The sequence below is a fragment of the Pseudomonas sp. P5_B3 genome, from assembly GCF_056400405.1.
In genome coordinates, this window is record NZ_JBFULI010000045.1 from 1 (window position 1) to 50,947 (window position 50,947).

A 50,947-nucleotide genomic window follows, 5' to 3' on the forward strand; every position below is an offset into this window, starting at 1 on the left:
AGCAAACGCTACGCCTCGCGTTTCGCCAACAACCTGCGCCGCCRCCTGCTCAAGGACGCCACCCCGGACACCGGTTGCGGCCTGAAGCTGATCGAGCGCGCGGCGTTCTTGCGCCTGCCGTACTTCGACCACATGCATCGCTATATTCCGGCGCTGATCCAGCGGCATAACGGGCGCATGATCGTGCACCCGGTCAACCACCGGCCGCGCACGGCCGGGGTGTCGAAATACGGCAACATCGACCGCGCCCTGGTGGGCATTCTCGATTTGTTCGGAGTCTGGTGGCTGATCAAGCGCACGCGGCTGAACACCATTGCCCAGGAGATCGAAGGATGATGTTGTCTCGTGAAACCTTGTGGCTAGTGGTCGGCTTTGCGGGGCAGGTGGCGTTTACCGGGCGGTTTGTCCTGCAGTGGCTGTACAGCGAGTACAAGAAACGCAGCGTGATCCCGACCAACTTCTGGTACCTGAGCATCGTCGGCAGCACCTTGTTGCTCGCCTACGCCATTTATCGCCAGGACCCGGTGTTCATCGCCGGCCAGGCCTTTGGCTCCATCGTCTATTTTCGCAACCTGCAATTGATTGCCAAAAGCAGAAGCGTGAAGGAATAACCATGCGTAGATCACTGTCGCCCAGGGTCGAATGCCTGGGCCTGATGCTGCTTGCCCTGCTGTTGATCGGCGCGGGGCTGGGGTTGCGTCAGGCACAGAATGTGGATGAGGAGCGTTTCCTCGGCGTCGCACTGGAGATGCTGCAAAACGGCTCGTGGCTGATCCCGCACCGGGCCGCCGAGATCTACGGCGACAAGCCGCCGATTTTCATGTGGACGGTGGCGTTCTTCACCTGGCTGACCGGCAAGCCGAACATCGCCCTTTATATCCCGGGACTGTTTTCGGCCGTGACGGTCACGGCGATGGTCTATGACCTGGGCCGTCGCCTGTGGACCCAGCGCACCGGGCGCAACGCCGCGCTGTTGTACCTGGCGACGTACCAGACCTACAGCATCCTGCGCACCGGCCAGATCGACAGCTTGTTGATTCTGTTCACCTCCCTGGGCCTCTACGGTCTGGCGCGGCACCTGTTGCTCGGCCCTGCGTGGCGCTGGTTCTACGCGGGCTGCGCGGCCATGGGCATTGGCGTGATCACCAAGGGCGTGGGTTTCCTGCCGGCGCTGTTGCTGATTCCGTACGCCTATGCGGTGCGTAAAGACTGGCACGGTGTGGTGGCCATGCCCGGCGAGGCGCGCAAGTGGTTGCTGGGGTTGGTGGTGATGCTGGCAGCGATTGCGATCTGGCTGTTGCCATTGGCCTTGTCCATCATCGTCAATGGCAGCGCTGACGAAATTGCCTATGCGCGGGAGATCCTCCTGCACCAGACCGCGGGCCGTTATGCCGCCGCGTGGCATCACCGCGAACCGTTCTGGTACTTCTTCACCAATGTGATTCCGCAGTACTGGCTACCGCTGGTGCTGGTGCTGCCATGGCTGGTCCCCGCCTGGCGCAGGCAGTTGCAAAAACGTGATGGCCGGGTCCTGGTAGTGCTCGGTTGGGTGGTATTGGTGGTGCTGTTTTTCTGCATCAGCAGCGGCAAACGCAAGCTGTACATCTACCCGGCGCTGCCTGGGCTGGTACTGGTTGCCGCACCGTTGATCCCGTGGCTGCTCAAGCGCTGGTTCAAAAGGCACCCGCGTTTGCGTCGGGTGTTCCCGGCGCTGGTGGCGACCTGGTTCGTGCTGTGGTTCGCCCGTGGTTTCATCGAACCGCTCAAGGAAGGCACCAACATTGATCAGGTGCTCATGGCGCAGGCTGCGACCATGACCCAAGGCGCCGATCTGGTGCTGGTCAACTGGGAGGAAGGGCACTGGTTGTTCGCCCGTCAGCCGATCGTGCATTTTGGCATGGACTACTCCTCCATCGAGAAGGCTGCGCAGTACCTGCGCGAACACCCCAAGGCCTACGCTCTGGTGCCGGATGACGTACTGAACCAGTGCTTCAAACCCGAAGCGGCCCGTGAACTGGGCGAAAACTCCCGGGCGAACTGGTCGATCGTGGGGGCGGATGCCGACAACGGCAAATGCCTGCCGCAAGAGGCTGGCAAAGCCTATCGGTTTACCTGGAGCGACCCGCATATGCCAGCGCTACCGGCGCAGGTGGCCAATCCCTGAGAGCAAAAAAAGGGCCGTTTGAATAAACGGCCCTTTCTCTTCGTTCGTCGCCTGTCACTGACTGGCATCCAGCACCACGCGGTAGCGCGCCTTGCCACTGCGCAAATGATCGATGGCTTCGTTGATCCGGCTCATGGGAAACATCTCGACCTGCGGCAGGATCTGATGGCGGGCGCAGAACTCCAGCATCATCGCGGTGTTGGCCGGTGAGCCGACCGGTGAGGCGGACAAGACTTTTTGCTGGGGAATCAGGTTGAACACGTGCACCGGGATGGCGTCGGGCACGACGCCGACAAAGTGCAGGCGACCCTTGCCGCGCAAGGTGGCGAGCATGGCCGTCCAGTCGAGGTTGGCGTTGGCGGTGACCAGGAGAAAATCCAGGGTACCGGCAATGGCATTGAGCGCATCGGTGTCGGTCGAGGCGACCACCTTGTGCGCACCCAGGCGCCTGGCTTCGTCCTGCTTGCTCAGCGATGAGGTGAACGCCGTGACTTCGCAGCCCCAGGCGTTGAGGAAGCGCAGCGCCAGGTGACCGAGGCCGCCAATGCCCACTACGCCAACCCGGTCAGTGGGCTTGATGCCGAATTCCACCAGCGGGTTGAACACGGTCGAACCGGCACAGAACAACGGCCCGGCCATCGCCGGGTCGAGCCCGGCCGGGATCGGCAGGGCCCAGGCCCAGTGCGCGCGAATGCGGTCGGCAAAGCCGCCGTTGCTGCCGATGATGGTCGGTTGCACGGTGCGACACAGGTTATGCGAGCCTTCGATGCACGACGTGCAATGCATGCAGCTGCCCTTGTACCAACCGATGCCCACTCGTTGGCCCAGTTCCAGGCCGCGAACCTGGTCGCCCACCCGCACGATACGGCCGACCACCTCGTGACCGGGAATAAAGGGGTAGCTGCTGATGCCCCAGTCGTTGTCGATCAACGACTGGTCGGAGTGGCAGACGCCGCAATATTCCACGGCGACTTCCACCTCATCGCTTCCCAGCGGGCCGGGATCGTAGCTGAAGGGTTCCAGTGGCGCGCCCGCTGCCGTGGCGGCCCAGCCGGTAAAGGTGGTGAGTTCGCTGCTGTCGCTCATGGGATACCTCCAGATCAGAAGTCAGGGGTTTGAGCCGCTGGAGTGCAGCGGCGGAGCGAGGAAAGTGTAGCGGGTTGCAGGCGTTGCATCGGGCGCGAGCGTTGATGCTTGAACACCCGACGCATACACCCACTGTCACTGTTCGAACAATTGGCGATTGGCCCCTACGAAGTCAGCCACCGTTTGCGGCGCTTGACCGGTTACTTGCCCGATCACGCCGTCCACTCCGGAAAAGATCCCGTTCTGGTAATCGACGGCCACCGCCAGGAAGTGCTGGATGACAAATTCCGGCAGATCGTAGGTCTGCAGGTGCTGGCGATACTCGTCCAGCGTCGACGGACTGTAGGTGATGGTGCGGCCGACGATGGCGCTGATTTGCTCGGCAATTTGCTGATGGCTCAATTCGACGGGACCGTACAGCGGGTAGGTCTTGCCGATATGGCCGGAAGGCTGGGTCAGTAGCCTGGCGATCAGGCGGGCCTGATCTTCGGCGGCAATCGGTGCGTGCCGCCCGTTACCGTACGGCAGCGTTATCTTGTTTTCCTTGACGATCTGATCCAGCACCCACGGAAAAATCAGCCATTCGGAAAAGAACGTCGGGCGAATGTGCACCACCGGCACGCCCGACCAGTCGAGTACGCGTTCGGCGATCCAGTGGTCGCGGGCGGCATGGCTCAGAGAGTCTTCGCGGGCGGAAATCTGCGACATCTCCACCACCACCTCGACGCCTGCGCGCCGTGCGGCATCGGCAAAGTAGGCGGTCGCCTGAATGTAGCCGGGACGAACCGGGTAACACAGGTACGCGCCGGTCACGCCCTCCATGGCGCGCAGGATGTCGTCGTGCTCGAGCAGGTCGCCAACGAAAATTTCGGCGCCCTCGCTTTGCAAGGCGGCACTGCGCTCGTCCAGATGATGCACGAAGGCTCGCACCGCATGGCCTTCATTGAGCAAATGACGGACGGTGTAGACGCCGGTTTTACCGGTTGCTCCAGTGATGAGGTATTTGCGTGGCTGCATGATGGGTTCTCTCTCTGTAATAAACGGGAAGTGGATCAGCTGTCGAAGGGTGCGTTGTCGATCAGGTCGCAGACATTCGGGCAATCGAAGCCATGGACATGGCGGCGCCCGACATCGGCGAGCCCGGTGCCAATGGCCGTATGGGGTTTGTTCCTGGCCACTTCGGCAATGGCCTGGGTAAAGGCCGCTTTCATGCCGATGCGGGGGTAGAGCGCGAGCGTGTCGTCGACCAGCGACGGGGTGATTTCATCCAGGTGCAGGCCCATGACATCGACGTGGGCGCCCATATGGATCAGGGCGATTTCCGGCTGTTTGCGGTCGGCGATGCCGGCGCTGGAGTGCAGGGCAATCGCATCCCAGACCTGTTCAGCTTTCGCCTGCGCATAACCGTTCGCCAGGAGAAAACGACGGGCGGCATCGGCGCCATCGACTTCAAAGCGCTGGTCGGCGGCAAACTCGGGCGTCAGCCCCAGATCGTGCAGCAGTGCGGCGAGGTAGACCGCTTCCCGGTCGTACTGAAAACCCCGGCGCTGGCCGAGGAATTCGGCAAACCACCATGTCCGGTGCACATGATGCAAAAGCGCCCTGGAGTGGACGCGCTCCACGAGCGATGCGGCTCTGCGGGCTAGCTCGGAGTCTGGAGCGCTGAAGCCGCCGATGCTAATGGGTGTATTCATGTTGCCTCCCGGGAATGAACTTGGCTTGCCATTCACTCTAGGGATGTGCGGTGTGGCGCAATTGACTATTTACGGATGATTTGTGCCAATATTGACGTCTTGAACGAGCAGGAGCTCGCCGTGATGAACAAGACGAAACCTGGCCATTCATTGAGGGGCCGCATGCCAAAACGCGTGGTGATTCTGGGGTTGCCACCCGTCGACGGGCTCGACGTGATCGGCCCGGCCGAGGTGTTTTCCCTGGCGAACACTCTGCACGACGGAGCCTTCGCGCCCTATGTGCTTGAACTGGTCTGCGCGGGCGTCGACCCGCAAATGGCCAGCAGCACCGGCATCGGGCTCATGGCGCACACGACCCTCGAGCACGAGCGGCATGCCGACAAGGCAATCGACACGCTGATCGTGGCGACAGGCTGGCAAGCAATCGATCAGCTGGACGGGGCGGCCATCGAATGGATTCGCACGAGGTCCGAAAGCGTGCGACGGGTGTGCTCGATCTGTGTCGGCGCGTTTGCCTTGGCGGACGCAGGGCTGCTGGACGGGCGCCGGGCGACGACTCACTGGCGCATGGCACGCGATCTTGCCGAGCGTTATCCCAAGGTGCAGGTCGATCCGAATCCGATCTGGATCAAGGACGACAACGTCTATACCTCGGCCGGTATCTCGGCGGGCATCGACCTTGCCTTGGCGCTGGTCAGCGAAGACCTGGGGGATGACGTTGCGCTGGACATCGCGAAAAACCTGGTGTTGTTCCTGCGCCGTCCCGGTGGGCAGGCGCAGTTCAGTGTCGCCCTGCAATCGCAGCAGGTGCCCGGTTCAAATCTGGATGAACTGTGCCACTGGATCAGTGAGCACCTGAGTTCACAGCTGACCGTGGAAATCCTCGCAGACCGCTTCGCTACCAGCGTCAGAACCTTGATCCGGATCTTTCAGCGCGAGTTGCAGACCACCCCGGCCAAATACGTTGAAGACGTTCGGCTGGAAGCCGCGTGCCGGGAGCTCGAACTGGGTGGGCGGTCGATGGAGGAGGTCGCACGCCGATGCGGTTATCACAGCATTGACGTACTGAGGAAGGTTTTCGTCCGGCGCCTTGGCGTGAGTCCCAGGGAGTACGCGCAACGTTTCGCGCCAGACGTGGGGTAGGGGCGCCCGAGGCTTTCGGAGAATGTCGAACTGTTCGATGCGCTGGAGCTGTTGATCTGAGCGTTACCTCAGAACTCCAGATCGATCACCAAGGCCTCATCGAAATCAGGATTTTCATTGATGCCATTTTTGGCATAGCCCCGGGGGTTGCAGACCACGCGGGTATTGCCCACCCGATAATCGAAGCTGCCATGGGTGTGGCCATGCAGCCACAGTGCCGGCTGCCAGTCTTTGATCCGCGCTTCGAGGTCCGAGACAAAGCTTGAGTTGATCGGCGAACCGGCAAAGGTCGGGCTGATGCTCGACCGCGTCGGGGCGAAATGCGAGACCACCACCGTGGGTGTGCTGCTGTCGCGGGTGAAGCAGTCTTCCAGCCAGGCGACCGTCTGCAGAAACACCAGTTGGGAAATGGCCGGCGTGAACGGGTCAGGGAAATCGGGGGCGATCTTGATGTGGCTGAAGTCACGGATCAGCTGGGTCGCCAGATCGATGCCCAGCGCCCGATCCTCCGGGCTATCGAGCAGACGATAGTCAGACCACAGCGTGCAACCGAGAAAGCGCACGCCGTCTTGGACGTACTCCGAACGTTCCAGAATGTGGATCTGTGTACCTTGCGCCAGGCTGTTCATCTGCTCGTAGGTGGAGACCAGGTCACTGCCATAAAACTCGTGATTGCCCGCCACATACAACAGAGGAACCGGGCACGCGCTGGCCCACTCGATGGCCTTGGCCGGCCGGGCGATGTCCCCGGCGAGCACGACAATATCGGCATCCACGGCGGGAAAGGGGATCGTGTTGACGGACAGGTGCATGTCGGACAGCAAGGCGATGCGCATGGATCAACTCCGGCGTGTCTTGAAGGGCGGGTCATTCAAGTTACGCGTTGTTAACCCGTTGTCACAAGCCTACCGGGCACCGGGTGTTGCACAAAAAGTTGCGCCACACCGCAATACAAATGTGGGAGCGAGCTTGCTCGCGATAGCGGYMTGACAGTCACTTTGTGGGTGCCTGTCAKRCCGCTATCGCGAGCAAGCTCGCTCCCACAGTTTTGATCTTCAGTGACCGCCAATCCCACAGCTGGCCCGTTTACTTCAAATACCACCCCCAAGGCTGGTCGCTGACGTACTCGGTCACCAGCTTGACCTCCAGATAATTGTGCAACCCCCATTGCCCCAGTTCGCTGTCAAATTAAACCTCGTACTTCCGACGGCCAACCCTAAAAGCGCGTGGGATATTTCCTGAATCTACAGAAAGATTTCAACGCTGGCAGGTCGCTTGAATCCAGTCATTCAGCATGGTTTAAACATGCGTGTTTAATCGCTGTCAGCGTTACTTCATGAAAGCTACAACACCTTGCGTCGTTGCCTGCAGGTACGCCAGAATCCGCCGGCTTGTGCGCCTTGGGGCTGGGTTTTATCGTTGGCCGGTCGCTGGAAAACAACAGTGATCGGGTTTGGTAGCCCGGCTATGTGAGGTGCAAAGCGTCATCATCTGCAGCGTTTTTCTACTCTGCTTTATGGTGGCCATGCACAGGGTGCCTTCGGGCGCGCCGGTCTCCTTGCATCCCGGTCTACCAACCTGCGTATGGCCACCACCCTACGTTTGGTAGCGTGAGAGTGATGGCTCCTTTTTACGATGCGAGGAGTTTCACTATGTTCAAAGTCACACCCGATCCCCCGGACACTGATCCGGCATCTCCGTGCGAAAGTCTTGATTCAAACAAACTCAACGAGGCCGCCGAGCGCGCGCTCAACCCCGGCACCCACATCATGGCGACGCCGCGCAAGCCCAGCACGATGTTCATCGTCAATCCTGGGCTCAACACTGAAACCCTGCTGGTGCACGCCTGTGAATCGCTGGCCTCAGCCAACGTCATGGCCAACGATCTGGTGGATCATCTGGAGGGGACGAGCCGCAATGCACTGCTGGGGATTGCGCAGGTGATCATGTTGGGGGGACTGGCGGTGAACCGGGCGCTGGATCGGCTTGATCCGCCCTGACCACAACCTCCAGATCACCGACAGACCTGTGGGAGCGAGCTTGCTCGCGATGGCGGTGTGTCAGACACATGGATGTTGAATGTATGGCCGTCATCGCGAGCAAGCTCGCTCCCACAGGGATACGCGTATACCAACGGGTATCAGGCTTGTAGCCTGAGGCCGGGCGCCTTTCGTAGACAAACAACACGAAGTGATCGACCGGGCAGATTTGCCGGATCCAGTGGCTCAACCCCGACAGCCGCGCATGCCCGGCAGGCAGGTCGAGCAGGTGGGCGACTCCGGTGGTCCAGCGTTTCAGTTCCTTGGGGCGCATGGCGGCTACAGGCAGCGGAAGATGGCCTTTGGAGGCACAAAGTACGCCATGGCAGGTGGCCCCGTGTGGAACGGGGTGGCGGACGGCAAGGCGTTTAAAAGACGCACCGCACTGGGGCCGGGTGTTACCGAGTGCTACAGGGCGGGTAGCAGAAATGATCAGGCGGTTGAGTGGTGCTGGACGATCTGGATGAGATTGCCGCAGGTGTCGTCCAGTACCGCGAGGGTGACCGGTCCCATCACTGTCGGCGGACGGGTGAATTGAACGCCGGCGGCGCTGAGCCGGGCATATTCGGCTTGCACGTCTTCGACGCCGAAAAACGTGCAGGGTATGCCGTCCTGCTTGATCGCGCTCTGGTACGTTTTTGCTGCGGTGTGGGCATTGGGCTCCAGCAGCAACTCGACGCCATCGGGATCGCCGGGGGATGTCAGCGTCAGCCAGCGATGTTCGCCCATGGGGATATCGTGCTTGAGTTCAAAACCGAGCACATCCCGGTAGAAGGCAAGCGCCTTGGCCTGATCATCGACAAACACGCTGGTGACTACGATTTTCATGGGCTGATCCTCCTGATGGCTGGGCCGCAAACCTGGAGGGTGCTCTCCTTTTCAGCAGAACACCCCATTGGCCATTCACGCACCCGACGGGCGTTGTCTGGTAGACGGCAACAGTATGGTCAGAATTCCCAAAAGCGGCAGGAACGAACACAGCGTGTAGACGTACTCGATGCCATGGATATCCGCCAGATGCCCCAGCAGCGCGGCGCCAATGCCGCCAAAACCGAACATCAGGCCGAAGAACACCCCGGCGATCATGCCGACGTTGCCGGGCACCAGTTCCTGGGCGAAGACCACGATGGCCGAGAACGCCGAGGCGAGGATGAAGCCGATGATCATGCTCAACACGCCCGTCCAGAACAGGTCGACGTAGGGCAGGGCGAGGGTGAAGGGCGCGGCGCCGAGGATCGAGAACCAGATCACCTGCTTGCGGCCGATCCGGTCGCCGATCGGGCCGCCAAAGAACGTGCCTGCCGCGACGGCACCGAGGAACAGGAACAGGTACAGCTGCGAACTGGCCACCGACAGGTCGAATTTCTCGATCAGGTAGAAGGTGAAGTAACTGGTGAAGCTGGCCATGTAGAAGTATTTGGAGAACACCAGCAGCGCCAGCACCACCAGGGCGAAGGTCACTCGCCGCTTGGACAGGCCGTGGGTGGCCTTGCTGCCTTGCTTGAGCTTGAACAGGCTCAGGTGATTGCGGTACCAGCGGCTCAGGCCGTACTGCACGAGGATGGCGAACACCGCGAACAGGCCGAACCAGGCGACGTTGCCCTGGCCGTAGGGAATGATGATCGCGGCGGCCAGCAATGGGCCGAAGGCGCTGCCGGCGTTGCCACCGACCTGGAAGGTTGACTGTGCCAGGCCGTAGCGACCACCCGAGGCCAGCCGTGCTACCCGTGAGGTTTCAGGGTGAAAGGTCGACGAACCGACGCCCACCAGCGCCGAGGCCACCAGAATGGCCGGGAAGCTGCCGACCATCGACAGCATCAGAATACCGATCAGGGTGCAGACCATGCCGGCCGGCAACAGCCACGGCTTGGGGTGACGGTCGGTGTAGAAACCGATCCAGGGTTGCAGCAGTGAAGCGGTGAGCTGGAAGGTCAGGGTGATCAGGCCGACCTGGGTGAAACTCAGGCCATAGGTGGTCTTGAGCATCGGGTAGATCGACGGCAGCACGGCCTGGATCAAGTCGTTGATCAGGTGCGCCAGGGCGCAAGCGCCGATGACGCGCATGACCAGCGGGCTGGCCTGGCTTGCAACCGAGACGGTGGGCGAGGGTGAGCTGAGGGTAGTGGTCGACATAGGCGAGTTTCCGGATAAAAACGCGAACTGCGCAGGCAAGGCGCAGCCTATTTCAGGGTTCGGCGTTATCCTATGGGCCCTGAAGGCGCCCGTCTCGCGCAACTCGGGCATGGGCTATCGCAAAAAGGGCATCATGATCAAACCATTGCAGGCATTTCTTGCGGAGATCGACCAGGGCGGCTGGAGAGTTCGCAGCAGTGCGACCGACTACCCGGAAAACTGGATCATCGCGCCGCACTCCCATGAAAAGCATCAACTGATCTATGCCATCGAAGGCGTGATGGTGGTGCACACGGCAACGAGCCAATGGACGGTGCCACCGAGCCGCGGCATCTGGATGCCGAGCGCAGAAGTGCACTCGATTCGTTGTGTGGGGCCGATCAAGATGCGCAGCGTGTTCGTGCACCCCGACGTGAACCTGGATCTGCCCACTGAAACCCGGGCCGTGAGTGTGTCCGCATTGTTGAGTGAGCTGATCAAGGTCTCGGTCGATTTCGATTTCAACTGCGATCCGGACTCGCGGGAAGCCCGGGTGCTGCGGCTGATTCTGGATGAACTGACGATCCTGCCGACCTTGCCGTTGAACCTGCCGCAGCCCACCGATCCGCGGATCAACCTGATCTGCACCGCGTTGCAGCGCAATCCCGGGGATGGCTCGACGTTGTCGGACTGGAGCGCGCGGTTGAGCCTCGATGCAAAAACCATCCAGCGACGGTTGCGCAAGGAAACCGGCATGACCTTCGGCCAATGGCGCCAGCAAGCGCGACTGCTGCTGGCGCTGGAGCGGATCGCCGTCGGCGAGAAGATCATCGACATTGCCGGAGAGCTGGGATACGACAGCCCGAGCGCGTTCACGACCATGTTCAAGAAGCAATTCGGCAAGACGCCGAGTGATTTTTTCAAGTGATGGACGCTTAACCCCACGCCAGTACCGCCAGGCCACCGGCCACGAGCAGCCGTCCGGCCTGGATTAGCGACGCGCCAGGGATCGCCCTGTAAACTGGCCGCGCAAAAGGCGCTCGCCTTACCCTTTCAAGCAAGAGAACCTGCAATGGCAAACCACGACCTGACCTTTACCCCCGATCCCGATGCCGATTCGATTTCCTCCGACGTCGTCGGTTTCGGCGGTGTGCTGGTCTCCACCCAGATCCCGACCCGCGCCGACGGCAGCCTGGAGCTGGGCGACATCACCCTGCAAAGCGAATGCACCCTGCAAGCGCTGAAGGTCGCGCTGGAGCGTGCCGGCAGTTCCATGGACCGCGTGATGCACCTGACCATCTACCTCACCGACATGGCCGACCGCGCCGCGTTCAACGAGGTCTACAAGCGCTACTTCGCCAAGCCATGGCCGGTGCGCGCCGCTGTCGGGGTTGCCTCGTTGGCGGTGGAAGGCATGCGCGTGGAAGTGACCGCGATGGCGGCCAAGGCCTGACCGCAGCGACACAAAAACCCGGGGCATGGGCTGAATTTGTGGCCGACGCCGATCAAAATGTGGGAGCGAGCTTGCTCGCGATGGCGGCGTGTCAGTCGACATCAATTCTGGATGTCCTGCCGCYATCGCGAGCAAGCTCGCTCCCACAGGGGTTGAGGCACGCCAGGCTTGCCCGAAACGCCACCCGACAGCATACGGGTGCCGGTCCGGCGTTTCGCCGCTACAATGCACGCCTCGACCGTGACAAGCCCGACTAAAAAAACTATGTCTTTGCCCAAACATCACCTGGAATTGCTCAGCCCTGCCCGCGATGTGAGCATCGCCCGCGAGGCCATCCTGCATGGTGCCGATGCCGTGTACATCGGTGGCCCGAGCTTCGGCGCCCGCCACAACGCCTGCAACGAAGTGAGCGATATCGCCCAATTGGTGGAATTCGCCCGTCGTTACCACGCCCGGGTGTTCACCACCATCAACACGATCCTGCACGACAACGAACTGGAGCCGGCCCGCCAGCTGATCCACCAGTTGTACGACGCCGGCGTCGATGCGCTGATCGTCCAGGACCTGGGGGTGATGGAGCTGGACATCCCGCCGATCGAACTGCACGCCAGTACCCAGACTGACATCCGCACCCTGGAGCGGGCGAAGTTCCTCGATCAGGCCGGTTTCTCGCAACTGGTGTTGGCCCGCGAGCTGAATCTCCAGGAGATCCGCGCCATCGCCGACGAAACCGACGCGGCCATCGAGTTCTTTATCCATGGCGCGTTGTGCGTGGCGTTTTCCGGTCAGTGCAATATTTCCCACGCCCAGACCGGGCGTAGCGCCAACCGTGGCGACTGCTCGCAAGCCTGCCGTCTGCCGTACACCCTCAAGGACGAAAAGGGTGGCGTGATCGCCTACGAAAAGCACCTGCTGTCGATGAAGGACAACAACCAGAGCGCCAACATCCGCGCCCTGGTCGAGGCCGGCGTGCGTTCGTTCAAGATCGAGGGCCGCTACAAGGACATGGGCTATGTGAAAAACATCACTGCCTACTACCGCCAGCGCCTCGACGCCGTGCTCGAAGACCGTCCGGACCTGGCCCGCGCCTCCAGCGGCCGCACCGCGCACTTCTTCCTGCCCGACCCGGAAAAAACCTTCCACCGTGGCAGCACCGATTACTTCGTCACTGACCGCAAGATCGATATCGGCGCCTTTGACTCGCCGACCTTCACCGGTCTGCCAGTGGGCGTGGTCGAGAAAGTCGCCAAGCGTGACATGCAGGTCGTGACGCACGAGCCGCTGTCCAACGGCGACGGCCTCAACGTGCTGGTCAAGCGTGAAGTGGTGGGTTTTCGCGCCAACATCGCCGAACCCAAAGGCGAATTCGAGGAGGACGGCGAGAAGCGTTATCGCTATCGCGTCGAGCCCAATGAGATGCCGGAGGGGATGTACAAGCTGCGCCCCAACCATCCGCTGAATCGCAATCTTGATCACAACTGGCAACAGGCGCTGCAAAAGACCTCCGCCGAGCGTCGCATCGCCCTGAGCTGGGTCGCTCGCCTGCGTGAAGACCAGCTGGAGTTGACCGCTACCAGCGAAGAAGGCATCAGCGCCAGCGTCACCCTGGATGGCCCGTTCGGCGCCGCCAACAAGCCGGAGCAGGCGCTGGAGCAATTGCAGGATCTGCTCGGCCAACTGGGCACCACGCAGTACCACGCCATCGACATCAAGCTGGACGCGCCGCAGGCGTACTTCATTCCGAACTCGCAGCTCAAGGCCTTGCGCCGTGAAGTGATTGAAGCCCTGACCGAAGCGCGGATCGCCGCCCACCCGCGTGGCAGCCGTAAAGCCGAAACCAGCCCGCCGCCGGTGTACCCGGAGTCGCACCTGTCGTTCCTGGCCAACGTCTACAACCAGAAAGCTCGCGACTTTTATCACCGTCATGGCGTCAAGCTGATCGACGCGGCCTACGAGGCCCACGAGGAAACCGGCGAAGTGCCGGTGATGATCACCAAGCACTGCCTGCGTTTCTCCTTCAACCTGTGCCCGAAACAGGCCAAGGGCGTGACTGGCGTGCGCACCAAGGTTGCACCGATGCAACTGATCCACGGCGACGAAGTACTGACGCTGAAGTTCGACTGCAAGCCTTGTGAAATGCACATCATCGGCAAGATGAAGGGCCACATCCTCAACCTGCCGCAACCGGGCAGCGTGGTCGGTCACATCAGCCCCGAAGACCTGCTCAAGACCATCCCGCGCGCGCCGCACTGAGTGACAGGTGAGTGCGCCGCAACGGCGCGCTCACCAGTTGTTCAATACCCTGCGTATTTGAAGTAAACGAATGCCACGGCAGCGGCGAGACCAAACGCTGCCAGGGCTTTTGTTTGTGCGGTTGCCTGAAATTCGCCCGACCCTTGCTCATGGGGTTGCGAGTATGCGATAGCGTCATGGCGGCGCTGCAGAATGGCCAGACAGGTGTAGCCCAATCCTATCAGCAGCGAAACAGCCATCAGGCCGAGGATCAGCCATCGTATTGTTGCCGGCTTTCTAGCGGCCGATACTCTCATCTCCTGTTCACAGACCGCGCTCTCGAACTCCAGGACAGAAATGGGCTGGTAAGCCGTTGTGGGCCGCTGTGCATCACTGTGTATCGCTGCCATTTGTTCCAGGTCCAGTGCCTGATACTTCCAGAGCGTCATCGATCCTTCCCGGCAGTAGGTGAACGCAGCGGGGCTCGAAGCGCCGATGATGCACGCGTCGTCGATACCGATGTTTTTCAGGGTCTCCATCGCAGACCGTGTGAAGTCCATTTCGAGGACAGGAATGACGCCGTTGGCAGACACCGCGACCGACACCAGCAGACTCGCGATGGCACAGAGGGTTGATATTTTCAAGGTCGAGACCCCCTCGTTTTTTACAGGATCTTTGTTATAAACGCGGGGTCTGGTTGCAACCTGCTTTTGCTGAAGTCTAGACGCTGGCGACAATTCTGGAGCTGGCGGTCGACACTATTCGCAGGTTTCGGCGACGGCTTTTTCAGCTCGTTTGTATTCCTGTTTGATGTCGGTGGGGATGCGCTGCTTTTTCATTTCCTGACCGAGGAAGGGTTGCTCGCCCTTGGACTGGACCTCTGCATCCTCGGCCGTTATCTGCGCCTCGATGGCAGCAGCATGCTTGTCGATGACGGCATCGACCTCGGCTGCATTTTTGGCGGTATCGAGCGCTAAAACCAACTGGCCGGCCTCGGCTTTTTCAGCTTCGGCATAGGCTTCGACCGTCAACCCGGAGGCCAAGGCCCGCGTCTGGGTTTCCAGCCGATTGAGATGCTCCCGGGCGGCCTTGCAGACCGCTTCCTGTCGCTGGCTCTGGATGTGTTCCCAGGTGTTCAACCCATAGATCGCGGCCCCGACCACCAGTAGGGTTGCAGCGGGAGTCATTAATTTGCCTTTCACATTGGCGCCCTCAGATGGCAAGGGGAAGGGTGTTGCGCAAACGATTCCCGATTCCATTCGAGTAAGGAAAAGCGTAGCAGACCTGGTCGGGCTGAACCTGTGTCGACCACTCGCCAAGATGCGGTTCAACACTAAGCGTCTGTTTTAAAAAACAAATTGTTTTATTGGGGCTTCCCAAACGAGACAAAGGTTGGTAAATTTGCGCCCACTCTTGCACAGGCCCTCAGAGAGCCTCTCGCGCAAGCAGGCAACAGCTCTTGTTGCCACTCAAGAAAGCGAGTGCCAGGCACTCATCGCAACAGATACAGGGGCGTCGCCAAGCGGTAAGGCAGCAGGTTTTGATCCTGCCATGCGTTGGTTCGAATCCAGCCGCCCCTGCCATTTTCTTCCTGCACAATCAGATAACACTTGACCGACGGTTATTATTCGTCGGCTTTTCTGTTTTTGCGCCCATTGTCCACCTCTACCGAAAGCGCTCCGGGATGGCCTCGGCAAACGGATACCAGGAAAACCAGGGTCTTGCCTCGTCGATCACGCGCTTGACCGAGGGCCTTTGGACCAACCTGTCGAAATAAGCACTCAAGTGCTGGTAATCGTCGGGAAATGGCACGAGGGTGCTGGCATAGAACAGCGCCGGGGCGGCGGCGCAATCGGCCATGCTGAACGCCGGGCTGGCTGCCCAGGTGTTGGCGGCCAGCTGACGTTCAAGCATGCCGTACGCTGTCATCAGCGCGGCGCGTTCCCGGGTCAGGTCGCCGTTGGCGGCGCTCATTCGGTCAGCGACGATCTTCTGCATTGGCACCTGAATGTGGAGGTCGAAAAAGCGATCCCACAGACGTACTTCCAGGGCTGCCTCCCAATCGTGCGGAATCAGCTGCGCCTGGCCGGGATGAAGCCGGTCCAGATATTCAATGATCACACTCGATTCAGGCACAGCCTTTTGCCGGGCGTGATCGTGAAGCACCGGGAACTTGCCGATCGGCCACAGCGCTTGAAGTTCGGCCCGGTCGGCCTCGTTGCCCAAGTCGATGAGCCTTTTTTCAAACGCGATGTCCAGTTCATAGAGCGCGATCAGCGCTTTGTGGCAGAACGACGAGAGCGGGTGGAAATAAAGAGTCAGTGGCATCCTTCAAATCCTCGGTCAGATGGAAACCGCTTTATTATCCGTCGCCATCCGCCAATCCGCGAGGCGCTCCACCCTGATGTCCAGCGCGGGCCGTTCGGGTTAGAGTGCAGATTCTGGCCTGAATATCAGGCATGCCGCGTTTATGGTCATATCGCCATGCACCAGATCGGACTCATTGTTTACCCCGGTTTCCAGGTTCTGGGCCTGGCCATGTGTGCCGCCTTCGAGTTGGCCAACAGCGCCATGGATGAGCCGTTGTACCGCATTGCATTACTGTCCGAACCGGGTGGCCTGGTGCAGACGTCCGCCGGTTTTGCTGTGAAGACCGAAGCGTTCGACCAGCGCTCGTTCGATACGCTGCTGGTCCTGGGCGACAACCTGATCCGCCCGACCACGCCGGGCATGCTGGAGTTTTTGCGCCGCGCCAGTCACGGCACCCGACGCCTGGGCTCGATTTGCACGGGGGCGAATGCCTTGGCGGAGGCCGGTTTGCTCGACGGTCGGCGGGCGACCACCCATTGGGCGCATGTGCCGGCCTTTCGCAAGGCCTACCCGAACGTGAAGGTCGAGGAAGACCGGATCTTCATCAACGATGGCCACCTGTGGACCGCGGCGGGCATGAGCGCATGCGTGGACCTGGCGTTGGCGCTGGTGGAGAAGGATCTGGGGGCCGACGTTGCACGCAAGGTAGCGCGGCAATTGGTGGTGTACCACCGGCGTTCCGGCGGACAGTCGCAGTTTTCGGTGATGCTGGAACTGGCCCCCAAGACCGATCGGATACAGGCAGCGCTGAACTACGCCAAGCAGAATCTCAAGTCCGCGCTGTCGGTCGAGGAACTGGCCAGCGTGGCCAATCTCAGTCCTCGGCAATTCAGCCGGGTGTTTCATGCCGAAACCGGCCAGTCTCCGGCCAAGGCCATCGAAAACCTGCGGGTCGAGTCGGCCCGGTTGATGATGGAAACCGGACGGCATTCCATCGATGTGGTGGCGACGGACACGGGTTTTGGTGATCGTGAACGTATGCGTCGCGCATTCATTCGTGCGTTCGGGCAGCCGCCGCAGGTGATTCAGCGCGCCAGTCGGGGTTGAATTCTTGATGTCCTGAAAGGTGGCGTATGCGACATTTGTGACTTTATATTATTATCGTAATCTTGATCTCGTTGAAACTTTTCCCTCAATGAGATCACCGCCATGACCCTCGTCAAAGCCGCCGCCGTACAAATCAGCCCTGTTCTTTACAGCCGTGAAGGCACTGTCGACAAAGTGGTGCAGAAGATTCTCGAACTCGGCGAACAGGGCGTGCAATTCGCGGTGTTTCCGGAAACCATCGTGCCGTACTACCCGTACTTTTCCTACGTGCAGTCGCCGTTCGAAATGGCCGCCGAACACCTCAAGCTGCTGGACCAGGCTGTCACCGTGCCTTCGGCCGCCACCGATGCCATCGGCGCTGCAGCCAGGCAAGCCGGCATGGTCGTATCCATCGGCGTCAATGAGCGCGATGGCGGTTCGCTGTACAACACGCAGTTGCTGTTCGATGCCGACGGCTCGCTGATCCAGCGTCGCCGCAAGATTTCCCCGACCTACCACGAACGCATGATCTGGGGTATGGGCGACGGTTCCGGACTGCGGGCCGTCGACAGCGCGGTAGGGCGCATCGGGCAACTGGCCTGCTGGGAGCATTTCAACCCGCTGGCCCGTTATGCCTTGATGGCCGATGGCGAGCAGATCCACGCGGCCATGTACCCGGGGTCGTTTGCAGGTCCCCTGTTCGCCTCGCAAATGGAAGTCAGTGTTCGCCAGCATGCCCTGGAGGCAGCGTGCTTCGTGGTCAATTCCACGGCGTGGTTGTACCCCGAGCAACAGGCGCAGATCATGGCCGACACCGGTTGCACCATCGGCCCGATCTCCGGCGGTTGTTATACCGCGATCATCAGCCCGGATGGCACGGTGCTGGGTTCGTTGCAGGAGGGTGAGGGCGAGGTGATCGCCGACCTCGACATGGGCCTGATCGACAAGCGCAAACGCATGATGGATTCCCGCGGTCACTACAGCCGCCCCGAATTGCTGAGCCTGCTGATCGACCGTACCCCGCAATCCCAAGTGCATGAACGCAGTGCGCATCCGAAGCTGGCCGAAGAGACCGGTGCGGAGGAAGTGACCCGTTAGTTTCAGGCAAAAAAACAGGGGACTTCATGGAAGTCCCTTTTTGTTTGTCCGGGTTGCAGGTTTCGTTTCAACGACGCCAGAAGAAACGAGTAAACAGCGCATCGATACTGAGCTTGCCGCCACCCGACAGCAACAGCGGCGTGAAGGCCACCAGGTAGATCAATGGCAGCTTGAAGTTGCCATAACCCTTGTTGCTGATGGCATACCCTTGGGCAAGTTCGCTCAGGGTGTGCCAGTCGGCGGGCCAATGGATGGCGGCGGTTGCGACGAGGGTCACCACCATCAGGCTCAACGCCGAAAAACGCGTGCCCAGGCCCAGTAGCAAGGTCATGGAAAAGATCAGTTCGGCCCACATCGACAGTTCCCAGTTCAGCGTTGCTGGAAGGTGGTCGAACGGAAACGGGAAGCGCTCCTGGATATCGGTGAACCAGTTCTGGCCGTTGAATTTCTCAAGGCCCGACTCGAAGAACTCCCAGGCGAGGAACACCCGCAGCGCCAAAGGCGCAACCCAGTCGCCGGCACGGTCGAGGGTCAGGTGCAGGCCTTTGACGGCCGAAGAAATGGAGGTGCTCATGGATGTTGATCTCTTTCAGGTCAGGGAGGCGGGGCAACGGCGTGCCCGGTGAGTTGAGCGTTTGACCGGCGTGGCCAATCGACAGGCGTATTTCATCAATGGGGTGTATCTGCGGTGTGTCGTTGTGGCAGGGTTTTGAGTGCGGGGTGTGTCAGGGGCGGGGCTGTATACACTGAGATACGTAAGCGGTCACCACATACCCCTTACCCCTGTGGAGCGAGCTTGCTTCGGGCGGCGATCCGACGATGGTATTGATGTTGGATGGAATGGCCTCTTCGCGAGCAGGCTCGCTCCCACAGGGAAATTGCTATACATTTTTCGGCCGCCCATTGCATGGTGTAACCGTTTCATGTCTCTTGCGCTCGAACGTCTAGTCGCTGGCACGCCCATCCCTTTCGCCGGTAATCGTGTCACTGTCGTCAGCCCCGAACTGGCGCAACGCTTCCAGCCCGGTGACCACCTGCTGGTGGAGCAGGTCAGTGGCGAGTTGCTGCTGATCCCCGTGGCGGACCAGCAGGCGGCCAGCGTCGCGATCGAGCGCGCCGAAGCGGCGTTTACCGCGCTGTCGGCGGTGTCCGATCAAGCGATCAGCGCCTTCTTCGATCTGTTTGCCCAACGCCTGGAAACCCCGGAGTGCTGGGCCTTGATCGAGGCCGCCAACCTGGCCGACATCGAACGGGCCAAGGCGCGCGGTCGCTCGACCACCCGGTTGCTGGCCGATGAGCGCATGCGTCGCGACATGATCGCCGGCCTGCGCGCCTGGCGTGATGCAGCGGCCAGCCGTGGCAAGGTGATCAGTTGCGTCGAGCACGATGGCTGGAAAGTCGAGCAAGTGGTCTCGCCGCTGGGCATCGTCGCCTTTGTCTTCGAAGGCCGGCCGAATGTGTTTGCCGATGCGGCCGGTGTATTGCGCACCGGCAACACCGCCGTGCTGCGCATCGGCAGTGATGCGTTGGGCACGGCCCAGGCGATCGTCACCCACGCACTGAACCCTGCGCTGAGCGACGCCGGCTTGCCGGCCGGTGCGGTGTCGCTGGTGGAAAGTGTCAACCACGCCGCCGGTTGGGCGATGTTCGCTGACCGGCGCCTGTCATTGGCAGTGGCCCGTGGTTCGGGGCGCGCCGTCAGCCAGTTGGGCAGCATCGCACAGCAGGCCGGCACGGCGGTCAGCCTGCACGGCACCGGTGGTGCGTGGCTGATCGCCAACGCCGATGCCGACACCCCGCGTTTTGCCGCCGTGGTGCGCAACTCCCTGGACCGCAAGGTCTGCAACACCCTGAACGTCTGCCTGATTCACCGCGACCGTGCCGCTGAACTGGTGCCGCTGTTCCTCGACGCACTCAAGCAGGCCGGCACCGCACGCGGGCAGGGTTGCAAGCTGCACATCGTCGAAGGCAGCGAGTCGCACCTGCCGCAAGACTGGCTGGCTGCAACGGTCCAGGTGTACCGAGCCGAAGGCTATCAGACTGAGGCACAGGCCGAGCCGTTGCCGGAAGACCAATTGGGCCGTGAATGGGAGTGGGAAGAAACCCCGGAAGTCAGCCTGAAGATCGTCGACGACCTGGACGGTGCCATTGCCTTGTTCAATCGCTATAGCCCGCAATTCACGGTGTCCTTGATCAGTGAAAGTGCCGAGGCCCAGGAGCGTTTCTACAACGCGGTCAACGCGCCTTTTGTCGGCAATGGCATCACCCGTTGGGTCGACGGCCAGTACGCGCTGAACAAGCCGGAACTGGGGCTTTCGAACTGGGAGAGCGGGCGCCTGTTTGCGCGCAGTGCGATTCTCTCGGGTGATGGCGTGTTCACCATTCGCAGCCGCATGACCCAGGTCGATCTGGGCGTCAAACGCTGAGCTGACGGAACCAGTGACCGCTGCAAGGGCGGTCACTTTTTTGATCAAACAGCGGTTCTGATCACGCGGCTTTGATCGTCTTGGCCGATACGGCGCAAGTGCCCGGATGCTCGACCAGCGACACGAAGCTCCGGCTGCCGGCATCCAGTGCGTCGATCGAACCGGTCTCGATGTCGTACACCCAGCCATGCAGGTTCAACAGGCCCTTTTCCTGGGCCAGTCGCACACTCGGGTGTGTCTGGATGTTGGCCAGTTGGGCGATGACATTCTCCCGAACCATCGAACTGACCTTGGCCGCTTCATTGGCATGTGGCCGGCCTTCGTTGATCACTTTCGCCGACTCGGCGTGTTGCAGCCAGCCGCTGACGGCAGGCAGGTGATCCATGCATGTGCACTTGGCCACGGCCGTCATGGCGCCGCAGTCCGAATGGCCGCAGATCACGATGTCAGTCACGCCGAGCACAGCGACGGCGTATTCGACCGTGGCCGATACACCACCTGGATGCGGACTGTAGGACGGCACGATGTTGCCGGCGTTACGGATCACGAACAGTTCACCGGGTTCTTGTTGGGTCAGCAGTTCCGGCACGACACGGCTGTCGGAACAGCTGATGAACAGCGTGCCTGGATGTTGGGTGGTGGCCAGGTGTTTGAACAGGTCGGTGCGTTGCGCAAAGGCTTCTTTCTGAAACTTCAAAAAACCGTCGATGAGCGCTTTCATGATCGCTTCCTCAAGGATGAGCAGGGTTCGGCCCGCACGGGGCGTGCGGGCCGGTATCAACTTAGAAGGGACGCAGGGGCAGGAACTTGCCGTCGAGGGTGATGACGGCGCGGGAGCCGCCTTCCGGATCTTCGACTTTCTTCATGTCGAGCTTGAAATTGATCGCGCTGATGATGCCGTCGCCGAACTGCTCATGAACCAGGGCTTTGAGGGTGGTGCCGTAGATCTGGATCATTTCGTAGAAACGGTAGATGGTCGGGTCGGTTGGCACACCCGAGAGGCTGCCGCGCAGCGGGATGATCTGTAGCTGGGCCACGGCGTCGGCGTCCAGTTCGAGTTTGTCGCCGACCACTTTGGCAGCGCTTTCCGGCAGCGGGTGTTGCCCGAGCAGGGCTGCGGTGACGTAGGCCAGGCTCAAACCTGTGCCGTCGGCCAGATCCTGCCACGACAGGTTTTTGCGCGCCTTGGCATCAAGGACAGAAGTGGTCAGGGCCAGGCTTGGGTCGTTGTAGGCATGGGACTGTTGCATGGTGATTCTCCTATCGGAAGGGGTGCCGCTTGGGTGTGGGGCCATCTTCTGCCGATCAATCCATAGCGTCCAAGACCGATATACAATGCAAGCTATAAGCACTGCCTATAGATTGAGAATCCCATGTTGCTTCGACATTTACGTTATCTGTTGGCGGTGGCCGAACAGGGTGGTTTCACCCGCGCCGCCGAAATGCTGCACGTGTCCCAGCCGACCCTGTCGCAGCAGATCCGCCAACTGGAAGAATCCCTGGGCGTGAGTCTGTTCGACCGCACCTCGCGCACGGTCAAACCCACCGATGCCGGCGAGGCTTACATTGAATGCGCGCGGCGGGTACTGGTGGAGCTGGAGGCGGGCAAGCGTGCGTTGCACGACGTGAAGGATTTGTCCCGCGGGAACCTGCGCCTGGCCATGACACCGACCTTCATGGCCTATCTGGTAGGGCCGCTGGTGCGCGACTACATGGCGCGTTACCCGAACATCCATCTGGAGATTTTCGAGCTTTCGATGGACGAGATCGAGGCGGGGCTGGCGGATGATTCGCTGGATATCGCGATTGCGTTTGATCAGGTGAGAAGCACCGACATCGAATCGATTCCGGCCTTTACCGAAACCCTGGGGTTGATGGTTGGGCGCGATCATCCGCTGTACGAACATCAGGACGCGTTGTCCGCTGAAGAGGTGGCTCAGCTTGAGTTTGCCCTGCTGACCCCGGACTACATCACCCGCACCTGCATCGATGAGTATTTCGCTCAGGCGCACATCAGGCCGAAAGTGGTGATTGAAGTGAATTCGGTCAACACGCTGCTGGAAGTCATCCGCCAGTGCGCCATCGCCACCATCCTGCCGGAACCCATCGCTACTCAGGATCGGGCGTTGCGCAAATTGTCCATGCAGGGCGCAGCGCCAGAGCGTGGGGCCGCGTTGCTTCGGCGCAAGAACAACTATCACAGTGCGGCGGCGGTGGCGTTTGTGGAGTTGGTGTTGGGGATGAGTGTTTCCTGAACACTGCAAACCCTTGTAGGAGCGAGCCTGCTCGCGAAGGCGGTGTGTCAGATATAACCATGCTAATTGATACACCGCCTTCGCGAGCAGGCTCGCTCCTACAGTTGGTTTTTATTCAAGCATAAAAAAGGCCTGCTCCTAATTGGGAGCAGGCCTTGTTTTTAACCAGTCAGTAATGACTTGTTTAATTAGTAGAACCGGTCAATCACCCGAACTTCGTTCTGATTCTGCATCGAGGCCCAGGCCTGTTTCAGGGTTTGCAGAACATTACCGATGAAGTCCTTGTCGGCCGCGGCCTTCTTGCCGACATAGCCCTGGCCGCGACGGTACATCTTCAGTCGGGCGAGCAGGTTCTGGTTGTTCTGGTCGAACTCTGCTTCATGGGCGTGCGGCGACAGGCAGTCGATATGAACCTGGCCACACTTGCTGATCCAGAGAATATGGTTGTCGTGGCTGTCTTTCTTTGCAGCGAAGATACGAGCCAGTTCATCGATAGTTGGTTGATTGTTCAGATTCATCATAAAGCCCCTTGACCAATTGGTGATCTTTCAAAGTTGATTCGCTAATACAGGTAGCCCATCGGTTAGTTGATCCCTGGCACCGAAACCAGGACGTCAGCGTTCGACCGCCTTATCGGGCGGGGTCCTGCGTCTGTTGCATGTAGTCGTGTTGAATAACTGCTACGCAATCGCGTCACAACGAAGAGAAGCGGCGAAAACCTTAAGGCCACTGCCGACGTTTTCAGGGTCGGCCACAAGCTTCATGAGGATTGCTCGCCAAGACTTCTCGCCCTTGTACTGGACGTTCAGGCCAGGTCAGCTTCTTCAATCTGCCTTGTGGGCAGCGTGTATCCGGGAAAAACAGCTCGGCGGTCAGACGAGCTTGCTCAAACGTGTTGCCTGTACTCCCGATCGGGGAGACGTCTGCATCATGCAAGGGCAAATCGGAGGCGTCAACGGTTTTGTAGTGATTATTTTTGGTCACTACATATTGTCGGACAATGCTGTCAGGAATTAGCGGGGCAGTCGAGGGCGTGTCGGTCAGGACGACAAAGGCGGACACTCAAAGCGGTAAAAAGTACAGGGATGGCGGTCAACCACCTGCTGATGCAAGGTGAATCCGCCAATGTCGAGCCCCGGCATCACGGCGGCCCAGAACAGGCGTGCCGGCTGGTTCGCCTCGATGTGGAAAATCTGCCATTGACCGGGGAATCGGCTCAAGAGGGTGGAAACGACAAATCGCGCGACACCCCGGCCACGGAAGCGTCGGCTGACAAACAGATAGCCGATGTTGTAGTCGGCACCGGGTAGATGGACCTGGTTATCCACGGACACGAAGCCGGCCAGTTCACCGTCGACCTTGATCAGGAAGGGCCGGGTGGCCGGGTTTCGCCAGTAGTCGGGCATGGGCAGGATGTTGAACAAACCGTATTCGCCCAGTTTCAGCGGCAGCCATTCGCTGAAGTCGTAGGTGTAGAACTGCATCAGGTTCTCGATGGTTTCCAGTTCATCGCGTTGGGCGGCGTGCAGTTCTATCGAGGACATGTGGGTTGGCTCCTGTCTCGGTCAGACAAGGATAGATCGTGCGATGAGTATCCTGTGGCGAGGGTTAAGTCTTGCTTGCCGGCTTTGCCCTGCGCTTGGTGCCGCTTGCTGGTTTGCGCGGGGCGCCTTTGCGTTTTTTCTTCCATGGGGCTGCGGCGGAACCGGTGGGCGGCGGGCCGCTGATGGTCATGCTCAGCCCGGCGCAGCGACTGACCTGCTTGCTCATCCACGCCGCCTGTTTGGTGACGAACTCTTCCAGGCTCATTTCCCCGCTTTGCACCATGTCCAGGGCCTGTTCCCAGATCGCCGTGGTGCCCGGATCGGCGATGGCCCGTGGCACGGCATCGATCAGGCTGAACGCGGCTGGCGTCGCGGCCAGGGCCTTGCCGTTCTTGACCAGGTAGCCACGGTCGAGCAGGCCCTGGATGATCGACGCGCGAGTCGCTTCGGTGCCGATGCCGGTGGTGTCCTTGAGCTTTTGCTTGAGCAGCGGGTCCTCCACCAGTTTGGCGACATTCTTCATCGCCTTGATCAGATCGCCTTCAGTGAACGGCTTCGGCGGCTGGGTCCAGAGGTCCTTGAGTTGCACGCCGGCCACTGCGCAATCGATGCCTTCGGCCAGGTTGGGCAGGGTCTGCGGCGCCGGGGCTTCGCGCCCCTTGGCCGGAGCCAGTGCTTCGGGCAGGGCGCGTTTCCAGCCTGGCTCGATGATCTGCTTGCCGACAGCGCGCAGAGCCTCGCCGGCGCAGTCGAAGTCGGCCTGGGTGCGGTCGTATTCGTGGTTGGGCAGGAATTGCGCCAGATACCGGGCGCGGATCAGCGTGTAGACCGCACGCTGTTTGCCCGCCAGCTTGTCGAGGTTCTTTGCCGCAGCGGTGGGGATGATGCCGTGGTGAGCGCTGACCTTGGCATCGTTCCAGGCCCGTGAGCGCCGTTGCGGATCAAGGTGATCGTGCAAGGCGTTCAACGCCGGATCCGCCTGGCGCAACGCCGCCAGAATGGCCGGTGCTTCGCTGTGCTGGCTGAGGGGCAAGTAGCCGCAATCACTGCGCGGATAGGTGATGACCTTGTGGGTTTCGTACAGCGCCTGGGCGATGTCGAGGGTTTCCTGGGCGCCGAGGCCGAGCTTCTTTGAACAGACCTCCTGCAGGGTGCCCAGGTCGAACGGCAGCGGGGCCACTTCGCGCATCCGTTCGGTGCGCAGCTTGATCACCCGCGCACTGGCCGCACCGCTCATGGCGGCCGCCGCCTGTTGTGCCAGCGCCTGATTCAGGCAGCGGTCCTGATCGTCGCAAAGGTCGGATGCCGCGCGCCATTGCGCGGTGAATGAGGTGCCGTTGTGCAGCAGTTGCACATCGATGGCCCAATAGGGGACGGGCACAAAGTCGGCGATGCTGCGATCGCGATCCACCACCAGGCGCAACGTCGGCGTTTGCACCCGGCCGACCGGCAACACGCCTTGGTAACCGGATTGGCGCCCCAGCAGGGTGAACAGTCGGCTCATGTTCATGCCGATCAGCCAGTCGGCCCGGGAACGCCCCAGGGCCGAGTGATAGAGGCTGAAGGTTTCGTTCCCCGGTTTGAGGGCCGCGAGGGCCTTGCGGATGGACGCATCGTCCAGCGCCGACAACCAGAGGCGGCGGATCGGCCCGCGATAGCGGCAATGCTCCACCAGTTCCCGGGCGATCATCTCGCCCTCGCGGTCGGCGTCCGTGGCAATGATCAGTTCGGACGCTTCGCCGAGCAGGCGCTTGACCGCCTTGTACTGGCTGGCGGTGCGCGGCTTGACGGTCATTTTCCATTTTTCGGGAATGATCGGCAGGTCGGCCAGCACCCAGCGCTTGTAGCGGGCGTCGTAGGCATCCGGCGGTGCGGTTTCCAGCAGGTGGCCAATGCACCAGGTCACCGTGACGTCCGTTCCCAGCCAGCAGCCATCGCCCCGGCGCCGGGCGCCGAGGACTGCCGCGATGTCTTTGGCCTGGGAAGGTTTTTCACAGAGGTACAGCCGCATAACCACCATCGTCGATCTATGTGTCAGAAGTGCACAGAATGGCGCCTGATGGGCGATGGAGCAATCTTTATCTGTATGGATGTACAGCCTGGTGTGTCGCTCCCGTTCGGCTGCGAAGCAGTCGCGAGGGTAAAACTTGGGTTATACCTGATAAACCGTGGTCTCAGGTTTTGGGGCTGCTGCGCAACCCATCGCGGGCAAGCCACGCTCCCACAATCGATTTGCAGGTCCATCACCGTCATGAGGAACGTTTTCCATGAAAAGCTCCGGTCCTAGTCCTGTCATCACCATCGCCGAGCAGCCCGGCTGTCTGCTGGTGAGATTTCACGGTATTCAGGTGGCCGCCTCGGCGCGGGCCCTGGTGTTGCTGGAGGCCAACTATCCGCCGGTGTACTACGTGCCGCGAGAGGACATCGACGAGAAGTATTTCGCCCGCACCGACCACACCAGCTATTGCCCGTACAAGGGCGATGCCAGCTATTTCAGCCTGCAGGTGCCGGGGCATGAAGGCGCCAACGCGGTGTGGAGTTACGAGGATCCCAAGGTGTCGGTGGAGCAAATCCGCGGATACCTGGCGTTCTACCCGGATCAAGTGAAGTTCGAGTTGCTGGATGCCGAGGTCTGATCGGGGCTGATCGCCGCGACGAGGGAGCCAGCTCCCTCGTCGACATGCATAACCTCAGTTCTTGTCGAGATCGACGTTGCGTGTCTCACGCAGGCAAATCATCCCCACCACCAGGCTCACCCCGGTGATCACCACCGGGTACCACAGCCCGTAGAAGATGTCCCCGGTGTACACCACCAGCGCAAACGACACCGTCGGCAGGAAACCGCCGAACCAGCCGTTGCCGATGTGGTAGGGCAGGGACATCGAGGTGTAGCGGATGCGGGTCGGGAACAGTTCGACCATCAACGCCGCCAGCGGGCCGTAGCACATCGCGGAGATGATGATCAGCGCGACGATCAGCGCCACGATCATCGGTTTGTTGATCTGCTGCATGTCCGCCTGTTGCGGATAACCGGCGAGGGTCACGGCACCGCGCAGGGCGGCTTCGTCGAAACCGTCGATCTTCACGTCACCGATGCTGACCTGTACGCCGCTACCGGCCGGGGCCGCTGCGCTCTGGTACGGCAGGCCCTGCTTGATCAGGAAGGTCTTGACCTTGTCGCACGGGCTATCGAATTTCGCCTTGCCCACCGGGTCGAACTGGAAGGTGCAGGTGGCCGGGTCGGCCATCACGGTGATCGGTGCCTGGCGGCTGGCCTGGTCGATGGCCGGGTTGGCGTAGTGGGCCAGGGTCTTGAAGATCGGGAAGTACAGCGCGGTGGCCAGCAGCAGGCCGATCATCAGCACCGGTTTACGCCCGACCTTGTCCGACAGCCAGCCAAAGAAAATGAAGAAGGGGGCGCCAATGATCACGCTGACAATCAGTAAACCATTGGCCACGGCCGGGTCCATTTTCAGGAACTGGGTGAGGAAGAACAGCACATAGAATTGCGCGGCGTAGAAGGTCACCGCTTGCCCGGCATTGATGCTGAACAGCGCGATCAACACCACTTTGAGGTTTTCCCATTTACCGAAGGAGTCGCGAATCGGCTGTTTGCACAGCTTGCCTTCCTCTTTCATTTTCACGAAGGCCGGCGATTCGTGCAGGCTCAGGCGAATCCAGGTCGAGATGCCCAGCAGCACGATGGAAAACAGGAACGGAATGCGCCAGCCCCAGACTTCGAACTGGTCACCGGTGAAGTAGCGGCAGCCCAGCACCACCAGTAGCGAGAGCAGCAGGCCCAGGGTCGCGGTGGATTGAATCCAGCTGGTGTGGAAGCCACGCTTGCCGATGGGCGCGTGCTCGGCGACGTAGGTCGCGGCGCCGCCGTATTCACCCCCCAGGGCCAGGCCCTGGAGCATGCGCAACACCACCAGGATGATCGGTGCAGCGATGCCGATACTGGCGTAGGTCGGCAGCAATCCGACGCAGAACGTTGCCAGGCCCATGAGAATGATGGTGGCGAGGAAGGTGTACTTGCGCCCGATCATGTCCCCCAACCGACCGAATACCAGCGCACCGAACGGCCGGACGATGAAGCCGGCGGCGAAGGCCATCAGCGCGAAGATGAATGCCGTGGTGTCGTTGACCCCGGCGAAAAACTGCTTGCTGATCACCGCCGCGAGGGCGCCATAGAGGAAAAAGTCGTACCACTCGAAGACCGTCCCGAGGGACGAGGCGAAGATGACTTTCTGGGTTTCCTGGCTGGTGCCCGCGCTGCGCACGGCTTCCAGGGTTTGAACGTTCTCTGACATACCGGTATCCCTCACAGTGATTGTTTTTGTTGTTCCACTGGTGTTGCGTGTTCCTTTTAGGGGTGATGCTTGATGTCCGTGAATCAAGAGCTGTCCTTGTGGGAGCGRGCTTGCYCGCGATGACGGTGGGTCAATCAACAATGATGTTGAATGTCACACCGTCATCGCGGGCAAGCCCGCTCCCACAGGTGATGTGTTTACTGATGGATTGAGGATCATCTGCGCAGCCTTCTCGGCAATCATCAGCGTCGGCGAGCAGGTGTTGCCCGAGGTGATGCGCGGCATGATCGAGGCATCGGCAATGCGCAGGCCGGGGATGCCGTGGACCTTGAGTTGCGCATCGACCACGGCGTCGGCGTCGTTGCCCATGCGGCAGGTACCCACCGGATGGAAGATCGTGGTGCCGATCCGCGCGGCGGCTTCGTGCAGTTGTTCTTCGCTTTGCAGGCTGTCGCCGGGCAGGTATTCCACTGGATTGAAGGCGCGCAGGGCCGGGGCGGCGACGATACGGCGGGTCAGGCGAATGGCGTCGGCGGCGACCCGCAGGTCTTCCGGATGGCTCAGGTAATTGGGTTGGATCAGCGGGGCTTCTTGCGGATCGGCGGAGCGGATTTCCACCCGGCCACGGCTTTGCGGACGCAAATCGCAGACCGATGCGGTGAACGCCGGGAACGCGTGCAACGGTTCGCCAAAGCGCTCCAGCGACAGTGGTTGCACATGGTATTCGAGGTTGGCTGAAGTCTGCTCCGGTCCCGAGCGGGCAAAGGCGCCCAACTGGCTCGGCGCCATGGACAGCGGGCCGCTGCGGTCGTACAGGTAGCGCAGGCCCATGCCCAGCTTGCCCCACAGGCTGCCGGCAATCTGGTTCAGGGTGCGGGCATTTTCCAGCTTGTAGATCAGCCGCAGTTGCAGGTGATCCTGCAGGTTGCCACCGACGCCGGGTAGCTCATGGGCGACGCCTATGCCCAGCCGCTCCAGCAGTGGACGCGGGCCGATGCCGGAGCGTTGCAGGATGCTGGGCGAACCGACCGAGCCGGCACAGAGGACGATTTCCTTGCATGCCTTGAAGGTTTTCGCCTGGCCTTGCCAGCGGGCGCTGACCGCCGAGGCGCGGCCATTGTCCAGCCGCACGCGGTCGACTTCGACACCGGTCAGTACGGTGAGATTGGGACGCTGGCGCACCGGTTTGAGAAAGGCCTTGGACGCGTTCCAGCGGATGCCGGCCTTCTGATTGACCTGGAAGTAACCGCAACCTTCGTTGTCGCCCTGGTTGAAGTCATCGATGCTGGCGATGCCGCTTTGTTCGGCGGCGCTGCGGAACGCATCGAGAATCGGCCAGGACAGGCGCTGGCGTTCGACTCGCCATTCGCCCGCGGCGCCGTGAAATTCGGCGGCGCCGGCAAAGTGGTTTTCACTCTGTTTGAACAGCGGCAACACGTCTTGCCAGCTCCAGCCGGGGTTGCCGTCGGCGGCCCAGCGGTCGTAGTCAGCAGCCTGGCCGCGCATGTAGATCATGCCGTTGATCGATGAGCAGCCACCCAGCACCTTGCCGCGCGGGTAGCTCAGGGCGCGCCCTTGCAGGCCCGGTTGCGCTTCGGTCTTGAAGCACCAGTCGGTGCGCGGGTTGCCGATGCAGAACAGGTAACCCACGGGGATGTGAATCCACGCATAGTTGTCGCGGCCACCGGCTTCGAGCAGCAACACACGATGTTGCGGGTTGGCCGACAGTCGATTGGCCAGCAGACACCCGGCCGGCCCGGCCCCGACCACGATGTAATCGTATTCATCCAGAGAAGTCTGCATCCCTGATCTCGTTTTGTTGTTCTTGTTGTCTGTCATCCTAGTTGTTAGCTTTCGTCAAAAGAATGTTAGTTTTTGCGCAGCCGCTGTGCGTTTTTAAACAGCTTCCCGAACGGCAAAGAACAAGGACGATTCATGTTCGACTGGAATGACCTGCGGTTTTTTCTCGAATTGCAGCGCAGCGGGCGTTTGCTCACTGCCGCCCGCCGCCTGAACACCACCCATGCCACCGTGGCGCGGCACATCGAGGCCATCGAAAAGAGCCTCGGCACGGCGTTGTTCGTTCAACATGCCCAGGGATACGAGATGACCCCGGCGGGCGAGGCATTGCTTAAACACGCCGAGGCGATGGAAAACGTGGCGTTGCTGGCCCAGGAGGAAATCACCCAATCCAGCGCGCCGCTGGGCAAGATCCGCGTCGGGGTGACCGAAGGGCTGGGCATCATGTTCCTCGCCAGCCGCATGAACGGCTTGTTCGAACGCTATCCGGGGCTGGAAGTGGAGCTGGTGGCGGTGCCACGTTTTGTCAGCATCCTCAACCGCGAGGCGGAAATCAGCATCCACCTCGAGCGCCCGTCCGCCGACATGCTGGTCACCCGCAAGCTCACCGACTATCGCCTGGCGTTGTATGCCAGCCAGGACTACCTCGACCGCTCGCCACTGTTGCGCAGTCGTGAGGACCTGGGGCGCCATGCGTGGATCGGTTACGTCGATGATTTGCTGTTCAGCCAGGAACTGATGTTCCTCAACAGCTTCTGCCGCAATCCGCAGGTGGTGTTTCACAGCACCAGCGTGATCGCCCAGCAACAGGCGGCCCGCTCAGGCCTGGGGATTGCCGTGCTGCCGTGCTACATGGCCAGTGCCGACCCGGACCTGGTGCCGCTGCTGCCGGACGAAAGCATCCAGCGCAGCTATTGGATCAGTACCCGCCGGGAGTTGCACAAATCGGTGCGGTTGCGGGTGTTGTGGGATTATGTGGTGGAGTTGTGTGAGCGGGAGCAGGGGTTGTTGTTGGGTGGTGCCTGAACTGGCGCCATCGCGAGCARGCTCGCTCCTACAGGGGGGCGTATTCCAATGTGGGAGCGAGCYTGCTCGCGATGGCGGCGGCACATCCAATATCCATCCCGAGGTTCAAGCAACAATCTCGAATGTGGTACTGGCCAGCCTTTCACCATTGACCATGATATGCACCGCGTGGCGCCCCGCATAATGCCGGCGGGTGGTGAGTTCCTTGATCTGCTGACCACGGCTGACGGCTTCGACGGCATTGCCCGGCAGCGTCAGCGCCTTGAGTTTGAATACCTTCGCCGAGGTGCTGCCGTTGGCCTTGACGTAATCGATGGCGTAGTCGATCACCAGGCGTTGGCTGCTTTGAACGGTGGATTTGACGGCAAACGACAGGGTGATCTTTTCTCCCAGACCAATCACCGGCGGTTCGACTTTTACATCAACGATCTCGACCTCAGGCTTGCCGCCCGCGCCGATGATCGCCAGTGCCCGCCGGTTGCCCTGTTTGATCAGGCTACGCAGGGCGTGTCTGGCGATCCATGCGGTGTGCCTGTTGTCCAGCGACCAGCCTTCGATCAGGTCCAGCACCCAGTCGGGGTGATCCTTGGTGATGTCGTTGAGGTGGTTGGCGACGGACTTGCGCACGTACAGGCTGTTGTCGGCCTTGAGGTTGTCGAGGATGTTCGCGGCCAGTGTCGGATCGGTCTGGATGGGCTCCAGCCGGAATGACCAGGGCAGGCGTGGCCGACAGCCTTCGCTGGCCAGGCGCCGCACATGCTCGTTGTCGTCCAGTGACCAGTCGTGCATCAACTTGAGTGAGCGTTCGAGGTCGCTGCGCAGAAAGTGACGGATTGCGAATTCCGAGGAGCCGAAGGCGGTGAAGTACTTCAGTGCGTCCATCGACTGATCGAACGCATGGACGCCGTAGCTGGCGACATAGTGCGGCAGGCACATGCTGACGAAGCCGCTGTTGAGGCGCGGGGCGAGGGCGCGCAGCACCCCCAGCGACGCTTCATAGTCCAGCGGCAACACCGCGTGCAGGCATTCGCTGACCCGGGCCATGCGCTGCATGACGCTGAGGTCAGCCAGGCCGGATTGGGCCAGCTTCAGGAAACGCCTGGCCTCGAAGGGCGGATAGACCGCGGTCATTTCGCTCGCGATGTGCTGGAGGCGCTCGGTGTTGAAGATTTCCTTGAGGGCCGGAGAGGGTTTGTCAGCCATGGTGGCTCCTTGGCGATTGTTGTTGATCCATCACACCGCGTCATCGTTCATCGCGAGCAGGCTCGCTCCTACAGAAGAGCGTATAAGCGACAAAGATCCAGTGTAGGAGCGAGCCTGCTCGCGATGAGGCCCTCAAATTCACCTCATTTTGTGCCCGCTTGCTCTTGCAGTTGATCCGACTCGAATAACCTGGCCAGTTCCGCCCGCGCTTCCTGCGCCGTCTGCAGCACTTTCACCGCGTCGTCATACACCGCATGCTGGGCTTCAAGCACCTCTTCGTCGTGCTGCTTGAAGCGTTTGATCCGCGCATCCGCCTGGGCCTGGGTCAATCCCAGGCCGATCAGGGTTTGCCGGCTCATTTCCAGGCTCGAATAATAGGTTTCGCGCACGGCGTGAGCGCCGACGTCCATTAGCCGGTGCACATGCTGGCGGTTACGGGCACGGGCGATGATTTTCATGTGCGGGTAGAGCTTGCGCACCAGTTCGGCGGTCTTGATATTGGTGTCCGGGTCGTCGGTGGCGATCACGAAATACTCGGCTTCCCCGACCTTGGCCGCGTTGAGGATTTCCGGGCGCATCGGGTCGCCGTAGAAGACCGGCACGCCACCGAAGCTGCGAGACAGTTCGATGGTTTCCACCGAGGTGTCGAGGGCCACGAACTTGATGTTCTGCGCACGCAGAATCCGCGCAATGATCTGGCCCATGCGACCCATACCGGCGATCACCACCCGTGGCGCGTCGGCGTCGATTTCGCGGAACTTCTCCGGTACTTCCACCGGTTGCACTTTCGGGCTGACCAAGCGCGCGCACACCAGCAGCAACAGCGGCGTCACGGCCATGGACAGGGTGATGGTCAACACCAGCAAGTCATACAGTTCTGCGGCGAACAGCCCATGATCGCGACCGATCTTGAACACCACAAAGGCAAATTCACCACCGGCCGCAAGCACGATACCCAGGCGGATCGCACTGACCTTCTTCAAGCCACCGGCCAGGCGACCGACAATAAACAGCAGCGGCAGTTTGATCGCGATCAGCATCAGGGTCAGGCCCAGCACCGAGATCGGCATGCTCAGCAACAGGCTCAGGTTCGCACCCATGCCGACGCTGATGAAAAACAGCCCCAGCAACAGGCCTTTGAAAGGCTCGATCTGGGCTTCCAGTTCATGGCGATACTCGGAATCCGCCAGCAGCAGGCCGGCGAGGAATGCGCCCAGGGCCATGGAAATTCCAGCCAGTTCCATCAGCCATGCCGTGCCGATCACCACCAGCAACGCCGTGGCGGTGGAAACCTCTGGCAGCGCGGTTTTGGCCACCACACGAAACACCGGCCGCAGCAGATAACGCCCGCCGATCACCACCACCGCGATGCTGAACAGCACTTGCAGGCCGTGGTTCAGGTCTTCGCTGGCGGTGGTGCGGTGATCGCCGCCGGCCAGCAATGGCACCATGGCGATCAACGGAATCGCGGCGATGTCCTGAAACAACAGGATCGCGAACGCCAGCCGCCCGTGGGGGCTGGTCAGTTCCTTGCGTTCAGCCAGGCTTTGCAGGCCGAATGCCGTGGATGACAGCGCCAGCCCGAGGCCGAGGACGATCGCGGTGTTCAATGGCTGGCCAAACAGCCACAGCGCCACCACGCCAATCACCGTGCCGGTCAACAACACTTGCGCCAAACCTACGCCAAACACTGATTTGCGCATCACCCACAGGCGTCGCGGCGACAGCTCCAGGCCGATGATGAACAACAGCAACACCACGCCGAGTTCGGAAATGTTCGCGACGCTTTGCGGGTTGTCGATCAGGCCCAGCACCGACGGGCCGATGATCACCCCGGCAAACAGATAACCCAGAACCGCCCCCAGTTGCAGGCGCTTGGCCAATGGAACGATGAGCACGGCCGCCATCAGAAATACGACAGCGGCTTGTAGCAGGTTGCCTTCATGGGGCATGGGCGAAACTCCAGAACTCGACACAACGGGGGCGCCAAGGATAAAGGCTGGGCTCTGTGAAGATCTACCGTGGGCTTTCAGTTACATCCATGCAGTTGTGCCGCCGCCTTCGCGAGCAGGCTCGCTCCCACAATGTTTTTTGGTCGTACGCAAATACTGTGTACAGCACAAATCACTGTGGGAGCGAGCTTGCTCGCGATGGGCACCCGCCGCCGAAGCGTTATTCGCTATGTGCCCACACCACGCTCTCGGTGCCCAGCCGATACTGATTGTTCCCGCTGCGCTTGGCCTCATACATCGCCAGGTCGGCAATGTGCAGCAGGCGGTCGATGCTCGGTGCGTGATCGGGAAACACCGCGACGCCAAGGCTGGTGCCGATGTGGCACTGGTGCGCGCCAGCTCCAGCGCTTCGGACAGGCGCTCTTCGAGCACCAGGCGATTGGGCAGGCCGGTCAACGGGTCGTAATGGGCCAGGTACTTGAGGTAGTTGGCCGAGGCCTTTTCTTCGGTGATGTCGCGCACCACGCCCATCATCTTGATCGTTTCGTCGCGGTCGTTCTTGACCACGTTGCCGGTTTCCCGCAGCCAGCGGATGGTGCCGTCGGACCAGACCACGCGGTATTCCTCGTCGTGGTTTTCAGCGCGAGGATCAGGATGAGCGTCGTTGAACCAAGGATGACGCTGGTCCATAGCAGGATCATTCGGGGATGGCCATCAGGGCGGTGAACCGTACGGGTAATTGTTGATTATTTTAGTTCAGCAAACAGCTTTAAACGTCGCGCGGGAGGTGGCAATGGTTGCCAATCGAGGGCAAATCTGGGAAAACGGCGCCCGTCAGGCCCTTGAGGGCGAGTGAGCATACGAGTGAATTCAATGAATGACGAGCTTCAGGTAATCGATCTGCAAGTAGGTGACGGAAAAGCCGCCATCAAAGGCGCACTGATCACCACCCAGTACCGTGGCTGGCTGGAGGACGGGACCGAATTCGATTCTTCCTATAGCCGTGGTAAACCCTTCCAGTGCGTGATTGGCACCGGGCGGGTCATCAAGGGCTGGGACTTGGGTATCCTGGGCATGCAGGTCGGCGGCAAGCGCAAGTTGCTGGTGCCGGCGCATCTGGCCTATGGCGAACGCACCATGGGCAAGATCACGCCGAATTCGAACCTGATCTTCGAAATTGAATTGCTGGAAGTGCTGACGCGGGATGACTGACCGCGATTGCCTGGGAGGCCCATGCCGCTAATCAACGAATACGCTACAGCCATCGAACTGCTGGACCAGTCTTATCGGCACTGGACCGGTAAACACCTGCCAGCTCCGGAATCGCTGACCGGGCTGGAACGCCTGCACTGGCTGCACACCCACGCGCCCTACAGTTTGCTGGCCCATGGCGCTGAAGACGACCCTCTTTTTTTCTACGCCAACGAACAGGCGCTGGCCTGCTTCAAGTACCCGCGCCCGGAATTTCTGGGCATGCCGTCACGCTTCAGCGCCTCGCCACTGGACCGCGCGGTGCGTCAGACCCTGCTGGAGCAGGTCACCGCCAATGGCATTGCTCACGGTTACAGTGGCTATCGGGTGGATCGGCAAGGTAATGCCTTCATGATTCATGAAGGCAAGGTGTGGACGCTCATCGATCAACACGGTGCGCGGGTGGGGCAGGCGGCGTTGTTCTGGCCGGATGCAGGACGGATCGGGCAGTTGGGAGTTGAACCCAGGCCTTTAACGGCCAACTAGCTGGGAAAGTCGCTGACCCGCCAGGCCTGCCTGTCATCGGATTGTGCCTTGCCAGGCTCCGCTCTATCGACGACCATACACGCCATATAGAGGTAGGGGGTATAGGTATGTCGCACATTCACGAACACAAAGATGACTTGATCAAGCGGGTAAGACGGATTGCCGGACAGGTGGAAGCCGTGGAGCGAGCGCTCGAGTCCGATGCCGATTGCGCCAAGACCCTGCATCTGGTTGCTGCGATCCGGGGCGCGGTCAATGGTCTGCTGGAGCAGTTCATCGACGCCCACGCCCGCGAGCACGTGGCCCATCCGGGCCTGAGCGATGAAGAACGCGCCCAGGGCGTGGAAGACTTGTTGCTGGCCATCCGTCGTTATGCCAAATAGAGGCCCGAACCCCATGACACTGGCACCACAGGCTTCGCGTTTTTCCCACGACCATGTATTTCTCGGCGCTTCCCATGATGAAAACGCCCGTCGCACCTTATGGGTGGTGGCGCTGACGTTTGTGATGATGATTGGCGAAATTGCTGCCGGTTACATCACCGGTTCCATGGCGCTGCTGGCCGATGGTTTTCACATGGCCACCCATGCCGGGGCCTTGGGCATCGCGGCGGCGGCCTATGGATTCGCACGGCGCAATGCCAACAACGCGCGCTACAGCTTCGGCACCGGCAAGGTCGGAGACCTGGCCGGTTTTGCCTCGGCGATGGTGCTGGGGCTGGTGGCGATCGGCATTGCCGGTGAGTCCGTTTTTCGCCTGTTTCAGCCAACCACCGTGGCATTCACCGAAGCGACCGTGATTGCGGTGGTGGGGTTGGCGGTAAACATCGTCAGTGCCTTTTTGCTCGCGGGCGACCACGGTCATCATGGTCACGATCACGGGCATAGCCATGACCACGGCCATCATCACCATCACGACAACAATCTGCGCTCGGCCTATGTCCATGTGTTGGCCGACGCTTTGACGTCGGTGCTGGCGATTGCCGCATTGCTGGCCGGGCGGTATCTGGGGTGGGTGTGGCTGGACCCGGTGATGGGCATCGTGGGCGCCATCGTGATCGCGAAATGGGCCATTGGATTGATGCGTGACAGCGCTGCGGTGTTGCTCGATGTCACAGATGAGCACGTTGCCGATGAAATTCGTGAACTGCTGGAGTCATCGGACGATGTGCGTATCAGCGATCTGCATGTCTGGCAGGTCGGTCCCCAGGCGCGGGCCGCGATTGTCAGCGTTGTTGTCGCGGCCAATGTCAGTGCCGACACCATTCGCGAACGCCTGGCGCCGGTCCATGAACTGTCTCACCTGACCGTCGAATACCGCACTGTTTGAGCGGTTTGCGGTCAGTCACGGAACAGCGCAATCCGTCCATTCACGGACGGGCGGTAATGCCAGGTCAGGCGATCCAGTGCCGGCTTCATCGCAAGAATTTGCCGGACGGTAGCGCCAGCAATGCATAACGCCAGGCGTTGCCCCGGACATTGATGGCGCCCCGCACCAAAGGTGAAGCTGCGCCGGTTCGGGCGGTCGAGCAGGAATGCATCGGGGTTGTCGTTGAGCTGCGGGTCGCGATTGGCCGAGGCCAGCAGCACCAGGATCACGTCTCCGGTATTCAGCCTCACCCCGTCAATCTCGCAGGGGGCGGCGACGAAGCGACGGGTGTTCTGTACCGGCGGGTCGAAGCGCTGCACTTCGGCCAGCAGGTCTTCGACAGGGGTTGATTCGCTGCACAACGACGGGTGTTGAATCAATGCCAGCACGGCGTTACCGATCAACCCGGCAGTGGCTTCGAAGGTCTGGGAGAACAGGCCGATCAGGTTGGCGATCAGTGTTTGCGGTGTGCCTGACGCGAAGCGCTGGCGGATACCGCCAAGCAGAGGGCTATGGTTGTCCGGGTCGGCCAAAAGCTCGACACAGTAGCCGCTCAACTGTTCAGCGGCGGCATGAGCCGCAGCCAGTTGCACCGGACGACTCAGGGGCGACAGGCAGGCGACGAAATCCGCCGTCAGTTCGCTGATGACACGGCCCTGAGCCGGGGTGAATCCCAACAACGCCGCCACCACGCACACCGGCCCACGGAACATGGCGTTGTACAGGCCGGCGGCATCCGCGGTCATCAATCGGGCGCTGACCAGGGCCTCGACTTCCCGCGTATCGATCAACTCCAGCCCCGGCTCAATCGCCGACCGTGGGCAACGCTGGCGTTCGCCCTCATTCATGCGCATCAATTGGCCGAACACCTGGCCGGCCATGCCGTCGGCGATCGCCTTGGGGATTGGCTCCTGCTCGGGGCGAACGTGGCAATCGGGATGCGCCAGCACGGCGGCCACCGCTTGGGCGCTGCTGGCCACCCACATGTTCAGCCCCGGATGAAAAACCAGCCCGCCTTCGCCACGCAGTTGTGCGTAGTAGGGATAAGGATCGGTATGGGTCGCAGCGATGATCGGGTCCATGGGTCACAGCCTTTTGTTGTCGGAAAGTGTTGCTACTATCTCCAGTCCGAAAGGGCATTGATTCGTCCGGGAGCGAAATATGAGCGCAGAACGACACGACATTGGCGTCTCGCAGGTGGCGGCAGCCATCGCCGAGCCGGCGCGGACGAAAATCCTCTGTTCGCTGATGGACGGCCACGCCCGCACCAGCACCGAACTGGCGGCGGTGGCCGAAGTCAGCGCGTCGACCGCCAGTGCCCACCTGGCCAAACTCAAGGAGCTGGCGCTGGTGCGGCTGCACGTTCAGGGACGTCACCGCTATTACAGCCTGGCGGACAAACGCGTGGCCCAGGCCCTGGAGGCGCTGATGGTCATCGGTCAGAACGCGGCACCGACTTTTCAGTCACGCACTCCTGACCGCCTGCAATTTGCCCGCACCTGCTACGACCACATGGCGGGCACCCTGGCCGTGCTGATGCATGACCGGATGCTCGAAGCGGGCTGGCTTGAGGAAACCGACGAACAGGCCTATCGCTTGAGTGGCAGTGGTACGGCAATGTTTCAAGGGCTCGGGATCGAGGTGCAGGACTTGAGCACCTTGCGCCGCCGTTTTGCCTGCCCGTGCCTGGACTGGAGCATGCGCCGGCCGCATCTGGGCGGGTCGCTGGGGGCGGCGTTGCTGCAAACGGCGCTCAAGCGCAAGTGGGTGACCCAGGATCTGGACAGTCGGGCGTTGGCGTTGACGGCGTTGGGGCGCAAGGAAGTAGCGGGGCGGTTTGGGGTTGAGTTGCCGTTGGATATTGAGGAAAAGAGCAAAAGATCGCAGCCTGCGATCTTTTTACGCCCATGAAAAAGCCCCCCATCGGTCACCCGATGGAGGGCTTTTGTGCGTCTGGCGTCAGGTCAAACCTTGACGATCCAGCCCGCTGGCGCTTCGATGTCGCCGGTTTGCACGCCGGTCAGCTCTTTGTAGAGCTTCTGGGTGATCGGGCCGACTTCGGTTTCGCTGTGGAACACGTGCAGGTGGTCGTTGTAGTTGATGCCGCCAATCGGCGTGATCACCGCAGCGGTACCGCAAGCACCGGCTTCCTTGAAGTCGGAGAGCTTGTCGATGAACACGTCGCCTTCGACCACATCCAGACCCAGGCGGGACCTGGCCAGTTCGATCAGCGACAGACGGGTGATGCCCGGCAGTACCGATGGCGAGTTCGGGGTCACGAACTTGTTGTCGTGGGTGATCCCGAAGAAGTTGGCCGAACCGACTTCCTCGATCTTGGTATGGGTCAGCGGGTCAAGGTAGATGCAGTCGGCGAAATGCGCCTTCTTGGCCTGGGAGCCCGGCATCAGGCTGGCGGCGTAGTTGCCACCGACCTTGGCGGCACCGGTGCCTTGTGGCGCGGCGCGGTCGTAGCTGGAGATCAGGAAGTTGTGCGGGGTCAGGCCGCCCTTGAAGTAGGCGCCGACCGGGATGCAGAAGATCGAGAAGATGAACTCCGGCGCGGTACGCACGCCGATGTTGTCACCCACGCCGATCACGAACGGACGCAGGTACAGCGCGCCGCCGGTGCCGTACGGCGGAATGAAACGCTCGTTGGCGCGGACCACTGCTTTACAGGCTTCGATGAATTGCTCGGTGTCCACCTGCGGCATCAGCAGGCGGGCGCAGCTGCGCTGCATGCGCAGGGCGTTCTGGTCCGGGCGGAACAGGTTGATCGAGCCGTCCTTGCAACGGTAGGCCTTCATGCCTTCGAAGCATTGCTGGCCATAGTGAAGGGCAGTGGAGCCTTCGCTGATGTGCAGCACGTTATCTTCGGTCAGGGTGCCTTTGTCCCACTCACCATTGCGAAAGTACGACAGATAGCGCTTGTCGGTCTTGATGTAGTCAAAACCCAGCTTGTCCCAATTAATGCTTTCGTTACCCATGACACCCTCTATCACTTAACAACCGCCGAAACGGTTCAAGGCTTCTGACGTTTTTTGGATGGGGACAACAATACTTCATTCTTGGGCTAAATCGCAGCCCAGACTATCGGCTGATCGGCAGAAATTGCGTCGCTCTTGAGAAATCGCGAGCAAGCTCGCTCCCACATTGAATCTGTGGCGTTCACAAACCCTGTGGGAGCGAGCTTGCTCGCGATGGGGCCATCACAGACCCCATCAATCCCTCAAAATCACAGATGCAACGCATGCCCCAACGCCCGCAACGCCGCTTCCTGCACCGCCTCACCCAGCGTCGGGTGCGCATGGATGGTGCCGCCGATGTCTTCCAGCCGCGCGCCCATCTCCAGACTTTGCGCAAATGCCGTGGACAATTCGGACACACCGACGCCGACTGCCTGCCAGCCGACAATCACATGATTGTCGCGACGGGCGACCACCCGCACGAAGCCGCTTTTCGATTCCAGTGTCATGGCCCGGCCATTGGCGGCGAACGGGAAGCTGGAAACGATGCAGTCCAGGCCTGCGGCCTTGGCCTCGTCCGGGGTCTTGCCGACCACCACCAGTTCCGGGTCGGTGAAGCACACGGCGGCGATGGCGGTGGGGTTGAACTCGCGAGACTTACCGCTGATCAGTTCGGCGACCATCTCGCCCTGGGCCATGGCCCGGTGCGCGAGCATCGGTTCGCCGCTCAGGTCGCCGATGGCGTAGACGTTGCGCATGCTGGTCTGGCAGCGGTTGTCGATCTTGATCGACGAACCGTTCATGTCCAGGTTCAGCGCTTCGAGATTCCAGCCCTGGGTGTTCGGCTTGCGACCGACGGCCACCAGCACCTGATCGGTTTCCAGGTTCAGGGTTTCGCCGTCCGGTTCCAGTACCTGCAAGGTATTGTTAGAAGAATCAAAGCCTTGCACGCTGTGTTTCAAGTAAAGCTTCACACCGAGTTTTTTCAGTTCGTCGTGTACGGGCTGGGTCAGTTCGGCGTCGTAGGCCGGCAGGATGCGCTCCTGCGCTTCCACCACGCTGACTTCGGCGCCGAGCTTGCGATAGGCAATGCCCAGCTCCAGACCGATGTAACCGCCGCCAACCACGATCAAACGCTTGGGCACGGATGTCGGCGCCAGGGCTTCGGTGGACGAGATGATCGGCCCGCCAATCGGCAGCATCGGCAGGTTTACGCTTTTCGAACCGGTGGCCAGCACCAGGTGTTCGCACTGGATGCGGGTGTCGCCGACGTCCACGGTTTTACCGTCAACCACTTTGGCCCAGCCTTGAACGACCTGGACCTTGTGCTTTTTCAGCAGCGCCGCGACGCCGGTGGTCAGGCGATCGACGATGCCATCCTTCCACTCGACGCTCTTGTTGATGTCCAGAGTTGGCGCCGAAACGCTGATGCCCAGGGCCGAATGCTGGCTGTGGTGTTGCGTTTGATGGAACTGCTCGGCGACGTGAATCAGTGCCTTGGACGGAATGCAGCCGATGTTMAGGCAAGTGCCGCCCAGGGATTGGCCTTCCACCAGGATGGTCGGGATGCCCAGCTGGCCGGCACGGATCGCGGTCACATAACCGCCGGGGCCGCCGCCGATGATCAGCAGCGTGGTGTTCAAAGTCTGCATTCGTTACTCCACAAACAGAGTGGCGGGTTGTTCGAGCAAGCCACGGATGGCCTGGATGAAGAGCGCCGCGTCCATGCCGTCGACCACGCGGTGATCGAAGGAGCTGGAGAGGTTCATCATCTTGCGGATCACGATCTGGCCTTTGATCACCATTGGCCGTTCGATGATCTTGTTGACCCCGACAATCGCCACTTCCGGCAGGTTCAGCACCGGCGTGCTGACGATGCCGCCCAGGGCGCCGAGGCTGGTCAGGGTGATGGTCGAGCCGGACAGTTCATCGCGGCTGGCCTTGCCATTGCGCGCGGCAGTGGCCAGGCGAGCGATTTCCGCCGCGCTGTCCCACAGGCTGCGGGTTTCGGCGTGACGCACCACCGGCACCATCAGGCCAACGTCGCTCTGGGTCGCGACGCCGACGTGTACCGCACCGAGGCGGGTGATGACCTGGGCCTCGTCGTCGTAACGGGCATTCATTTGCGGGAAGTCGCGCAGGGCGACGACCATGGCGCGAACCAGGAACGGCAGCAAAGTCAGCTTGCCGCGAGTCGCGCCGTGTTTTTCGTTGAGGTGCGCGCGCAGCTCTTCCACAGCCGTGACATCGATTTCTTCGACATAACTGAAGTGGGCGGCACGCTGGGTGGCGTCCTGCATGCGCTGGGCGATCTTGCGGCGCATGCCGATCACCGGGATCTGCTGTTCATCGGTACGTTGGGCGTAAGCCGCCGCCACCGGTGCCGAAGCGTTCGACTGACCCTGGGCCAGGTAGGCGTCAAGGTCTTCGTGCAGTACGCGGCCGGCCGGGCCGGTGCCACGCACCAGGCGCAATTGAATACCGAGGTCCAGCGCATGCTTGCGCACGGCCGGGGAGGCCAGCGGACGCTCATCGGCTTCGCGAGCAACCATCGGGCCCTGGCATACGGCAGCTTTTGGCGCTGGGGCCGCGACCGATTTGCTTTCAACCACGGCTTCAACTTTGGGCGCGACCACCGGGGCTTCTTTAACGGGAGCCGGTTGCGCCGACTCCTTAACGTTGCCCGCGCCTTCGACTTCAATGCTGATCAGCACACTGCCAACCGCCATGACTTCGCCCGGCTGGCCGCCAAGGGCGATGACCTTGCCATGCACCGGCGACGGAATATCCACCATCGCTTTATCGGTCATGACATCGGCCAGCACCTGATCTTCGACGACCATGTCGCCGACCTTGACGTGCCAAACCGACAATTCAACTTCTGCAATGCCTTCACCAATGTCCGGCATTTTAATGACGTGCGTGCCCATTCAGACCTCCATGACCCGTTTCAACGCCGCGCCCACTCGGGACGGCCCTGGGAAATACGCCCACTCTTGCGCGTGCGGGTAAGGGGTGTCCCAACCGGTGACGCGTTCGATCGGCGCTTCCAGGTGGTGGAAGCAATGCTCTTGCACCAGCGACACCAGTTCGGCACCGAAACCGCAGGTGCGGGTGGCTTCGTGAACCACGACGCAGCGGCCGGTTTTCTTCACGGATTTGACGATGGTCTCCAGGTCCAGCGGCCACAGGCTGCGCAGGTCGATGACTTCGGCATCGACGCCGCTTTCTTCAGCGGCGACTTGCGACACGTACACTGTGGTGCCGTAGGTCAGCACGGTGACGTCCTTGCCCGGACGGGCGATCGCGGCAACGTCCAGCGGTACGGTGTAGTAGCCGTCCGGAACCTGTGCGGCGGGGTGTTTCGACCATGGGGTTACCGGGCGTTCGTGGTGGCCGTCGAAGGGACCGTTGTACAGGCGTTTGGGCTCAAGGAAGATCACCGGGTCATCGTTTTCGATGGAGGCGATCAGCAGGCCTTTGGCGTCGTAGGGGTTGGACGGCATGACGGTGCGCAGACCGCACACCTGGGTGAAGAGTGCCTCGATGCTCTGGCTGTGGGTCTGGCCGCCGTAGATGCCGCCGCCGCAAGGCATGCGCAGGGTCATCGGTGCGGTGAACTCGCCAGCCGAGCGATAACGCAGGCGCGCGGCTTCGGAAATGATCTGATCGTAGGCCGGGTACACGTAGTCGGCGAACTGGATCTCCACCACCGGGCGCAGACCGTAGGCACCCATGCCCACGGCAGTACCGACGATGCCGCTTTCGGAAATCGGCGCGTCGAACACCCGGGAGGTGCCGTACTTGCTCTGCAGGCCTTCGGTGCAGCGGAACACGCCGCCGAAGTAGCCCACGTCCTGGCCGAAGACCACGACGTTGTCGTCCCGTTCAAGCATCACATCCATGGCCGAGCGCAGGGCCTGGATCATGGTCATGGTGGTCGTGGTCATGGCGGTTTCCAGCTCGATTTTGTTGTTGTGATCGTTCATGTCAGATCCCCAACTCCTGACGCTGGCGCTTCAAGTGCTCCGGCATCTCTTTGTAGACGTCTTCGAACATGGTCGCGGCGCTCGGAATCTGGCCGCCGGCGAGGGTGCCGTACTGCTCGGCTTCTTTCTGTGCGGCGATCACTTCGGCTTCCAGTTCGGCGCTGACGGCGGCGTGTTCCTCTTCGGACCACTGACCGATCTTGATCAGGTGCTGCTTGAGACGCGCAATCGGATCACCCAGCGGGAAGTGGCTCCAGTCGTCGGCGGGACGGTATTTGGACGGATCATCGGAGGTCGAGTGCGGGCCGGCACGGTAAGTGACCCATTCGATCATGGTCGGACCGAGACCGCGGCGCGCCCGTTCGGCGGCCCAGGCAGAAGCGGAGTAGACCGCGACGAAGTCGTTGCCATCGACCCGCAGGGAGGCAATGCCGCAACCGACGCCACGACCGGCAAAGGTGGTGGCTTCACCACCGGCAATCGCCTGGAACGTGGAAATCGCCCACTGGTTGTTGACCACGTTGAGGATCACGGGTGCGCGGTACACGTGGGCGAACGTCAGGGCGGTGTGGAAATCCGACTCGGCGGTGGCGCCGTCGCCGATCCACGCCGAGGCGATTTTGGTGTCGCCCTTGATCGCCGAGGCCATGCCCCAGCCCACGGCCTGAATGAACTGGGTGGCGAGGTTGCCGGAAATGGTGAAGAAACCGGCGTCCTTGACCGAGTACATGATCGGCAGTTGCCGGCCCTTGAGCGGATCGCGCTCGTTGGACAGCAACTGGCAGATCAGGTCGACCAGCGGTACGTCGCGGGCCATCAGGATGCTTTGCTGGCGGTAGGTCGGGAAGCACATGTCGTCGATGTTCAAGGCCAGGGCCTGGGCGCTGCCGATGGCTTCTTCGCCAAGGCTCTGCATGTAGAACGACATTTTTTTCTGACGCTGGGCAACCACCATGCGGTTGTCGTAGATCCGCGTCTTGAGCATGGCGCGCATGCCCTTGCGCAGGATCGCCACTGGCACGTTTTCAGCCCAGGGGCCGTGGGCATTGCCCTGGTCGTCGAGCACGCGGATAAGGCCGCGGGCCAGATCAGCCGTGTCAGCCGGTTCAACGTCGATTTGGGGTTTGCGCACCGTGCCTGCATCGGTCAGGTGCAAGTAGGAGAAGTCGGTTTTGCATCCTGGACGGCCCGAGGGTTCGGGGACGTGCAGGTGCAGCGGTTCGTACGCTTGGGTCATGGCTTCTACGCTCGATCTTGTGAATTTCTTGTAGTGAGCTGACAGATTTCATTCGGTAGAAGAAATCTTGTCCTACAACAATCATAGGCCCGCCCAAGAAGAATATTTCTCTCTGTTTCGTTGCGCTGAAGATCATTTGCAGATAAAAAACCTGCATAAACATAAAAAACAGGTGGTTTTGTCTCATGCGCAAACTGGACCGTACCGATATCGGCATTCTCAACAGCCTTCAGGAGAACGCGCGCATCACCAACGCCGACCTGGCGCGTTCGGTGAACCTGTCGCCGACGCCGTGTTTCAACCGGGTCAAGGCCATGGAAGAACTGGGGGTGATTCGCGAGCAAGTGACGCTGCTCGATGCCGACTTGCTGGGGCTGCATGTGAACGTGTTCATTCACGTCAGCCTGGAGAAGCAGGTGGAGGAGGCGTTGCAGCATTTCGAGGAGGCGATTTCCGATCGCCCCGAAGTGATGGAGTGMTACCTGATGGCCGGCGACCCGGACTATCTGATCCGGGTGCTGGTGCCGACCATCCAGTCGCTGGAGCGCTTCATGATGGACTTTCTGACCAAGGTGCCGGGGGTGGCGAATATCCGTTCGAGCTTTGCGCTCAAGCAGGTGCGGTACAAGACCGCGCTGCCGTTGCCGGCGAATGGGCTGACGTTGCCGTAGGAGCGAGCTTGCTCGCGAAAAACCTGAGGGCGCCGGGGCGTCAGGTTTTGCGCGTTATCGTTGGCGTTTTTCGTCGGATCGCCGCCCGGAGCAAGCTCGCTCCTACAGGTCAGAGTTGATTCAGGGGGACTTTCAGATACCTGACGCCATTGTCTTCGGCCGGCGGCAAATTCCCCGCCCGCACATTGACCTGGATCGCTGGCAGCAACAGCGTCGGCATGCCCAACCCGGCATCACGCCGGGTGCGCATGTCGACGAAGGCGGCTTCGTCGATGCCGTCGCGCACGTGGATGTTGCTTTTGCGCTGTTCACCCACAGTCGTCATGTATTCGGAGGAACGGCCCTCGGGCGGGTAGTCGTGGCAGACGTACAGGCGCACGCTGGCGGGGAAGGCCAGCAGTTTCTGGATCGAGGCGTACATCTGGTTGGCATTGCCGCCGGGAAAGTCACAGCGCGCGGTGCCCACGTCCGGCATGAACAGCGTGTCGCCGACCAGGATCACATCGTTGCCGATCAGGTAGGCCATGTCCGCCGGGGTATGGCCTGGCACGTGGAGGGCGGTCGCCCTGAGGTTGCCGATCATGAACGATTCGTCGGGGGCGAACAGGTGGTCGAACTGGGAGCCGTCGACGCAAAAGGCCGGCTCCAGATTGAACAGCGCCTTGAACACGTTCTGAACCTTGCTGATCGACTCGCCAATGGCGATTTTGCCGCCAAGCACCCCGCGCAGATACGGCGCCGCAGACAGGTGATCGGCATGGGCGTGGGTTTCCAGCAGCCATTGCACTTGCAAGTGACGGGCGCGAACGAAGGCGATGATTTTGTCGGCCTGGGTGGTCGCCGTACGCCCGGAGGCACCGTCGTAGTCGAGCACGGGGTCGACAATCGCACACTGCCCGCCATCCGCCTCGTAGACCACGTAGCTGTAGGTCGAGGAGGCGGGGTCGAGGAAAGCTTCAATCAGCGCGGGCATGGACACGGACCTGTACGGGGGTAGAAAAGTCAGTCATGGGTTGCAACACTTTATGTAAAAACATAATGTTCACAGCTTAAGTGACGTTGAAGGCATCCTGCAAATGCAATCCAGTCTGACCGAATGCGAAGTCGCTCAACTGCGCGCCTCGGCCTCCAAGGCGTGTGCGCTGCTCAAGGCCCTGGCCAATGAAGATCGCCTGTTGATCCTGTGCCAGTTGACCCAGGGTGAGCGCAACGTAGGCGATCTGGAAAAAATGACCGGCGTGCGTCAACCGACCCTGTCCCAGCAATTGGGCATCCTGCGCGATGAAGGACTGGTCGCGACCCGTCGTGAAGGCAAGTACATTTTTTACGGTCTCGCCAGTCACGAAGTGATCCAGGTGATGAAAACCCTCTCCGGGCTGTATTGCGGGGCAGTGCTTAAAAGCTGGGTACAACCTTAAATGCCAGCAAACACACAGAACCTGTAGGAGCGAGCCTGCTCGCGATGGACGTAATGGCACCGCGTTTATACAGATAGCACGCGTAATCGTTAGCGACCATCGCGAGCAGGCTCGCTCCTACAGTGCAGCAAAAGGAACAAGCAATGAACGATCAACACTGGGGCCCATCCATCAGTGCAGATATCGTGGTCATCGGCGGTGGCACGGCGGATATGGGCCTTGTCGCCAGCCTGCTCAAGCGTAGCCCGCATCTGAACATCACCGTGATCGAACCCGACTCCCGGCACTACTGAGAACTCCCTATGTTGCTGGCAAGTCTGTTTGGCGTAGTGATGGGGTTGGTGCTCGGCTTGACCGGCGCTGGTGGCGGTATCCTTGCGGTCCCGGCCCTGGTGTTGGGGTTGGGCTGGAGCATGACCCAGGCCGCTCCGGTGGCGTTGTTCGCGGTGGGCAGTGCGGCAGCGGTCGGCGCCATCGACGGCTTGCGCCATGGCCTGGTGCGGTATCGCGCAGCGCTGCTGATCGCGGCGCTGGGCGCGGTGTTTTCGCCCCTGGGCATCTACTTCGCCCACCGGTTGCCGGAAAAAATCCTGATGATCCTGTTCAGCCTGCTGATGGTCGTGGTGGCCGGGCGGATGTTGCGTCGTGAGCGCAAGGACGAGGGCCCCAGCGATCACGGTCACGCCAACTGGGGCCAGAAGAACTGCATGCTCGATCAACAGACCGGACGCTTTTCCTGGACCGCCAAATGCACTGCGACCCTCGCCGCGCTCGGGGCAGTAACCGGCGTGGTCTCGGGATTGCTGGGGGTGGGCGGCGGTTTTCTGATCGTCCCGGCGTTCAAGCAACTGACCGATGTGCAGATGCGCGGGATCATCGCCACCTCGCTGATGGTGATCAGCCTGATTTCCGCCATCGGCGTGATCGGCGCCTTCCAGGCCGGGGTGCGCATCGACGGTTCGGGCATTGCCTTCATCGTCTCAAGCATCGTCGGCATGATCATCGGCCGCAAGCTCTGCGCCCGGGTGCCGGCGCGGGCGTTGCAGGTCGGGTTTGCCAGCATCTGCGTCGTGGTCGCCGCCTACATGCTGTTCAGGGCCAACGCCTGACCGGTACCGGTGCCTGTGGACGCCACTCGGGTCCACAGGCCTACACCCTAAGTGGCGAGCCTCGCCGACCAGCGGTCTTACGCCATAGTGGTCACGCACCGCCGGCTCATCCAAAGCACCTGAAAACCAGCCCCAAGGCAGCGTATGGCGCCGCCGGTCAGGTTTCGATAATCGCCTCCGACACTCAGTCCCCGTTTCGGAGCGCGCCATGCACAACAATAAGAACGTCACGCATCGTTTTCTGCCTGCCTTCATCGCCAGCCTGTCTGCCCTTGGCCTGAGCCAGGTGGCGGAGGCGGATATCATGCTGTACGACAAGGACCAGACCACGTTCTCCACCGACGGCTACATCAACGCCTTCTACGTGAACAGCGATGTCGACCGCGCCGGCGAGCAGTTCGACCGTCGACAGTCACGGGTGAAGATGGGCTTTTTGCCCAACTATCTGGGGTTCAACATGGGCAAGCAGGTAGACGATCTCAAACTCGGCGCCCGTGCCTCGTTCTGGGTCACCATCAACGACAGCCAGACCAACGGCACCGACACCGCCATCGATGTGCGGCAGTTCTTCGGCACCGTGGCCAACCCGGAGTGGGGCGAAGTGCTGATTGGCAAAGACTTCGGGCTGTTCGCCCGTTCCAACATCCTGCTCGACGAAATGCTCGCCGGTTACGGTCAGGTCAGCGATACGTTGGGGCTGGTGGATGGCGGCGGGGTGTCGTTCGGCAACATCGGCACCGGTTACCCGTATCCGTTCCCGACCTCGCAGATCACCTATCGCACCCCGGTGATGGACGGTCTGCGTGTGGCGGTCGGCATCATGGACCCGGTGGACACCAACGACAGCAGCCCGACGGGCAAGGCCTATCAGGAAAACCCGCGTACCGAGAGCGAGGTCACCTACCAGTTCGACCTGGCCGGGGCAAAGATCTACAGCTGGGTCAACGGCAGCTACCAGACCTCGGACAACACCGATTCCACGGTCGAGACCGTCACCTCGAAGGGAGTCGGTTATGGGGTGCAGGCGAAGATGGGCGGCTTGTCCCTCACCGGGTCCGGTTTCCAGGCCAAGGGCATCAACCCGTTTTTCACCAACAATGCCGGCGAGCCGACCCTGCGCAACGTCGACAGCGACGGCTACCTGTTGCAGGGCTCCTACAAACTGGGCAAGAACCGCCTGGCCTTGTCCTACGGCAAGACCAATGACGATGGCAACGGCGTGGTCGGCAGCGGCGCGGACTACGAGACCCGCGGCATCGCGTTGTTCCATGACGTGAACGACAACCTCAAGCTGGTGGCCGAGTACAACCAGTTCGAAATCAACGGCCACGACACCGACGAGCAGAACGAAGACACCGATACCTTTGCCGTGGGCGCGGTGCTGACCTGGTAGCTGACCGGAATACAAACAATTGTGGGAGCGAGCCTGCTCGCGATGGCTGAGTGTCAGGCGACATGGATGTTGGCTGTGATGGCCCCATCGTCGGAACGCCGCCCGGAGCAAGCTCGCTCCCACAGG

The 50,947-nt window shown here is 61.1% G+C and carries 48 protein-coding genes, 1 tRNA gene and 4 pseudogenes; 25 read left to right on the plus strand and 28 right to left on the minus strand.

Annotated elements, in window-relative coordinates; all coding sequences use genetic code 11:
* The 3 genes and pseudogenes from AC1DRN_RS22575 to AC1DRN_RS22585 form a co-directional block, all read left to right on the plus strand.
* Window positions 1-336 (plus strand): annotated as a pseudogene (locus tag AC1DRN_RS22575) (dolichol-phosphate mannosyltransferase); the annotation flags it as partial.
* Complete coding sequence (locus tag AC1DRN_RS22580; protein ID WP_223463786.1) at window positions 333-611, plus strand: lipid-A-disaccharide synthase N-terminal domain-containing protein; 279 nt, start codon at window positions 333-335, stop codon at window positions 609-611. The pseudogene AC1DRN_RS22575 and the gene AC1DRN_RS22580, both read left to right, overlap by 4 nt.
* 2 nt (window positions 612-613) lie before the next feature.
* A complete protein-coding gene (locus tag AC1DRN_RS22585) occupies window positions 614-2,164 on the plus strand; it encodes an ArnT family glycosyltransferase (protein WP_457266350.1) in 1,551 nt (516 codons plus the stop codon).
* A 54-nt stretch (window positions 2,165-2,218) separates the two neighbouring features.
* On the opposite strand, the gene ahr is transcribed toward AC1DRN_RS22585, so the two are convergent.
* The 3 genes from ahr to AC1DRN_RS22600 form a co-directional block, all read right to left on the minus strand.
* Complete coding sequence (ahr, locus tag AC1DRN_RS22590) at window positions 2,219-3,250, minus strand: NADPH-dependent aldehyde reductase Ahr (protein ID WP_457266349.1); 1,032 nt, start codon at window positions 3,248-3,250, stop codon at window positions 2,219-2,221.
* 135 nt (window positions 3,251-3,385) lie between these two features.
* Window positions 3,386-4,267 (minus strand): NmrA family NAD(P)-binding protein, encoded by an 882-nt coding sequence (locus AC1DRN_RS22595; protein ID WP_457266348.1) that lies wholly within the window; start codon window positions 4,265-4,267, stop codon window positions 3,386-3,388.
* A 35-nt stretch (window positions 4,268-4,302) separates the two neighbouring features.
* Window positions 4,303-4,944, minus strand: a complete 642-nt coding sequence (locus AC1DRN_RS22600) for an HD domain-containing protein (RefSeq protein ID WP_223463790.1) — start codon at window positions 4,942-4,944, stop codon at window positions 4,303-4,305.
* Window positions 4,945-5,064: 120 nt separating this feature from the next.
* Here AC1DRN_RS22600 and AC1DRN_RS22605 point away from each other — a divergent pair, with 120 nt between their 5' ends.
* Window positions 5,065-6,087 carry a GlxA family transcriptional regulator gene (locus AC1DRN_RS22605; RefSeq protein ID WP_223463791.1) on the plus strand — a complete coding sequence of 341 codons (1,023 nt, stop codon included), beginning with the start codon at window positions 5,065-5,067 and terminating at the stop codon, window positions 6,085-6,087.
* Window positions 6,088-6,155: 68 nt separating this feature from the next.
* Here AC1DRN_RS22605 and AC1DRN_RS22610 read toward each other — a convergent pair whose 3' ends face one another.
* Entirely contained in the window at window positions 6,156-6,923 is a 768-nt protein-coding gene (locus AC1DRN_RS22610) for a metallophosphoesterase (protein WP_223463792.1), read from the minus strand.
* Between the two features lie 816 nt (window positions 6,924-7,739).
* Between AC1DRN_RS22610 and AC1DRN_RS22615 the strand changes: the two genes are divergently transcribed.
* Window positions 7,740-8,087, plus strand: coding sequence for a DUF6124 family protein (locus AC1DRN_RS22615; RefSeq protein ID WP_223463771.1), 348 nt, complete (start codon window positions 7,740-7,742; stop codon window positions 8,085-8,087).
* A 169-nt stretch (window positions 8,088-8,256) separates the two neighbouring features.
* Here the strand turns inward: AC1DRN_RS22615 and AC1DRN_RS22620 are convergent.
* The 3 genes and pseudogenes from AC1DRN_RS22620 to AC1DRN_RS22630 all read right to left on the minus strand — a co-directional run.
* Window positions 8,257-8,400 (minus strand): annotated as a pseudogene (locus AC1DRN_RS22620) (helix-turn-helix transcriptional regulator); the annotation flags it as partial.
* Between the two features lie 158 nt (window positions 8,401-8,558).
* A complete protein-coding gene (locus AC1DRN_RS22625; protein WP_223463770.1) occupies window positions 8,559-8,954 on the minus strand; it encodes a VOC family protein in 396 nt (131 codons plus the stop codon).
* 75 nt (window positions 8,955-9,029) lie between these two features.
* Window positions 9,030-10,259, minus strand: coding sequence for an MFS transporter (locus AC1DRN_RS22630; protein ID WP_317851141.1), 1,230 nt, complete (start codon window positions 10,257-10,259; stop codon window positions 9,030-9,032).
* A gap of 133 nt (window positions 10,260-10,392) precedes the next feature.
* Between AC1DRN_RS22630 and AC1DRN_RS22635 the strand changes: the two genes are divergently transcribed.
* The 3 genes from AC1DRN_RS22635 (at window position 10,393) to AC1DRN_RS22645 (ending at window position 13,944) form a co-directional block, all read left to right on the plus strand.
* Window positions 10,393-11,166 (plus strand): AraC family transcriptional regulator, encoded by a 774-nt coding sequence (locus AC1DRN_RS22635; RefSeq protein WP_223463769.1) that lies wholly within the window; start codon window positions 10,393-10,395, stop codon window positions 11,164-11,166.
* Between the two features lie 144 nt (window positions 11,167-11,310).
* Complete coding sequence (locus AC1DRN_RS22640; RefSeq protein ID WP_008021538.1) at window positions 11,311-11,691, plus strand: RidA family protein; 381 nt, start codon at window positions 11,311-11,313, stop codon at window positions 11,689-11,691.
* A 264-nt stretch (window positions 11,692-11,955) separates the two neighbouring features.
* On the plus strand, window positions 11,956-13,944 hold the full coding sequence (locus tag AC1DRN_RS22645) for a peptidase U32 family protein (protein WP_223463768.1): 1,989 nt from the start codon (window positions 11,956-11,958) through the stop codon (window positions 13,942-13,944).
* 41 nt (window positions 13,945-13,985) lie between these two features.
* Here the strand turns inward: AC1DRN_RS22645 and AC1DRN_RS22650 are convergent, their stop codons facing one another.
* Window positions 13,986-14,567: a hypothetical protein gene (locus AC1DRN_RS22650; RefSeq protein WP_223463767.1), complete on the minus strand. Its 582-nt coding sequence runs from the start codon at window positions 14,565-14,567 to the stop codon at window positions 13,986-13,988.
* Window positions 14,568-14,681: 114 nt separating this feature from the next.
* The gene (locus AC1DRN_RS22655; protein WP_223463766.1) at window positions 14,682-15,110 is read right to left on the minus strand and encodes a hypothetical protein; all 429 of its coding nucleotides are present in this window, start codon (window positions 15,108-15,110) and stop codon (window positions 14,682-14,684) included.
* A 321-nt stretch (window positions 15,111-15,431) separates the two neighbouring features.
* Here AC1DRN_RS22655 and AC1DRN_RS22660 point away from each other — a divergent pair.
* Window positions 15,432-15,506: transfer RNA gene (locus AC1DRN_RS22660), tRNA-Gln, on the plus strand.
* Window positions 15,507-15,588: 82 nt separating this feature from the next.
* Here AC1DRN_RS22660 and AC1DRN_RS22665 read toward each other — a convergent pair.
* Entirely contained in the window at window positions 15,589-16,251 is a 663-nt protein-coding gene (locus AC1DRN_RS22665) for a glutathione S-transferase family protein (RefSeq protein WP_223463765.1), read from the minus strand.
* Window positions 16,252-16,407: 156 nt separating this feature from the next.
* Between AC1DRN_RS22665 and AC1DRN_RS22670 the strand changes: the two genes are divergently transcribed.
* Window positions 16,408-17,340 (plus strand): GlxA family transcriptional regulator, encoded by a 933-nt coding sequence (locus AC1DRN_RS22670; protein WP_223463764.1) that lies wholly within the window; start codon window positions 16,408-16,410, stop codon window positions 17,338-17,340.
* 102 nt (window positions 17,341-17,442) lie between these two features.
* The gene (locus AC1DRN_RS22675) at window positions 17,443-18,417 is read left to right on the plus strand and encodes a carbon-nitrogen hydrolase family protein (RefSeq protein WP_223463763.1); all 975 of its coding nucleotides are present in this window, start codon (window positions 17,443-17,445) and stop codon (window positions 18,415-18,417) included.
* Window positions 18,418-18,484: 67 nt separating this feature from the next.
* Here AC1DRN_RS22675 and AC1DRN_RS22680 read toward each other — a convergent pair whose 3' ends face one another.
* Window positions 18,485-18,991 carry an HvfX family Cu-binding RiPP maturation protein gene (locus AC1DRN_RS22680; protein ID WP_223463762.1) on the minus strand — a complete coding sequence of 169 codons (507 nt, stop codon included), beginning with the start codon at window positions 18,989-18,991 and terminating at the stop codon, window positions 18,485-18,487.
* Window positions 18,992-19,340: 349 nt separating this feature from the next.
* Between AC1DRN_RS22680 and AC1DRN_RS22685 the strand changes: the two genes are divergently transcribed.
* Complete coding sequence (locus tag AC1DRN_RS22685; protein WP_223463761.1) at window positions 19,341-20,843, plus strand: aldehyde dehydrogenase family protein; 1,503 nt, start codon at window positions 19,341-19,343, stop codon at window positions 20,841-20,843.
* Between the two features lie 61 nt (window positions 20,844-20,904).
* On the opposite strand, the gene AC1DRN_RS22690 is transcribed toward AC1DRN_RS22685, so the two are convergent.
* Both AC1DRN_RS22690 and cynS read right to left on the minus strand, forming a co-directional pair.
* Complete coding sequence (locus tag AC1DRN_RS22690) at window positions 20,905-21,564, minus strand: carbonic anhydrase (RefSeq protein WP_223463760.1); 660 nt, start codon at window positions 21,562-21,564, stop codon at window positions 20,905-20,907.
* 61 nt (window positions 21,565-21,625) lie between these two features.
* On the minus strand, window positions 21,626-22,093 hold the full coding sequence (cynS, locus tag AC1DRN_RS22695; RefSeq protein ID WP_223463759.1) for a cyanase: 468 nt from the start codon (window positions 22,091-22,093) through the stop codon (window positions 21,626-21,628).
* A 123-nt stretch (window positions 22,094-22,216) separates the two neighbouring features.
* Here cynS and cynR point away from each other — a divergent pair, with 123 nt between their 5' ends.
* Window positions 22,217-23,098 (plus strand): transcriptional regulator CynR, encoded by an 882-nt coding sequence (gene cynR / locus AC1DRN_RS22700; RefSeq protein ID WP_223463758.1) that lies wholly within the window; start codon window positions 22,217-22,219, stop codon window positions 23,096-23,098.
* A gap of 188 nt (window positions 23,099-23,286) precedes the next feature.
* Here cynR and AC1DRN_RS22705 read toward each other — a convergent pair whose 3' ends face one another.
* From AC1DRN_RS22705 to AC1DRN_RS22715, 3 genes are all read right to left on the minus strand, one after another.
* Entirely contained in the window at window positions 23,287-23,616 is a 330-nt protein-coding gene (locus AC1DRN_RS22705) for a hypothetical protein (protein ID WP_032829393.1), read from the minus strand.
* 522 nt (window positions 23,617-24,138) lie between these two features.
* A complete protein-coding gene (locus AC1DRN_RS22710) occupies window positions 24,139-24,642 on the minus strand; it encodes a GNAT family N-acetyltransferase (protein WP_223463757.1) in 504 nt (167 codons plus the stop codon).
* A 64-nt stretch (window positions 24,643-24,706) separates the two neighbouring features.
* The gene (locus tag AC1DRN_RS22715; RefSeq protein WP_263289960.1) at window positions 24,707-26,653 is read right to left on the minus strand and encodes a DNA topoisomerase III; all 1,947 of its coding nucleotides are present in this window, start codon (window positions 26,651-26,653) and stop codon (window positions 24,707-24,709) included.
* Window positions 26,654-26,909: 256 nt separating this feature from the next.
* Here AC1DRN_RS22715 and AC1DRN_RS22720 point away from each other — a divergent pair, with 256 nt between their 5' ends.
* Window positions 26,910-27,278, plus strand: a complete 369-nt coding sequence (locus AC1DRN_RS22720) for a DUF427 domain-containing protein (protein ID WP_223463755.1) — start codon at window positions 26,910-26,912, stop codon at window positions 27,276-27,278.
* A gap of 54 nt (window positions 27,279-27,332) precedes the next feature.
* Here AC1DRN_RS22720 and AC1DRN_RS22725 read toward each other — a convergent pair whose 3' ends face one another.
* Together AC1DRN_RS22725 and AC1DRN_RS22730 are read right to left on the minus strand one after the other, a co-directional pair.
* Complete coding sequence (locus AC1DRN_RS22725) at window positions 27,333-28,955, minus strand: MFS transporter (RefSeq protein ID WP_223463754.1); 1,623 nt, start codon at window positions 28,953-28,955, stop codon at window positions 27,333-27,335.
* A gap of 153 nt (window positions 28,956-29,108) precedes the next feature.
* Window positions 29,109-30,758: a GMC family oxidoreductase gene (locus AC1DRN_RS22730; RefSeq protein WP_223463753.1), complete on the minus strand. Its 1,650-nt coding sequence runs from the start codon at window positions 30,756-30,758 to the stop codon at window positions 29,109-29,111.
* A gap of 132 nt (window positions 30,759-30,890) precedes the next feature.
* On the opposite strand from AC1DRN_RS22730, the gene AC1DRN_RS22735 reads away from it, so the two are divergent.
* Window positions 30,891-31,781 carry a LysR family transcriptional regulator gene (locus AC1DRN_RS22735; protein WP_223463752.1) on the plus strand — a complete coding sequence of 297 codons (891 nt, stop codon included), beginning with the start codon at window positions 30,891-30,893 and terminating at the stop codon, window positions 31,779-31,781.
* A gap of 105 nt (window positions 31,782-31,886) precedes the next feature.
* Here AC1DRN_RS22735 and AC1DRN_RS22740 read toward each other — a convergent pair whose 3' ends face one another.
* From AC1DRN_RS22740 to AC1DRN_RS22750, 3 genes and pseudogenes are all read right to left on the minus strand, one after another.
* A complete protein-coding gene (locus tag AC1DRN_RS22740) occupies window positions 31,887-32,984 on the minus strand; it encodes a DNA alkylation repair protein (RefSeq protein WP_223463751.1) in 1,098 nt (365 codons plus the stop codon).
* A gap of 143 nt (window positions 32,985-33,127) precedes the next feature.
* Window positions 33,128-34,936 carry a monovalent cation:proton antiporter-2 (CPA2) family protein gene (locus tag AC1DRN_RS22745; RefSeq protein ID WP_223461969.1) on the minus strand — a complete coding sequence of 603 codons (1,809 nt, stop codon included), beginning with the start codon at window positions 34,934-34,936 and terminating at the stop codon, window positions 33,128-33,130.
* 220 nt (window positions 34,937-35,156) lie between these two features.
* Window positions 35,157-35,593, minus strand: a pseudogene (locus AC1DRN_RS22750) (diguanylate cyclase domain-containing protein); the annotation flags it as partial.
* A gap of 216 nt (window positions 35,594-35,809) precedes the next feature.
* On the opposite strand from AC1DRN_RS22750, the gene AC1DRN_RS22755 reads away from it, so the two are divergent.
* From AC1DRN_RS22755 to dmeF, 4 genes are all read left to right on the plus strand, one after another.
* Window positions 35,810-36,148 (plus strand): FKBP-type peptidyl-prolyl cis-trans isomerase, encoded by a 339-nt coding sequence (locus AC1DRN_RS22755; RefSeq protein WP_223461967.1) that lies wholly within the window; start codon window positions 35,810-35,812, stop codon window positions 36,146-36,148.
* A 21-nt stretch (window positions 36,149-36,169) separates the two neighbouring features.
* Window positions 36,170-36,673 carry an MEKHLA domain-containing protein gene (locus AC1DRN_RS22760; protein ID WP_223461965.1) on the plus strand — a complete coding sequence of 168 codons (504 nt, stop codon included), beginning with the start codon at window positions 36,170-36,172 and terminating at the stop codon, window positions 36,671-36,673.
* 107 nt (window positions 36,674-36,780) lie between these two features.
* On the plus strand, window positions 36,781-37,056 hold the full coding sequence (locus AC1DRN_RS22765; RefSeq protein ID WP_108215964.1) for a metal/formaldehyde-sensitive transcriptional repressor: 276 nt from the start codon (window positions 36,781-36,783) through the stop codon (window positions 37,054-37,056).
* A 13-nt stretch (window positions 37,057-37,069) separates the two neighbouring features.
* Window positions 37,070-38,002 carry a CDF family Co(II)/Ni(II) efflux transporter DmeF gene (gene dmeF, locus AC1DRN_RS22770; RefSeq protein ID WP_223461963.1) on the plus strand — a complete coding sequence of 311 codons (933 nt, stop codon included), beginning with the start codon at window positions 37,070-37,072 and terminating at the stop codon, window positions 38,000-38,002.
* An 11-nt stretch (window positions 38,003-38,013) separates the two neighbouring features.
* Here dmeF and AC1DRN_RS22775 read toward each other — a convergent pair whose 3' ends face one another.
* Entirely contained in the window at window positions 38,014-39,123 is a 1,110-nt protein-coding gene (locus AC1DRN_RS22775) for a cytochrome P450 (protein ID WP_223461961.1), read from the minus strand.
* 79 nt (window positions 39,124-39,202) lie between these two features.
* Here AC1DRN_RS22775 and AC1DRN_RS22780 point away from each other — a divergent pair, with 79 nt between their 5' ends.
* Complete coding sequence (locus AC1DRN_RS22780; RefSeq protein ID WP_223461958.1) at window positions 39,203-39,952, plus strand: ArsR/SmtB family transcription factor; 750 nt, start codon at window positions 39,203-39,205, stop codon at window positions 39,950-39,952.
* 53 nt (window positions 39,953-40,005) lie between these two features.
* Here AC1DRN_RS22780 and AC1DRN_RS22785 read toward each other — a convergent pair whose 3' ends face one another.
* The 5 genes from AC1DRN_RS22785 to AC1DRN_RS22805 form a co-directional block, all read right to left on the minus strand.
* A complete protein-coding gene (locus AC1DRN_RS22785; protein WP_223455986.1) occupies window positions 40,006-41,025 on the minus strand; it encodes a branched-chain amino acid aminotransferase in 1,020 nt (339 codons plus the stop codon).
* A gap of 248 nt (window positions 41,026-41,273) precedes the next feature.
* Entirely contained in the window at window positions 41,274-42,656 is a 1,383-nt protein-coding gene (gene lpdA / locus AC1DRN_RS22790; protein ID WP_223461956.1) for a dihydrolipoyl dehydrogenase, read from the minus strand.
* A 3-nt stretch (window positions 42,657-42,659) separates the two neighbouring features.
* The gene (locus tag AC1DRN_RS22795) at window positions 42,660-43,934 is read right to left on the minus strand and encodes a dihydrolipoamide acetyltransferase family protein (RefSeq protein ID WP_223461954.1); all 1,275 of its coding nucleotides are present in this window, start codon (window positions 43,932-43,934) and stop codon (window positions 42,660-42,662) included.
* Complete coding sequence (locus AC1DRN_RS22800; RefSeq protein WP_108215957.1) at window positions 43,935-44,993, minus strand: alpha-ketoacid dehydrogenase subunit beta; 1,059 nt, start codon at window positions 44,991-44,993, stop codon at window positions 43,935-43,937.
* A 1-nt stretch (window position 44,994) separates the two neighbouring features.
* Window positions 44,995-46,230, minus strand: coding sequence for a 3-methyl-2-oxobutanoate dehydrogenase (2-methylpropanoyl-transferring) subunit alpha (locus AC1DRN_RS22805; RefSeq protein ID WP_223461952.1), 1,236 nt, complete (start codon window positions 46,228-46,230; stop codon window positions 44,995-44,997).
* A gap of 185 nt (window positions 46,231-46,415) precedes the next feature.
* On the opposite strand from AC1DRN_RS22805, the gene bkdR reads away from it, so the two are divergent.
* Complete coding sequence (bkdR, locus tag AC1DRN_RS22810; RefSeq protein WP_477786803.1) at window positions 46,416-46,901, plus strand: Bkd operon transcriptional regulator BkdR; 486 nt, start codon at window positions 46,416-46,418, stop codon at window positions 46,899-46,901.
* A gap of 109 nt (window positions 46,902-47,010) precedes the next feature.
* Here the strand turns inward: bkdR and AC1DRN_RS22815 are convergent, their stop codons facing one another.
* Window positions 47,011-47,874: an MBL fold metallo-hydrolase gene (locus AC1DRN_RS22815; RefSeq protein ID WP_223461950.1), complete on the minus strand. Its 864-nt coding sequence runs from the start codon at window positions 47,872-47,874 to the stop codon at window positions 47,011-47,013.
* Window positions 47,875-47,977: 103 nt separating this feature from the next.
* Here AC1DRN_RS22815 and AC1DRN_RS22820 point away from each other — a divergent pair, with 103 nt between their 5' ends.
* The 4 genes and pseudogenes from AC1DRN_RS22820 to AC1DRN_RS22835 all read left to right on the plus strand — a co-directional run bounded on the left by AC1DRN_RS22820 (window position 47,978) and on the right by AC1DRN_RS22835 (window position 50,821).
* A complete protein-coding gene (locus tag AC1DRN_RS22820; protein ID WP_218428678.1) occupies window positions 47,978-48,319 on the plus strand; it encodes an ArsR/SmtB family transcription factor in 342 nt (113 codons plus the stop codon).
* Window positions 48,320-48,462: 143 nt separating this feature from the next.
* Window positions 48,463-48,609 (plus strand): annotated as a pseudogene (locus AC1DRN_RS22825) (pyridine nucleotide-disulfide oxidoreductase); the annotation flags it as partial.
* 12 nt (window positions 48,610-48,621) lie between these two features.
* Complete coding sequence (locus AC1DRN_RS22830; protein WP_223461948.1) at window positions 48,622-49,428, plus strand: sulfite exporter TauE/SafE family protein; 807 nt, start codon at window positions 48,622-48,624, stop codon at window positions 49,426-49,428.
* Window positions 49,429-49,636: 208 nt separating this feature from the next.
* Window positions 49,637-50,821, plus strand: coding sequence for a porin (locus AC1DRN_RS22835; RefSeq protein ID WP_223461946.1), 1,185 nt, complete (start codon window positions 49,637-49,639; stop codon window positions 50,819-50,821).
* The last annotated feature ends 126 nt before the right edge of the window (window positions 50,822-50,947 follow it).

Coding starts and splice junctions, on each gene's coding strand:
- AC1DRN_RS22765 (WP_108215964.1), top strand. CDS start 36,781: ATGTCGCACATTCACGAACACAAAGATGACTTGATCAAGCGGGTAAGA.
- AC1DRN_RS22610 (WP_223463792.1), bottom strand. CDS start 6,923: ATGCGCATCGCCTTGCTGTCCGACATGCACCTGTCCGTCAACACGATC.
- AC1DRN_RS22645 (WP_223463768.1), top strand. CDS start 11,956: ATGTCTTTGCCCAAACATCACCTGGAATTGCTCAGCCCTGCCCGCGAT.
- AC1DRN_RS22800 (WP_108215957.1), bottom strand. CDS start 44,993: ATGAACGATCACAACAACAAAATCGAGCTGGAAACCGCCATGACCACG.
- cynS (WP_223463759.1), bottom strand. CDS start 22,093: ATGCAACAGTCCCATGCCTACAACGACCCAAGCCTGGCCCTGACCACT.
- AC1DRN_RS22795 (WP_223461954.1), bottom strand. CDS start 43,934: ATGGGCACGCACGTCATTAAAATGCCGGACATTGGTGAAGGCATTGCA.
- AC1DRN_RS22615 (WP_223463771.1), top strand. CDS start 7,740: ATGTTCAAAGTCACACCCGATCCCCCGGACACTGATCCGGCATCTCCG.
- dmeF (WP_223461963.1), top strand. CDS start 37,070: ATGACACTGGCACCACAGGCTTCGCGTTTTTCCCACGACCATGTATTT.
- AC1DRN_RS22690 (WP_223463760.1), bottom strand. CDS start 21,564: ATGAAAGCGCTCATCGACGGTTTTTTGAAGTTTCAGAAAGAAGCCTTT.
- AC1DRN_RS22755 (WP_223461967.1), top strand. CDS start 35,810: ATGAATGACGAGCTTCAGGTAATCGATCTGCAAGTAGGTGACGGAAAA.
- AC1DRN_RS22580 (WP_223463786.1), top strand. CDS start 333: ATGATGTTGTCTCGTGAAACCTTGTGGCTAGTGGTCGGCTTTGCGGGG.
- AC1DRN_RS22675 (WP_223463763.1), top strand. CDS start 17,443: ATGACCCTCGTCAAAGCCGCCGCCGTACAAATCAGCCCTGTTCTTTAC.
- AC1DRN_RS22600 (WP_223463790.1), bottom strand. CDS start 4,944: ATGAATACACCCATTAGCATCGGCGGCTTCAGCGCTCCAGACTCCGAG.
- AC1DRN_RS22635 (WP_223463769.1), top strand. CDS start 10,393: ATGATCAAACCATTGCAGGCATTTCTTGCGGAGATCGACCAGGGCGGC.
- AC1DRN_RS22705 (WP_032829393.1), bottom strand. CDS start 23,616: ATGAATCTGAACAATCAACCAACTATCGATGAACTGGCTCGTATCTTC.
- AC1DRN_RS22820 (WP_218428678.1), top strand. CDS start 47,978: ATGCAATCCAGTCTGACCGAATGCGAAGTCGCTCAACTGCGCGCCTCG.
- cynR (WP_223463758.1), top strand. CDS start 22,217: ATGTTGCTTCGACATTTACGTTATCTGTTGGCGGTGGCCGAACAGGGT.
- AC1DRN_RS22830 (WP_223461948.1), top strand. CDS start 48,622: ATGTTGCTGGCAAGTCTGTTTGGCGTAGTGATGGGGTTGGTGCTCGGC.
- AC1DRN_RS22710 (WP_223463757.1), bottom strand. CDS start 24,642: ATGTCCTCGATAGAACTGCACGCCGCCCAACGCGATGAACTGGAAACC.
- AC1DRN_RS22780 (WP_223461958.1), top strand. CDS start 39,203: ATGAGCGCAGAACGACACGACATTGGCGTCTCGCAGGTGGCGGCAGCC.
- AC1DRN_RS22665 (WP_223463765.1), bottom strand. CDS start 16,251: ATGCCACTGACTCTTTATTTCCACCCGCTCTCGTCGTTCTGCCACAAA.
- AC1DRN_RS22740 (WP_223463751.1), bottom strand. CDS start 32,984: ATGGCTGACAAACCCTCTCCGGCCCTCAAGGAAATCTTCAACACCGAG.
- AC1DRN_RS22725 (WP_223463754.1), bottom strand. CDS start 28,955: ATGTCAGAGAACGTTCAAACCCTGGAAGCCGTGCGCAGCGCGGGCACC.
- AC1DRN_RS22715 (WP_263289960.1), bottom strand. CDS start 26,653: ATGCGGCTGTACCTCTGTGAAAAACCTTCCCAGGCCAAAGACATCGCG.
- AC1DRN_RS22595 (WP_457266348.1), bottom strand. CDS start 4,267: ATGCAGCCACGCAAATACCTCATCACTGGAGCAACCGGTAAAACCGGC.
- AC1DRN_RS22785 (WP_223455986.1), bottom strand. CDS start 41,025: ATGGGTAACGAAAGCATTAATTGGGACAAGCTGGGTTTTGACTACATC.
- AC1DRN_RS22720 (WP_223463755.1), top strand. CDS start 26,910: ATGAAAAGCTCCGGTCCTAGTCCTGTCATCACCATCGCCGAGCAGCCC.
- AC1DRN_RS22835 (WP_223461946.1), top strand. CDS start 49,637: ATGCACAACAATAAGAACGTCACGCATCGTTTTCTGCCTGCCTTCATC.
- AC1DRN_RS22805 (WP_223461952.1), bottom strand. CDS start 46,230: ATGACCCAAGCGTACGAACCGCTGCACCTGCACGTCCCCGAACCCTCG.
- AC1DRN_RS22730 (WP_223463753.1), bottom strand. CDS start 30,758: ATGCAGACTTCTCTGGATGAATACGATTACATCGTGGTCGGGGCCGGG.
- AC1DRN_RS22655 (WP_223463766.1), bottom strand. CDS start 15,110: ATGACTCCCGCTGCAACCCTACTGGTGGTCGGGGCCGCGATCTATGGG.
- AC1DRN_RS22630 (WP_317851141.1), bottom strand. CDS start 10,259: ATGTCGACCACTACCCTCAGCTCACCCTCGCCCACCGTCTCGGTTGCA.
- AC1DRN_RS22745 (WP_223461969.1), bottom strand. CDS start 34,936: ATGCCCCATGAAGGCAACCTGCTACAAGCCGCTGTCGTATTTCTGATG.
- AC1DRN_RS22760 (WP_223461965.1), top strand. CDS start 36,170: ATGCCGCTAATCAACGAATACGCTACAGCCATCGAACTGCTGGACCAG.
- AC1DRN_RS22815 (WP_223461950.1), bottom strand. CDS start 47,874: ATGCCCGCGCTGATTGAAGCTTTCCTCGACCCCGCCTCCTCGACCTAC.
- AC1DRN_RS22680 (WP_223463762.1), bottom strand. CDS start 18,991: ATGAGCACCTCCATTTCTTCGGCCGTCAAAGGCCTGCACCTGACCCTC.
- AC1DRN_RS22775 (WP_223461961.1), bottom strand. CDS start 39,123: ATGGACCCGATCATCGCTGCGACCCATACCGATCCTTATCCCTACTAC.
- AC1DRN_RS22640 (WP_008021538.1), top strand. CDS start 11,311: ATGGCAAACCACGACCTGACCTTTACCCCCGATCCCGATGCCGATTCG.
- AC1DRN_RS22585 (WP_457266350.1), top strand. CDS start 614: ATGCGTAGATCACTGTCGCCCAGGGTCGAATGCCTGGGCCTGATGCTG.
- AC1DRN_RS22685 (WP_223463761.1), top strand. CDS start 19,341: ATGTCTCTTGCGCTCGAACGTCTAGTCGCTGGCACGCCCATCCCTTTC.
- AC1DRN_RS22625 (WP_223463770.1), bottom strand. CDS start 8,954: ATGAAAATCGTAGTCACCAGCGTGTTTGTCGATGATCAGGCCAAGGCG.
- AC1DRN_RS22735 (WP_223463752.1), top strand. CDS start 30,891: ATGTTCGACTGGAATGACCTGCGGTTTTTTCTCGAATTGCAGCGCAGC.
- ahr (WP_457266349.1), bottom strand. CDS start 3,250: ATGAGCGACAGCAGCGAACTCACCACCTTTACCGGCTGGGCCGCCACG.
- AC1DRN_RS22670 (WP_223463764.1), top strand. CDS start 16,408: ATGCACCAGATCGGACTCATTGTTTACCCCGGTTTCCAGGTTCTGGGC.